The 57,525-nt window shown below is 48.7% G+C and carries 51 protein-coding genes and 1 pseudogene (1 of these 52 cut by a window edge); 22 read left to right on the forward strand and 30 right to left on the reverse strand.

Translation table 11 applies throughout. From position 1 onward, the window contains the following. The 4 genes from proW to H511_RS0113035 form a co-directional block, all read left to right on the forward strand. Positions 1-705: the 3' portion of a glycine betaine/L-proline ABC transporter permease ProW gene (proW, locus tag H511_RS0113020; RefSeq protein WP_027252688.1), read on the forward strand. The gene continues 435 nt to the left of window position 1, outside the view; the window shows 705 of its 1,140 coding nt (coding positions 436-1,140); its start codon lies beyond the left edge, outside the window; it ends in the stop codon at positions 703-705. Positions 706-715: 10 nt separating this feature from the next. Further along, on the forward strand, positions 716-1,732 hold the full coding sequence (proX, locus tag H511_RS0113025; RefSeq protein ID WP_027252689.1) for a glycine betaine/L-proline ABC transporter substrate-binding protein ProX: 1,017 nt from the start codon (positions 716-718) through the stop codon (positions 1,730-1,732). Positions 1,733-1,894: 162 nt separating this feature from the next. Further along, the gene (locus tag H511_RS0113030) at positions 1,895-2,275 is read left to right on the forward strand and encodes a DUF3302 domain-containing protein (RefSeq protein ID WP_027252690.1); all 381 of its coding nucleotides are present in this window, start codon (positions 1,895-1,897) and stop codon (positions 2,273-2,275) included. After that, positions 2,275-3,405: an HlyD family secretion protein gene (locus H511_RS0113035; protein WP_027252691.1), complete on the forward strand. Its 1,131-nt coding sequence runs from the start codon at positions 2,275-2,277 to the stop codon at positions 3,403-3,405. Before H511_RS0113030 ends, H511_RS0113035 begins: the two co-directional genes overlap by 1 nt. Before the next feature lie 36 nt (positions 3,406-3,441). Here the strand turns inward: H511_RS0113035 and rarD are convergent, their stop codons facing one another. The 4 genes from rarD to H511_RS0113055 form a co-directional block, all read right to left on the reverse strand. Next, positions 3,442-4,347 carry an EamA family transporter RarD gene (gene rarD / locus H511_RS0113040; RefSeq protein ID WP_027252692.1) on the reverse strand — a complete coding sequence of 302 codons (906 nt, stop codon included), beginning with the start codon at positions 4,345-4,347 and terminating at the stop codon, positions 3,442-3,444. Positions 4,348-4,475: 128 nt separating this feature from the next. Next, positions 4,476-5,597 (reverse strand): ABC transporter permease, encoded by a 1,122-nt coding sequence (locus H511_RS0113045; protein ID WP_036759514.1) that lies wholly within the window; start codon positions 5,595-5,597, stop codon positions 4,476-4,478. After that, positions 5,597-6,517 carry an ABC transporter ATP-binding protein gene (locus tag H511_RS0113050; RefSeq protein WP_027252694.1) on the reverse strand — a complete coding sequence of 307 codons (921 nt, stop codon included), beginning with the start codon at positions 6,515-6,517 and terminating at the stop codon, positions 5,597-5,599. Before H511_RS0113050 ends, H511_RS0113045 begins: the two co-directional genes overlap by 1 nt. Continuing rightward, a complete protein-coding gene (locus H511_RS0113055) occupies positions 6,510-7,466 on the reverse strand; it encodes an HlyD family secretion protein (RefSeq protein ID WP_027252695.1) in 957 nt (318 codons plus the stop codon). The genes H511_RS0113050 and H511_RS0113055 overlap by 8 nt, the downstream gene beginning before the upstream one ends. Positions 7,467-7,753: 287 nt before the next feature. Between H511_RS0113055 and H511_RS23380 the strand changes: the two genes are divergently transcribed. The 3 genes from H511_RS23380 (at position 7,754) to H511_RS0113075 (ending at position 12,597) form a co-directional block, all read left to right on the forward strand. Continuing rightward, a complete protein-coding gene (locus H511_RS23380; protein ID WP_237582960.1) occupies positions 7,754-8,719 on the forward strand; it encodes an ABC transporter substrate-binding protein in 966 nt (321 codons plus the stop codon). A 959-nt stretch (positions 8,720-9,678) separates the two neighbouring features. Then, the gene (locus H511_RS0113070; protein WP_027252697.1) at positions 9,679-10,545 is read left to right on the forward strand and encodes a hypothetical protein; all 867 of its coding nucleotides are present in this window, start codon (positions 9,679-9,681) and stop codon (positions 10,543-10,545) included. A 51-nt stretch (positions 10,546-10,596) separates the two neighbouring features. Then, positions 10,597-12,597, forward strand: a complete 2,001-nt coding sequence (locus H511_RS0113075; protein WP_155804867.1) for a HEAT repeat domain-containing protein — start codon at positions 10,597-10,599, stop codon at positions 12,595-12,597. Positions 12,598-12,708: 111 nt separating this feature from the next. On the opposite strand, the gene H511_RS0113080 is transcribed toward H511_RS0113075, so the two are convergent. Continuing rightward, complete coding sequence (locus H511_RS0113080) at positions 12,709-13,053, reverse strand: metalloregulator ArsR/SmtB family transcription factor (RefSeq protein WP_036759515.1); 345 nt, start codon at positions 13,051-13,053, stop codon at positions 12,709-12,711. Between the two features lie 100 nt (positions 13,054-13,153). Next, the gene (locus H511_RS0113085) at positions 13,154-13,525 is read right to left on the reverse strand and encodes a hypothetical protein (RefSeq protein ID WP_155804868.1); all 372 of its coding nucleotides are present in this window, start codon (positions 13,523-13,525) and stop codon (positions 13,154-13,156) included. A 196-nt stretch (positions 13,526-13,721) separates the two neighbouring features. Here H511_RS0113085 and H511_RS0113090 point away from each other — a divergent pair, with 196 nt between their 5' ends. From H511_RS0113090 to phoU, 5 genes are all read left to right on the forward strand, one after another. Next, positions 13,722-14,714: a PstS family phosphate ABC transporter substrate-binding protein gene (locus H511_RS0113090; RefSeq protein WP_027252701.1), complete on the forward strand. Its 993-nt coding sequence runs from the start codon at positions 13,722-13,724 to the stop codon at positions 14,712-14,714. A 62-nt stretch (positions 14,715-14,776) separates the two neighbouring features. Next, complete coding sequence (gene pstC / locus H511_RS0113095) at positions 14,777-15,703, forward strand: phosphate ABC transporter permease subunit PstC (protein ID WP_027252702.1); 927 nt, start codon at positions 14,777-14,779, stop codon at positions 15,701-15,703. After that, positions 15,703-16,620 (forward strand): phosphate ABC transporter permease PstA, encoded by a 918-nt coding sequence (pstA, locus tag H511_RS0113100; protein ID WP_027252703.1) that lies wholly within the window; start codon positions 15,703-15,705, stop codon positions 16,618-16,620. The genes pstC and pstA overlap by 1 nt, the downstream gene beginning before the upstream one ends. 13 nt (positions 16,621-16,633) lie before the next feature. Then, on the forward strand, positions 16,634-17,494 hold the full coding sequence (pstB, locus tag H511_RS23385) for a phosphate ABC transporter ATP-binding protein PstB (protein WP_081669271.1): 861 nt from the start codon (positions 16,634-16,636) through the stop codon (positions 17,492-17,494). A gap of 8 nt (positions 17,495-17,502) precedes the next feature. After that, a complete protein-coding gene (phoU, locus tag H511_RS0113110; protein ID WP_027252704.1) occupies positions 17,503-18,159 on the forward strand; it encodes a phosphate signaling complex protein PhoU in 657 nt (218 codons plus the stop codon). Between the two features lie 66 nt (positions 18,160-18,225). Here the strand turns inward: phoU and arsB are convergent, their stop codons facing one another. From arsB to H511_RS0113130, 4 genes are all read right to left on the reverse strand, one after another. Then, entirely contained in the window at positions 18,226-19,293 is a 1,068-nt protein-coding gene (gene arsB, locus H511_RS0113115) for an ACR3 family arsenite efflux transporter (RefSeq protein ID WP_027252705.1), read from the reverse strand. Between the two features lie 19 nt (positions 19,294-19,312). Further along, entirely contained in the window at positions 19,313-20,032 is a 720-nt protein-coding gene (gene arsH, locus H511_RS0113120) for an arsenical resistance protein ArsH (protein ID WP_027252706.1), read from the reverse strand. A gap of 9 nt (positions 20,033-20,041) precedes the next feature. Continuing rightward, positions 20,042-20,368 (reverse strand): metalloregulator ArsR/SmtB family transcription factor, encoded by a 327-nt coding sequence (locus H511_RS0113125; RefSeq protein WP_027252707.1) that lies wholly within the window; start codon positions 20,366-20,368, stop codon positions 20,042-20,044. Between the two features lie 63 nt (positions 20,369-20,431). Beyond that, positions 20,432-21,100 (reverse strand): glutathione S-transferase family protein, encoded by a 669-nt coding sequence (locus H511_RS0113130; protein WP_027252708.1) that lies wholly within the window; start codon positions 21,098-21,100, stop codon positions 20,432-20,434. Positions 21,101-21,221: 121 nt separating this feature from the next. Here H511_RS0113130 and H511_RS0113135 point away from each other — a divergent pair, with 121 nt between their 5' ends. After that, a complete protein-coding gene (locus tag H511_RS0113135; protein ID WP_027252709.1) occupies positions 21,222-22,196 on the forward strand; it encodes a helix-turn-helix transcriptional regulator in 975 nt (324 codons plus the stop codon). Positions 22,197-22,293: 97 nt separating this feature from the next. Here the strand turns inward: H511_RS0113135 and H511_RS0113140 are convergent, their stop codons facing one another. Further along, positions 22,294-23,067, reverse strand: a complete 774-nt coding sequence (locus H511_RS0113140; RefSeq protein ID WP_027252710.1) for an SDR family oxidoreductase — start codon at positions 23,065-23,067, stop codon at positions 22,294-22,296. A 140-nt stretch (positions 23,068-23,207) separates the two neighbouring features. Between H511_RS0113140 and H511_RS0113145 the strand changes: the two genes are divergently transcribed. Then, on the forward strand, positions 23,208-24,128 hold the full coding sequence (locus H511_RS0113145) for a LysR family transcriptional regulator (protein WP_211225206.1): 921 nt from the start codon (positions 23,208-23,210) through the stop codon (positions 24,126-24,128). On the opposite strand, the gene H511_RS0113150 is transcribed toward H511_RS0113145, so the two are convergent. Further along, positions 24,120-25,013 (reverse strand): LysR family transcriptional regulator, encoded by an 894-nt coding sequence (locus H511_RS0113150; protein ID WP_027252712.1) that lies wholly within the window; start codon positions 25,011-25,013, stop codon positions 24,120-24,122. The two genes, H511_RS0113145 and H511_RS0113150, sit on opposite strands and share 9 nt — an antisense overlap. 152 nt (positions 25,014-25,165) lie before the next feature. Between H511_RS0113150 and ampC the strand changes: the two genes are divergently transcribed. Continuing rightward, positions 25,166-26,338: a class C beta-lactamase gene (gene ampC, locus H511_RS0113155; RefSeq protein ID WP_027252713.1), complete on the forward strand. Its 1,173-nt coding sequence runs from the start codon at positions 25,166-25,168 to the stop codon at positions 26,336-26,338. A gap of 105 nt (positions 26,339-26,443) precedes the next feature. On the opposite strand, the gene H511_RS0113160 is transcribed toward ampC, so the two are convergent. The 14 genes from H511_RS0113160 to norV all read right to left on the reverse strand — a co-directional run bounded on the left by H511_RS0113160 (position 26,444) and on the right by norV (position 43,518). Continuing rightward, positions 26,444-26,863 carry a hypothetical protein gene (locus H511_RS0113160; RefSeq protein ID WP_027252714.1) on the reverse strand — a complete coding sequence of 140 codons (420 nt, stop codon included), beginning with the start codon at positions 26,861-26,863 and terminating at the stop codon, positions 26,444-26,446. A 114-nt stretch (positions 26,864-26,977) separates the two neighbouring features. Continuing rightward, positions 26,978-28,390, reverse strand: coding sequence for a TrkH family potassium uptake protein (locus tag H511_RS23390; RefSeq protein WP_051288155.1), 1,413 nt, complete (start codon positions 28,388-28,390; stop codon positions 26,978-26,980). Between the two features lies 1 nt (position 28,391). Further along, positions 28,392-29,045 carry a potassium channel family protein gene (locus H511_RS0113170; RefSeq protein ID WP_027252715.1) on the reverse strand — a complete coding sequence of 218 codons (654 nt, stop codon included), beginning with the start codon at positions 29,043-29,045 and terminating at the stop codon, positions 28,392-28,394. Positions 29,046-29,058: 13 nt separating this feature from the next. Then, a complete protein-coding gene (locus tag H511_RS0113175; RefSeq protein ID WP_027252716.1) occupies positions 29,059-30,519 on the reverse strand; it encodes a TrkH family potassium uptake protein in 1,461 nt (486 codons plus the stop codon). Then, positions 30,512-31,210 carry a response regulator transcription factor gene (locus H511_RS0113180; protein WP_027252717.1) on the reverse strand — a complete coding sequence of 233 codons (699 nt, stop codon included), beginning with the start codon at positions 31,208-31,210 and terminating at the stop codon, positions 30,512-30,514. Before H511_RS0113180 ends, H511_RS0113175 begins: the two co-directional genes overlap by 8 nt. Then, a complete protein-coding gene (locus H511_RS0113185) occupies positions 31,207-32,256 on the reverse strand; it encodes a sensor histidine kinase (RefSeq protein WP_027252718.1) in 1,050 nt (349 codons plus the stop codon). The genes H511_RS0113180 and H511_RS0113185 overlap by 4 nt, the downstream gene beginning before the upstream one ends. Positions 32,257-32,364: 108 nt before the next feature. Beyond that, on the reverse strand, positions 32,365-33,048 hold the full coding sequence (locus H511_RS0113190; RefSeq protein WP_027252719.1) for a response regulator: 684 nt from the start codon (positions 33,046-33,048) through the stop codon (positions 32,365-32,367). A 15-nt stretch (positions 33,049-33,063) separates the two neighbouring features. Continuing rightward, positions 33,064-35,727 (reverse strand): sensor histidine kinase, encoded by a 2,664-nt coding sequence (locus H511_RS0113195; RefSeq protein ID WP_027252720.1) that lies wholly within the window; start codon positions 35,725-35,727, stop codon positions 33,064-33,066. A gap of 136 nt (positions 35,728-35,863) precedes the next feature. Next, complete coding sequence (kdpC, locus tag H511_RS0113200; RefSeq protein WP_248616592.1) at positions 35,864-36,508, reverse strand: potassium-transporting ATPase subunit KdpC; 645 nt, start codon at positions 36,506-36,508, stop codon at positions 35,864-35,866. Between the two features lie 10 nt (positions 36,509-36,518). Beyond that, complete coding sequence (kdpB, locus tag H511_RS0113205) at positions 36,519-38,540, reverse strand: potassium-transporting ATPase subunit KdpB (RefSeq protein WP_036759517.1); 2,022 nt, start codon at positions 38,538-38,540, stop codon at positions 36,519-36,521. 3 nt (positions 38,541-38,543) lie between these two features. Next, entirely contained in the window at positions 38,544-40,268 is a 1,725-nt protein-coding gene (kdpA, locus tag H511_RS0113210) for a potassium-transporting ATPase subunit KdpA (RefSeq protein WP_027252723.1), read from the reverse strand. An 8-nt stretch (positions 40,269-40,276) separates the two neighbouring features. Then, positions 40,277-40,477 carry a potassium-transporting ATPase subunit F gene (locus H511_RS25225; protein ID WP_162144613.1) on the reverse strand — a complete coding sequence of 67 codons (201 nt, stop codon included), beginning with the start codon at positions 40,475-40,477 and terminating at the stop codon, positions 40,277-40,279. A 346-nt stretch (positions 40,478-40,823) separates the two neighbouring features. After that, on the reverse strand, positions 40,824-42,008 hold the full coding sequence (gene norW, locus H511_RS0113215; protein WP_027252724.1) for an NADH:flavorubredoxin reductase NorW: 1,185 nt from the start codon (positions 42,006-42,008) through the stop codon (positions 40,824-40,826). Between the two features lie 10 nt (positions 42,009-42,018). Further along, complete coding sequence (norV, locus tag H511_RS0113220; RefSeq protein ID WP_027252725.1) at positions 42,019-43,518, reverse strand: anaerobic nitric oxide reductase flavorubredoxin; 1,500 nt, start codon at positions 43,516-43,518, stop codon at positions 42,019-42,021. A gap of 186 nt (positions 43,519-43,704) precedes the next feature. Here norV and norR point away from each other — a divergent pair, with 186 nt between their 5' ends. After that, positions 43,705-45,237: a nitric oxide reductase transcriptional regulator NorR gene (norR, locus tag H511_RS0113225; protein WP_027252726.1), complete on the forward strand. Its 1,533-nt coding sequence runs from the start codon at positions 43,705-43,707 to the stop codon at positions 45,235-45,237. Between the two features lie 259 nt (positions 45,238-45,496). On the opposite strand, the gene H511_RS0113230 is transcribed toward norR, so the two are convergent. Next, entirely contained in the window at positions 45,497-47,605 is a 2,109-nt protein-coding gene (locus tag H511_RS0113230) for a phytase (RefSeq protein WP_027252727.1), read from the reverse strand. 276 nt (positions 47,606-47,881) lie between these two features. On the opposite strand from H511_RS0113230, the gene H511_RS0113235 reads away from it, so the two are divergent. Both H511_RS0113235 and H511_RS0113240 read left to right on the forward strand, forming a co-directional pair. Continuing rightward, complete coding sequence (locus H511_RS0113235) at positions 47,882-48,832, forward strand: hypothetical protein (protein WP_027252728.1); 951 nt, start codon at positions 47,882-47,884, stop codon at positions 48,830-48,832. A gap of 10 nt (positions 48,833-48,842) precedes the next feature. Next, on the forward strand, positions 48,843-49,862 hold the full coding sequence (locus H511_RS0113240) for an AraC family transcriptional regulator ligand-binding domain-containing protein (protein WP_027252729.1): 1,020 nt from the start codon (positions 48,843-48,845) through the stop codon (positions 49,860-49,862). A 201-nt stretch (positions 49,863-50,063) separates the two neighbouring features. On the opposite strand, the gene H511_RS0113245 is transcribed toward H511_RS0113240, so the two are convergent. Beyond that, positions 50,064-51,011: a LysR family transcriptional regulator gene (locus H511_RS0113245; RefSeq protein WP_027252730.1), complete on the reverse strand. Its 948-nt coding sequence runs from the start codon at positions 51,009-51,011 to the stop codon at positions 50,064-50,066. A 61-nt stretch (positions 51,012-51,072) separates the two neighbouring features. Here H511_RS0113245 and H511_RS0113250 point away from each other — a divergent pair, with 61 nt between their 5' ends. From H511_RS0113250 to H511_RS0113260, 3 genes are all read left to right on the forward strand, one after another. Then, the gene (locus H511_RS0113250) at positions 51,073-51,276 is read left to right on the forward strand and encodes a hypothetical protein (protein ID WP_027252731.1); all 204 of its coding nucleotides are present in this window, start codon (positions 51,073-51,075) and stop codon (positions 51,274-51,276) included. Beyond that, positions 51,273-52,460, forward strand: coding sequence for an MFS transporter (locus H511_RS0113255; protein WP_027252732.1), 1,188 nt, complete (start codon positions 51,273-51,275; stop codon positions 52,458-52,460). Before H511_RS0113250 ends, H511_RS0113255 begins: the two co-directional genes overlap by 4 nt. A gap of 759 nt (positions 52,461-53,219) precedes the next feature. Beyond that, positions 53,220-53,459 (forward strand): hypothetical protein, encoded by a 240-nt coding sequence (locus H511_RS0113260; protein ID WP_027252733.1) that lies wholly within the window; start codon positions 53,220-53,222, stop codon positions 53,457-53,459. Positions 53,460-53,970: 511 nt separating this feature from the next. Here the strand turns inward: H511_RS0113260 and H511_RS0113265 are convergent. Together H511_RS0113265 and H511_RS0113270 are read right to left on the reverse strand one after the other, a co-directional pair. Further along, positions 53,971-55,473, reverse strand: coding sequence for a DNA/RNA helicase domain-containing protein (locus tag H511_RS0113265; RefSeq protein WP_155804869.1), 1,503 nt, complete (start codon positions 55,471-55,473; stop codon positions 53,971-53,973). A 270-nt stretch (positions 55,474-55,743) separates the two neighbouring features. Then, positions 55,744-56,925, reverse strand: coding sequence for a YaaC family protein (locus H511_RS0113270; RefSeq protein WP_027252735.1), 1,182 nt, complete (start codon positions 56,923-56,925; stop codon positions 55,744-55,746). Between the two features lie 389 nt (positions 56,926-57,314). Between H511_RS0113270 and H511_RS24930 the strand changes: the two are divergent. After that, positions 57,315-57,525 (forward strand): annotated as a pseudogene (locus H511_RS24930) (hypothetical protein); the annotation flags it as partial.

Consider the following 57,525-nt stretch of genomic DNA (forward strand, 5'->3'; position numbering starts at 1 on the left):
CTGCTGCTGATAGGGGCGATAGGTGCCTGGGATCAGGCGATGGTCACGCTGGCGCTGGTTCTGACGTCCGTTTTCTTCTGTCTGCTGATCGGGCTACCAACCGGTATCTGGCTGGCCAGGAGTGAAAACGCGGCCAGAATTGTCAGGCCGATTCTTGATGCGATGCAAACAACGCCCGCTTTCGTCTATCTGGTACCCATAGTGATGCTATTTGGTATCGGGAATGTACCAGGCGTGGTCGTAACGATTATCTTTGCCCTGCCTCCGATTATCCGGCTGACTATTTTAGGTATTCGCCAGGTACCTGAGGAACTGATTGAAGCGGCCCACTCTTTCGGCGCGAACCCGAAACAAATGCTCTATAAGGTTCAGCTGCCGCTGGCGATGCCCACCATTATGGCCGGTGTTAACCAAACCCTGATGCTGGCGCTGTCCATGGTGGTGATTGCCTCCATGATAGCCGTTGGCGGGCTGGGCCAGATGGTACTGCGCGGTATCGGCCGTCTCGATATGGGGCTGGCGGCCATTGGCGGACTGGGTATCGTCATTCTGGCCATCCTGCTCGACAGGCTGACACAGGCAATGGGGGCATCCGAGCGCGGCCGATCTTACCGTCACTGGTATGAACACGGCCCTATCGGCTTCATTTATCGCCGGTTCAAAAAAGACAAGGCTCCGCACCTGACAACACATTCACAACCCTGAGGAGAAGACAATGACAAAGTCCTGGAAGTCACTCTCACTGAGCACGGCATTATTTGCCGGTGCCTTTTCTTTCCCTGCGTTGGCCGCAGATTTACCCGGTGAAGGCGTTACCGTACAGCCTGTACAAAGTACAGTGGCGGAAGAAACCTTCCAGACACTTATCGTTAATAAAGCACTGGAAGCACTGGGTTACGATGTCCAACCCACCAAAGAGGTGGACTATAACGTGGGCTACACTTCGATTGCCAATGGCGATGCCACTTTCCTGGCCGTCAACTGGGCGCCGCTGCACAAAGACAAGTTCATCAAATCAGGCGGGGACGATAAATTCTACCGCAAAGGCCATTACATTACCGGAGCCGCTCAGGGCTACCTGATTGATAAAAAAACCGCCGATCAATACGGCATCACCAATATCAGTCAGCTCAAAGATCCCAAGCTGGCCAAGCTGTTTGATGCCAACGGCGACGGCAAAGCGGACATGACAGGCTGTAACCCGGGCTGGGGCTGTGAAGGGGTGATCGAACACCAACTCGATGCGTTCGGCCTGCGCGACACAGTCACCCATAACCAGGGCAACTATGCCGCTATCATTGCCGACACCATCTCCCGCTACCGTAACGGCTCGCCCATTCTGTACTACACCTGGACCCCTTACTGGGTAAGCGGTGTGCTGGTGCCGGGTAAAGATGTGGTATGGCTGGAAGTGCCGTTCTCGTCATTACCGGGCGAGCGGGGTGAAGTCGATACCGCACTGCCTAACGGCAAAAACTACGGCTTTGAAATGAACAGCATGCGCATTGTTGCCAACAAACAGTTTGCTGAAGACAACCCGGCAGCGGCCAAACTGTTTGAAATCATGACACTGGATATCAATGACGTCAGCGCTCAGAATATGCGTATGAGTCAGGGACAAAATTCCCAGAAAGACATAGAAAACCATGTTAACGGCTGGATCCAGTCGCACCAGCAACAGTTTAACAGCTGGATTAGTCAGGCAAAAAAAGCCGCTGAAGATGCATCTTAACAGCTGATATCCACTACTACTCTCATAATATGTTTGCCAGGCCAGCCTGTTTGCTGGCCTGATGAAATCTGAATTAAACCTGAAAGATAAAAACCCTACAATTGCCAAGCTTATTTGTTAGCTATAATCTTGAGATCATGGTTAAAAATTGACGGTAAATATATGTTCTTGGATTATTTTGCATTGGGACTGCTTATTTTTGTAGCCCTTGTTATGTTTTACGGCATCATAGCGATTCACGATATTCCTTACGAGATTGCCAAAGAGCGAGAACATCCCCACCAGGATGCCATTCACTATGCGGGCTGGGTAAGTTTATTCACCTTGCATGCTCTGTGGCCATTTTTATGGATCTGGGCCACCCTGTGGCGTAAAGAAAGAGGCTGGGGGTTCAAACAGGTTCATGATGAACAAGTCTTACTGCAGGCCCAGTTAACCAAAATGGAAATGCAACTCCAGCTACTGCAATCTGAACTCTCCGCATTAAAACAACAACGCCAGCCTGTGAATAACAGCCATGATAACGATGAGGGTAATCAATAATGGAAACGTTACTGGTACTCTCCTACGCTGCCATCTGTATTTTTATCTTTAAAGTTTTCCGGATACCGTTAAATAAATGGACTGTGCCTACTGCCGTACTTGGCGGAATTGTTCTTGTCGGTGCTTTGGTCCTGTTCATGAACTACAACCACCCACACACCAGCCTGGGCGGTGAATATTTCATCTCCACCCCTATCATGCCGAATGTGCGCGGCAAGGTGATTGAAGTCCCTGTCACCCCGAACTCCCCGCTCAAGCAAGGTGATGTACTGTTCAAAATTGATCCCACGCCTTTCCAGGCGGAAGTTGACCGGCTGGAAGCCCAGCTGGCTGAAACCAGACAAAACGTACTCGGACAGGAAGCCAGCTACAAGGCCGCGATGGCAACCCGCATCAAAGCGCAGGCAGAACGCGATCGCACCTATCAGCAGTACCAGCGTTATGCCACAGGTTATAAACGCGGCGCCTTCACCAAAGCCGATGTTGATAACCGTGAGCAATTCTACCGCAGCGCCGAAGCCGCACTGGAAGCGGCGCAAGCTGATGAGCGCCGGGCAAAACTGGCTTATGAGTCTAATATCAATGGCGAGAACACGGCTGTGGCTCAAATCCAGGCGCAGTTGGTCAAAGCCCGATTTAATCTGGATTCAACTGTCGTCCGGGCGCCTACCGATGGCTTTGTCACTCAGGTGCTGCTGCGCCCTGGCATGATGGCGGTACCACTGCCGCTGCGTCCGGTGATGACCTTTATCAACACCAACGATGACTTCATCATAGGTGCGTTTCGTCAGAACTCGCTGCTGCGCCTAAAGCCCGGCTATGAAGCCGATATCATTTTCCGTGCCATACCGGGGAAAACCTTCAAAGCCGAAATTATCGACGTCTTACCCGCGATTGGTGAAGGCCAGGCGCAGGCACAAGGCACGCTGATTGGCACCGATATGTTAATGCGCCAGGGCCGGCCGCTGGTCAGGTTCAGGATGCTTGACGATCTCAGTGAGTACCAGTTGCCTTTAGGGGCCAATATGGAAATTGCCGTGTATTCAGATCACGCGCACCATCTGGCGGTGATGCGTAAAATATTGATCCGCATGAAGAGCTGGCAGAACTTCCTGTATCTGGATCATTAATCCCTTCCCGGCATGCCTGCCATGCGCAGGCATGCTTCACTCTTGCGCCTTGACTGCCGTCTGAATCTGGGGCTGGGTCACTATCTGCCGCACGCAATCCAGGATCAGAAAGAAAACTGCAATCCAGATGAAGATATAGGTCGGCCACTCTCCTTCGGCAATGCTTTCCCCCAGCAGCAAAGACACCACCACCAGCAATACAGGCTCCACGTAGCTCAATAATCCGAACAGGCTGAAACTCAGCAGTCTGCTCGCCACAATGTAGCTGCCGACCGCAAAAGCACTGATAATGCCCAGCCCCGTAATGAGCCAGCTGAGGTGAGGATGCAAAGCAAAAACGCTCAGGCTTTCATGCTCGACAAATAACCACCAGATGGCCGGCGGGATCATGATAGCCATATCAAACCACAGGCCGCCCAGACTGTCTGTGCCGAGTTTACGCCGCAGCATAAAATAGCCGGGGTATCCTATCGCCACCACCAGTGTTTCCCAGTACAGACCTCCCGAAAGCCAAAGCTTGTGGGCAACGCCGACCGCCGCAAAGGCCACCGCGATTTTTTGCAGCCCGCTCAGTCTGTCCTGATAAACCAAACGGCCCAGCACTACCATCACCAGCGGCATCATGAAATAGCCCAGAGAAACCGGCAGCGCACGGCCGTTGATCGGCGCCCACATGAACAGCCAGAACTGGACGCCCAGTAACAATGCCGACAAAGGCAACCCCAGCCATAGCAGGGGACGCTGACGGACTGCAGACACAATGGCCATCACTTGCGGCCATGCTTTACTGAGCAGCAGAAAAGCAGTGAGAAACGGTAAGGTCATTAACAGCCGCCAGCTAAAGATGGCTTCGCCATTGAGCGGTGCCAGCAGGGTCGAGTAGTAATACAGCGCCCCGAACAGACACGACGACATCACTGACAGAAAAACGCCTTTACCCACATTACACCCCTGACATCCGATCCATTTGGCGACAAGCTTAAACGCACAGGATGATATCAGCCCGCTGTCGCCAATGGCGATGTAAATTTCCGTCAGGGATGCAGGACGTTATGAAGATGGGATCCGGGTCAGTCCAGCGTTTTCTTAAATCGCCAGGAAGCTAACAGCAACCCGAGCACAGTAAAACCCAGCAGCCAGAGTGCATCTTTCCACAGCACTGCCACATCGGCGCCGCGCAGCACTATGCCCCGTATCATGCGCATAAAATGGGTCGCAGGCAGGACTTCTGCAATCCATTGGGCCACCACAGGCATACCTTCATACGGGAACATAAAACCGGACAGCAAGATGGAAGGTAACAGAATAAACACCGTCATCTGCATGGCTTGCAGCTGAGTCTGTGCAATTGTCGAGATCACCAGCCCCAGGGTCAGGCTGGCAGCAATAAACAGCAGAGTGCCGAACAGAATCTGGCTGATCGGGCCATTAATGGGCACCGCAAAAATGTAATGGCCCAACCCCAGAATAATCACCACCTGAATCAGACCAATGGCGATATAAGGCGCGATCTTTGCCAGCATCAGTTCAAGGGAATGCACCGGGGTGGTGATCAACAACTCCAGATTGCCCCTTTCCCGCTCGCGGACTATCGCCGCAGAGGTGAACAGTATCATGGTCATGGTGAGTATGACGCCGAGCAAACCCGGCACAATATTGACCGCCGTTCGCCGCTCCGGGTTAAAGTACAGCGCAACTTCAAAGGTCGGCGTCATCACACTCGACTGCTGCGCTTTGTAATCCGAGACCAGATTATCAACCGGCATATTCTGTAATTGCAGCAAGGCGGAGCTGACCATAGTATCAGAGCCGTCCACCAGCCATTGCCCGGCTTTTCTGTGCTGTGCCAGCCGCTGGTCCAGATCCCTTGGCAGAACCAGCACACCCCGTACGGTCCCGGCAGTAATGGCTTGCTCGCCTTCCCTGGGGGTGGCGTAGGTAGCCACCACGGTGACCACCTGAGTGGCTTTCACCGCTTCGGTAATGATCCGGCCATACTGAGACTGGCTCTGATCCACAATCGCCACGGGAATATTGCGTACATCCGTATTGATGGCAAAGCCAAACAACAATAGCTGTATCAGCGGGATCATCACTACCATGCCGAAGGTAATTCTGTCGCGGGACAGCTGGCGAAACTCTTTCATCAGAATCGCTTTCATTCTGATCAGGCTGGACGATACGGCATTCATCATTTGCTCCCTGTGCTGGTGACAAAAACGTCTTCCAGACTGGGACGAACCACATCCAGCTCGGCCTGAGCCAGTGCCGGTAGCTGACGTTTCAGCCAGGCCACTGGGTCAGATTCTTCGGCACGCACCAAAACACGCAGACGAATACCTAACTGCGCGGCAGACACCACGGCCGGTATAACCAGCAACCTCTCTTTGATCTGCCTGAGTCCCGGCGCTTTGATTTCAACCACACTGACCCCCATCTGCTTCATCAGGGTATCAGGCGGGCCGTCGGCTTTGATTTCACCGGCTTCCATAATCGCCAGCCCATGGCAGCGCTCGGCTTCATCCATGTAATGGGTGGTCACCAGAATGGTGGTGCCTGAGTCAGACAAATCAAAAAGCTGCTCCCAGAAATCACGCCGCGACTGGGGATCCACCGCCGAGGTCGGTTCGTCCAGAAACAGTAAATCGGGTTTGTGCATCACAGCCGCCGCCAGGGCGAGCCGCTGTTTCTGCCCGCCGCTCATGCTGCCAACCCGTTGTTTCATCAGTTCATTAAGGTTATAAATGCTGCCGAGCTCTGCCACCCTGGGTTTCAGCTCCCGGCCTGGCAAACCATAAATCTGGCCGATAAAGTGCAGGTTTTCTCTGACTGATAAATCTTCATACAAGGAAAACTTCTGCGTCATGTAGCCAATTTTCATCCGCAGTGCTTCCGCCTGTTCGGGAATGCGCAGGCCAAGCACTTCAATCTCTCCCTCACTGGGGCTCAGCAATCCGGTTAACATACGCAGCGTGGTGGATTTACCGCAGCCATTCGGCCCCAGAAAGCCGTAGATGTGGCCCCTGGGGACTTGCAGGTTCAGCTTGTTCACTGCGGTGAAATCGCCGAACCGCCGCGTCAGGCCAGTGGCCTTGATTGCCAGCTCACTCAAGGGGCATCTCCACCTGAACCGGTACGCCGGAAGGCAAAGACCCGGCATCCGACAAATCGAACTCGGCCAGGTAAACCAGCCGCGCCCTGTCATCTTCATTCAGTGCGTAATAAGGGGTAAAGGCCGGCTCAGTCGCTATCCAGCGCAAAGTGCCTTCAAATGGTTCTGAAACGCCATCGACATACACCTTTGCCACACTGCCCGGCTGCAAGGCAACCCGGTAAGGCTCAGGGACATACACTCTGGCGTAAGGCTGGCTGCTGGCCTGAATGACAGCGACAACGGCGCTCATGGGCACTCGCTCGCCCAGGTTATACGGCAGGCTGTCCAAAATGCCGTCGCGGGTCGCCACCACAGTCAAATCATTAAAAATCTGCTGCTGCAGAGCCACATTGGCTGTTGCCGCTTCCAGCGCCGCCTGCGCCTGCTGAATATCTTCAATTCTTTCGCCCCGGGTCAGCTTGGTGAAATTCTCCCGCGCCTCGGCCACCTGAGCCCTGGCACTGTCACGCTCGGCTTTTGCGGTATCCCGCTCGGCCACGCTGATCAGTTTCTGCCGCACCAGGCTCTCTCGGCGCAGATAGGTTTTTTCCGCATCGGTCAAACGGGCATTCGCCTGTTCAAGCTGCGCCTTAGCCGCGGCAATATCTTCCACCCGCTCGCCGTTAGTGAGCCGGAGCAGATACGCCGCCGCTCTGGCCTGCTCGGCTTTCACCTGCGCCAGGGTAGCGCCTTGCCGTGTAGTATCCAGCCGGACCAGCACTTCTCCGGCTTGCACTGGCTGACCTTCGGCTACCGGCATATCGCGGATAATTTCATTCGCCGTCGCCGTCAACGTAATGCGATCGCGCTCCAGAGTGCCCAGTGCCAGTGAAGACGGACGGTTGTCGCACCCGACCAGTAACAAGAGAGTCAGCACCATAAATTGCAATGACCCGGCAGATTTCATTTAACGCCACTCCAAAACTGACTGTAAGCTAAACCTAGCTAAGATGAGGTAAAATTCAATGCGTTAGCGCAAGCATGCCGTAATTTATTGCTCATTACTGCTGCGTGTTTCTCACTTCACAACAGATGTGGAATATGCGCAAAAGGCATTGATCACGATCCAATACTGACAGCCAGCTCATCACTCCCCCTTGTACTGCCAACAAAAGCCATTAGAATGACGCGCAATGAAAAGCACTTCATTATCAAGTAAAAGCAAAATTTTTCTCTGACTTTTAAGGGAGTACCATGTCACTGTTGGGATATTTGCGCTGGATGACCTTTTCTCTTTTCCTTTTCACCAGCCCCACAGCTTTTTCCACTACCATCACCGACAGTCTTGGGAACCCGTTTACCCTGGACACTCCACCTCAACGCATTGTCACGCTGGAATACGCCTTCGCTGATGCCCTGGCCGCCATTGATATCAGCCCTGTGGGTATTGCCGATGATAATGATCCGCTCAATCTGCACCCTGCGGTATTGGCGAAACTGGAGGGATGGGTATCGGTTGGTGACAGAGCGACCCCCGATCTTGAACAGATCGCGGCGCTGAAACCGGATTTGATTATCGCCGATGTGAACCGGCATCAGGCGATGTATGCCGCACTCAGCCAGATAGCCCCGACCGTACTGCTGGCATCCCGCGGTGAAACCTATCAGGAGAACCTTGACGTTACCCTGAAGATTGGCGATATCGCAGGCCATCCGGAGCTCATGCAGGCACGGCTCCTGCAACACAAAAACATTATGCAGGGCGCGGCGGACGCGCTCAGCCGCTTTCACGGCCACAGCGTGCTTTTCGCTGTGGCATCCGAAAATGGCTTATATGCTTATTCCGGGGCCGCCTACCCTGGCGGCGTATTGAAAGCCCTCAAACTGACGGTGCCCGAGAAAGTCGGCGAAGAAGACAGAGCGCTGAGACAGCTGACTTTTGACGATATCGCCAGCATGGATCCCGATATTCTGCTTTCCGGCAACATGGCGCCTGACAGTATTCTTGCTCAGTGGCAGCAGCAGCCAGCCTGGCAAACGCTGAAGGCCGTGTCCAGCGGGCAGCTCATTGGTGTCGACGGCAATCACTGGGCCAACTGCCGCGGCATGCTGGCTTCTGAAGCCATGGCAGACACTCTGCAGCACGCCTTGGCGGTGACGCCAGCGCCGCCATCCGAAGTCTTACCAAGTGAGCGGGATCTCGGCATAGAGCCGGAATAAGACATTCTCGTCCCAGGGCAGGATCGGCGCTTTACCCTGGACACGGTAAGGCGCCAGATTATAGCGGGTGTATGACACCGACACATTCAGGCTGTTCATAACGGGATGAACAACCGGATAGTGGATCGCCAGAAAGAGTTGATTTTCCAGCCAGTTATCCTGATCACATCACTGCTGCCAGTCCCCGCCCAGCTGAGTGCCGTCTTATGCCCGATACCTGTCATTAGCCTGCATACCAGCGACACAATATTGACAGTGCAGAGGCTTACTGGCGATTCGGTCGTTGCAATAGTTAGCCATAGGGGAAATACCCGTTATCAGGGAAAATACCAGGCATCAGATAAATAGCGGCAGAAGAAAACAGCCATTAGCACGTAGCACGACGTTAATTTCTGGTAATTTTTGCCTCCGCCTCATGACACACAGATTTAAATCACTATTTTCATTTCCCAGCAATATATTAGTTTCCGCTAAAACAGAATCAATAAAACCATTCAGCCATTGTTAATGGCAGCGTATCTTAAACCAATACCTTAAACCAATACCAAACACCTTTCGTTAGCATTCATACAAGATATCAACTGACGTTTCATTTGACTCATTTTCTTCATATTAACGGCATTCAGATAAAAATTATGCGCGAACGAAAATTAGATAGACTTTATTTTTTCATTTTGATAATTTCAATGACAGAATAAAAAACAGCGCTCAATACGCTGCAGCATCAACAAAGTAAAATAGAAACTCCTTTATTAGAGCAGGCAAATATACAGTTCCGGCGAATGGTTTCTTTATTTGTCGAAAATAATTTTAATCAGATAGTTACAGTATTAGATAATAATAAATTAGCGGAAAGCTACTTTTTCACTTTCTTTACTTTTTAAAGGTATCCACCACGTTCGTGTATTTCAGCAAAACCTCAAGATGCGTTAACACTCCTCTTTTATAAGGAAACCTTTATGGCCAAATTTAAGCAATTAGCGCTCATCGCTTTACCCTTATTCAGCCTGACTCCGGTTGCTCACGCCTCATTGTATGGCGACTGTATTGACTCTGGTGAGGCGCTTGTCGATGCCCGGTTCGGAGGCTCCTACACCAAAGATGTGGATGATTCTTCCCAGGATCTGGCCTCTTCCACCATCAAAGGCTATCTGAACGTACAAGGCCGCAGCAGTTGCCTGCGTCTTGAAGGGGTGGCCGGTATTGATGGCAAGTTACTGAATAATGATATTCAGGTGGCCTCTGTTACTGCGGGGGCCACAGCAACCAATACCGCGCAATTCGCCGTTGACGGGCGCGTCAATGTCATGGGGACCGATATCCTTTCTCAGGAATACACTATGTCCGCTGAAGAAGGGCCATCACTGAAGAAAGACCTGCCGATCCTGCCGATTCCGGATCTGGGCCTGTATGCGGGTATCCCGCTGGGACCTGTCATTCTGGATGTCGGTGTCGGTGTAAGAACCAAGCTCAACGTGGCACTGGAAGCGGGTTATGACAACCTGGCACTGACTGCCAAAGCCGTGCCCAGCGCCGATGTGACAGGATTCACTGAAGCCTCCGCCCGCATTTTGCTCAATAAAATCTCTCTCGGCGGTGAAGTGTCCATTATCTCGGATGATCTGGCCTTTGAAACCTATGGTCGCTGGGATGCGCCGCAAAACGGCTTTGCGTTTGGCTACGGCATTACCAACACCGCCAACCTGGCCGGTGGCAATATCTACGGCTCAGTGAACGATAAGTACAAACTGACCATCTATGAATGGCCTGGCTACACCTTTGAGAAAACGTTAGCGCAAGGAAACACTTTCCTGCCCGTTCAGTAATCTCAGCGCCCTTCCTCCCCGCATCCAAAGTGCGGGGAGCATCTCTGTGTCATGAGTCAATATTCTATGAAGAACAAATTACTTTTTATTCTGCTGCTGGTCAGCTGCGTAGCCGCAGGCGCCGCGCTGTTTCGTCTTTCGGGATCGCCCGCTTCCGCCGTACCTGACCATGAATCCGCTTCTGCCTCAGCCCTGCCATCTGCCACGCAAACAAACCCGAACAGCAATACGCCGGCTTTTCAGGACACCGGCACGCCGTCTCCACACACTGACAACACCGCCTCCGAGACATTTGCCAAACACGTCTTTGCGCTGCAATACAGTGCCGATATCGCTTTTTCAGCCCCTGGCACTACCGTCGAGCAAACGATCCGTTTTGATATCAGCGGCGACATGATCCAGTACCGGCAAATCCGCGATGATCACATCTATAAGCTGATCAGAATACCGTCACCGGACATTACAGCCGTGGTCAATCAGCAGGCCAATCCCGAGATTGTGGCGGCAATTCGTCAGCAGGTACAGGAAGGCGTAGAGTTCATCAGCTCCCCGGAAGGAGAGATCCTGGAAGTCTACCTGTCGCAGCCTCATCCGTCGCTGAAGTCCATGGAAACGATCGCCTTCATGATGCAGCACATTATTCCGGAAACGGTCAGCGGCAAGGCGCAATGGCAACGCTCCGAACAGGATTACAACGGCGAGTTCACCGCTTTCTACAGCCTGCAGCCGGACACAGCGCCGACGCCGGCAATCGACAGTTACGCCTTATTCAAGCGTCGTGAACTGGAAAAATCCGTCTATGATCAGGCGAGTGGAGATCAGGCCCGCGGACTGGCAAACCAGCTCAAGCCTGTCTACTCCTTCAGTCATCAGGCCCGCTGGGATCAACACAACCGAATGCTGCAATCGCTGTCTGTCGATGAAAGCGTCGAGCATCTGCTCAACGGCCAGCCGCTGGCAAGCAGTAACAACCGCTTGGTTCTGAACCTGACGTCATGGTCTGAGCACATCAGCCAGAGCGACCTCGCCCTGATCCAGGATGTCCAGTCACAGCGTCAGATTGAGTTAACCGCCGCTGAGGTGTTTCTCTCCACCGGGGGCAAAGCCAGACAAGGTGCCGGGGCGCAAGGAGAAGAGACTGCCGAACAGCAAAAGTCAGATCAGAACGCTCAGGGTATCAACACTTCTGCGGAAGCCGCTTATCAGGAAATCAAAGATCTTTATGATGCCATGCTGTCTCTGGATGGTCTCGAGAGAGTCAAAGCAGAAAGTCAGCTGAGCGCCCTGCTGCAAAACTTTGCCCGCACCTATCCCGGCGATCTGGATCTGCTGACCGATGATCTGGCCAAATTTGGCACTCATGAGCCGGGATTCAGCCTGTATCTGAGTGCATTGAGTACGGTGGCCAGCCGCGCTTCACAGGACGCTATGCTGACCACGCTGAATGCCAGGATGCACGAGAATCAGGCAGCAGCCTCAATCATGGCGTCGCTGGCGCTGTCGCCGCAGGGCAATACGCAAACCTTTGAACGCTTCTCCAATATGGTCGGCAACAGCCCGCTGGCGGCGTCGATGCCAGCCAATGTCGATCTGGCCAAAAGTGCCATGGTTCAGCGCATGGGCGTGGAAGACAGCGCCACGGCCAGCGCTTATGTCTCTGATCAATTACAGAATCTCAAGTCTGCAGCCGATACCTCGGCGACCCTTCATCACCTGACGGTGCTGGGCAATATGGGGCAATACCTGAGCTACGAGGATTTGCAAACCTATACCGAACAATCCAATACCGACGTTCGTCAGCGGGCCACCCATGCCCTGCGCTTTGTTCCCGGCCCGGATGCCACCGATTATTTATTACAGACGCTCAAAGAGGACGCCAATACCGCCACCCGCGAAGTGGCCGCCAATTCTCTCAGTTACCGCGCGCTGGACAACAGGACGCTGGATCAGCTCCGACAACAGATTGCGACTGAATCCAGCCAGCAGATAAAAGACAGATTGCAGGACATAGTCGATAAGTACGCGCACAATCAGACCGAAACAGCCCAGTAGATCACAATATCAGTCACTCCTGATATCAATCGCTCTCGGTATCAATCAGAGAGTGACGGCCCCCACAGCCTGTTGCCTGTAGCAGCAAAGCAACAGGCTTTTCTTTTGCCACTACACGCAGCAGGCAGGACGGGACGCCATAGCCCGTAACCGCTCAATATCCTGATGGTATTGACTCTTGAGGCAGTTAGAGTCAACCAGCCCCTGTATTTGCTTTTTCATCCAGCCCGGAAGATTGTCAGAAAGCCGGTAAAATACCCATTGTCCCTGTCGGGTATCAGTGACCACACCGCTGGAACGCAGCATCGCAAGATGGCGTGAGATTTTAGGCTGGCTTTGCTGCAAAGATTCTGTCAGCTCTGCCACACACACCTGTTCCTCACGCGAAATAATCAGCAGACAGCGAACCCTGGTTTCATCTGACAATAATTTAAAAAACTGATGGGGCAATAGCATGGGGTACCTCATAGTCGGGGAGGCGGATATATTACGTTCAACATCACCAAGGTCAATGCTGAATGCGCCGCTTCATCAAACATTCACAAAAAAGATCAGGTTAACAACCATACAGAAAACGGCTGATGAAGAAGTCGGCCTGCTGCTTTAAATGCACAGCCGTATCTGAACTGGTTTCGACTTCCCAGTACACATGCCGGCACCCGGCAGCCACAGACAACTGATACCGGTACGAGGCGTAATTGATATCAATGACATAATCAAACGATTTAGCCAGGTTATGGGTGGGCTCTATCGCGATACAATCGTAGTAGCCCAGCTCTTCCAGGCTGTCATCACTGACCGATGCGTCCTCCGTTGCATAGTAACAGACCTGATAGTAACCACCGGCGAGCCGGTGCAGCAGCTCTCCGGCAATCTTTGCCATAGCCACACTGGGGTATCCCAGAATAATCACTGTTTTCTTGTTCATAACCACAATAAAAGATTGATCAGGGTGCCAGAAAAATGACGCAATACCAGTGAAGCCGCAAGCGATGAAATCGAAAACACAGAAGCACATCCACATAACCATATATGCAAATAAATCTTCATTTGTCTGTCACAAACAGCTTGTAGCTTTTATTGGGTGAACCAAACCAATGACAAATCAAACGGAGCGAAATGTCATGAACAACACCCTTCCTACTGTACTGCTAGGCGCTTGCATTGCCACTCTCGCTACCAGTGCCCACGCACGTGAACTGGTTAAAATCGATGGTTCGAGCACGGTTTTCCCTATCGCCGAAGCCATGGCAGAAGAATTCCAGATCGAGGAAAAAGGAAAAACCATGGTGACTGTGGGTATCTCTGGTACCGGCGGTGGCTTTAAAAAATTCTGCCGCGGAGAAACAGACATCTCAAATGCGTCTCGCCCGATCAAAGACTCAGAACGTAAGATTTGTGCCGAGAACGGCATCGAATTTATCGAGCTGCCTGCCGCATTGGATGCACTCACCATTGTGATCAACCCTGAGAATAACTGGGTGACACACCTCAACATTGAAGATCTGAAAAAGGCCTGGGAGCCGGCGGCTCAGGGAAAAATTACCAGCTGGAAGCAAGTCAACGCTTCTTTCCCGGATCGCCCGTTAAAACTCTTCGGTCCGGGTACCGATTCCGGCACCTATGACTATTTTGTCGAGGCAGTTGTTGAAGGTAAATCCAGCCGCGGCGACTACACCGCCAGTGAAGATGACAATGTCATCGTTCAGGGGGTCGCCAGTGACGTCAATGCGCTGGGTTTCTTTGGTCTGGCCTACTATGAAGAAAACAAAAACAAACTCAAAGCAGCGCCCATCTCCTGGAATGGCAGCAAAGCTGTTTCACCCAGCGTAGAAACGGCTAAAAACGGGACTTATCAGCCGCTTTCCCGCCCTATTTTCATCTACGTCAACAAGCAGTCTGCTGACAATAAACCGCATGTAGAGCGTTTCGTTAACTTCTTCATGAGTGAAGATCATGCGCCGCAGCTGGTGAAAGAAGTGGGCTATGTGCCACTGCCGGAAAAGGCGTATAAGCTGGCTCAGGACAACTTCAAAGCCCGCCGCACCGGCAGCGTATTCCATGGCGCTGAAGTCGGTATTGGGATTGAAGAGCTGCTTGCCCGTACCCCAAAATAATTCACATCAATTCACTGGAGTGGACCTGACAGGTCCGCTCCTTTGTGTTTAAAGGTTGTCGAATGAACCCATTAACTTCCTCTGCGGCTCCCGTTTCACAGGCCTTTTTAAGACGAAGGGCGTTGTGGAATAACATCAGTCGGTATGTGCTAATGCTGGCAGCGTTAACCTCTGTGCTGGTAACAGTCGGAATTGTTTATGTACTGATTTCAGAGTCCCTGCCCTTCTTCCAGCATGTCGCAATCACCGACTTTTTAACCGATACCCAGTGGACACCCATGTTTGAAAACGCCCACTTTGGTGTCATGACGCTGGTCTCCGCCACATTGACAGTGGCCGGTATTGCGCTGGCGGTTGCTATTCCGGCGGGTCTGGGACTGGCCATTTACCTCAGTGAATACGCAAATGACAAAGTGCGTGAAACGGTTAAACCCTTTCTGGAACTGCTAGAAGGTGTTCCGACGGTTGTTTACGGTTTCTTTGCCCTGCTGTTCGTGACCCCTTTACTGCAAACCTTCCTGCCCGGATTATCCGGTTTCAACCTGCTTGCACCCGGTATTGTCATGGGCATCATGATTTTGCCCTATACCGCGTCAGTCAGTGAAGATGCCATGCGTTCAGTTCCCATGCAGTTAAGAGAGGCGGGCTATGCGCTGGGTTATTCACGTTTTCGGGTTGCCACCCATGTTGTGATCCCCGCGGCCTTGTCCGGGATTACCGCCGCCTGCATTCTCGGCATGTCCAGAGCAGTAGGCGAAACCATGGTAGTCGCCATTGCGGCCGGACAAAATCCGCGCTTCGGGTTTGACCCGACAGAAGGCGCGGCCACCATCACTTCATTTATCGTACAGATGGCAATGGGGGATTTGCCACACGGCACTATCGCCTATCAATCGGTGTTTGCGGCAGGTCTGGTGCTTTTCCTGATCACGCTGCTGTTCAACATTATAGGCTTCTACCTTCGCCGCCGCTTCAGGGAGGCATACTGATGAACCAGGTTTTAACACTCAATGACATAGTCGGACGAAATAAACGCACCGACTTCATCATTGCCGGTATTGGCATTGCTATTTTACTGATAGCAATGTCGCTTCTGGTCAGCGTTTTTATTGATTTGCTGTATTCAGGCTGGCCACGCCTCTTTGACGCCTCTTTTTACACCAACTTTCCTTCGCGCCACCCTGAACGGGCGGGCATCTTATCGGCCTGGGTCGGTACCAGTCTGGTGATGCTTGTCACTGCCGCGATCGCCATTCCGTTTGGGGTTGCCGCAGGCCTCTATCTGGAGGAGTATGCACCGAAAAACTGGCTGACGAACATTATCGAAATCAACGTGAGCAACCTGGCCGGTGTTCCTTCCATCATCTACGGTTTGCTGGCTTTAGGGCTTTTTATTTACGGCTTTGGTCTGGGCGAAAGCATTCTGACTGCCGGACTGGTGCTGGCGCTGCTCATTCTTCCCGTCATCATAGTGGCAACGCGTGAATCTATCCGCAGTATCCCGCAGGAACTGCGTGAAGCCGCTTACGGACTGGGCGCCGATCAATGGCAAACGGTCCGGCTGTATGTACTGCCTGCCGCCAGACCCGGCATTCTCACCGGCACCATTGTCGGCCTGGCCCGGGCGATTGGTGAAGCCGCACCTGTTATCACTATAGGCGCACTGACCTTTATCGCCTTTCTGCCTGAGTCCCCCTTCCAGGCAGAGCCGCCATTCATTAATTTTGACTGGCTTTCCAGTCCTTTCACATTAATGCCCATTCAGCTATTTAACTGGGTATCTCGTCCTCAGGCGGATTTTCACATCAACGCCGCAGCGACCGGTGTGGTGCTCATGGCAATGACCATACTGATGAACGGCATCGCCATTTATATCCGTTACCGACTGCGTCGTAACATGAAGTGACAGAGAGGTTTTTATGTTTAAACAAGTGATTACGTCAGTGACCCCTAAGTCAGAATCTCACCCGACCGCTAACCGCCAGCAGCCTGGATCTTCCGCGCAATCGACACACACCTCGGATCCATTACGGGCCGAAGTCAGGAATCTGCAATTTTGGTACGGCGGTAAAGTCCAGGCCCTGAAAGGGGTCAGCCTGCCCATTGCAGATAAAAAGATTACCGCCCTTATCGGTCCCTCCGGTTGCGGTAAGAGCACGCTGCTCAGAAGTATTAACCGGATGCACGATCTCTATCCGGGCAATCGTTACGACGGGGAGATTATTCTCCATCCGGACGGTCACAACCTGATCACCATGGCTCCCGAGCTGGTGCGACTGACTGTCGGTATGGTGTTCCAGAAACCGAATCCGTTTCCCAAATCCATTTATGAAAATGTCGTGGCGGGTCTGCGCATCCGCGGTATACGCAATAAAGCGGAATTAGAAGAAAGAGCCGAATACTCTCTGCGCAGCGCCGCATTGTGGGATGAAGTCAAAGACAGATTGCACACTTCTGCCTACGGTCTTTCCGGGGGGCAGCAACAACGGCTGTGTATCGCCAGGGCGCTGGCCCCCAAACCGGACTTACTGCTGCTTGACGAACCCACCTCAGCGCTTGATCCCATCGCTACCGCCAAAATCGAAGACTTGCTCAGTGATTTGCACAAAGAGATCACTGTCGTGATAGTTACCCATAACATGCAGCAAGCCGCCCGGATATCCCATTATACGGCTTACATGCACATGGGTGAGATGGTGGAATTCTCTGAAACCAGCAAGCTGTTCAGTGCACCGGAGAATGAAAAAACCCGAGACTATATCACCGGCCGGTTTGGTTAAGGAAAATGATGACAGCACATACGTTAAAAGCCTTTGACAGGGACTTGGCACAGATTCAGCGCCAGATAAACGAGCTGGGCAACATTGTCCTGCATGAGCTGGAGCAGGCGCTGGTGATCTTTGATGCGCCAGACCCTCAACTAGCCCAAAATGTTATTGAAAACGATCGTCTGGCCAATGAATACATGGCAAATATTGAGTTTCACGGTGCGCAAGTGCTGGCCAGACAGCATGCAGTTGCCGACGATCTGCGCTTTATTCTGTGTTCAATGCGGATGGCGTCCCATCTTGAGCGAGTGGGTGATTACGCTAAATCCATGGCAGTCAAATCCGGCCACTTCAAGCGTCGGCTTGATCATGATCTGAACCATCAGTTTCATGCGATGCACACCCAGATCGTTGCCATGCTGAAAAATGTGTTGGAAGCCTACAATAACCGCAATGTTATCCAGGCCGATGTGGTCTGGGAGGGTGATGAAACCTTAGACGCCACGTATAAAAGCCTTTATACCGCTTTAATTGATGGCTTCAGTGATATCAACAGCAATACACAGGAGCAGGTCGATTTGTTATTCATTGCCAAAGGGCTGGAGAGAGCCGGGGATCACATCAGTGATATCGCCAAGGATGTTCACTTCATGGTCAAAGGTGCCATTCACCGGTAAATTCCACCATTAAATATCAGACTCACGCTGAGAAGCTAAGCGTGAGTCTGATGTGATAAGCACCGACTAGGCAGGATAATACTTACGTTTCATTTTCAGTGCGACATTCACCAGGGCAATCAGAACCGGCACTTCCACCAGTGGGCCAATCACACCGACAAAAGCCTGATCGGAATTCAGACCAAAAACCGCAATCGACACCGCAATGGCCAGCTCAAAGTTATTGCCTGATGAGGTAAAAGCAATAGAGGTGTTCTGATCGTAAGGTAAGCCCATTTTCTTGCCGATAAAGAAACTGGCAAAAAACATGATCAGGAAATAAATCACCAGCGGTATCGCTACCCGTACCACATCCATTGGCAGCTCGATGAGCATTTCACCTTTCAGGCTGAACATCAGCACTATGGTCGCCAGCAGAGCAATTAGGGTGATCGGTGAAATGCGCGGAATAAAGACCTGGTTGTACCAATCCTCGCCCTTGGCGGCGACCAGCCATTTGCGGCTCAGAAAGCCCGCAAGAAAAGGGATGCCAAGATAAATCAAGACACTCTCAGCGATGTCGATGATTGTAATATCAACCGCAAACCCCTGCAGCCCGAACAGTGGCGGCAGTACCGTAATAAACAGCCAGGCCATTAAGCTGTAGGTCAAAATCTGAAAAGCACTGTTCAGGGCAACCAGGGTGGCCCCGTACTCTTTGTTACCACCACTGATATCATTCCACACCAGCACCATGGCAATGCAACGTGCCAGACCAATCAAAATCAGCCCGACCATGTATCCCGGCTGATCACGCAGGAAAATCACCGCGAGTGAAAACATCAGAACCGGACCGACAATCCAGTTCATGATCAGTGACAGGGTGATGGCGCGCTTATCCCGGGTCACCTCCCCCAGCAGGCTGTAGTTCACCTTCGCCAGCGGCGGGTACATCATCAGAATCAAGCCAATCGCCAGCGGAATATTGGTGCTTCCCACTGACATCGATTCATTCCATTGTGCCACCCCGGGAAAGGCCACTCCCAGACCGACACCGGCCGCCATGGCTAAGAAAATCCAGACGGTTAAATACCTGTCCAGAAAACGCATTTTATCGGATACAGACACATCCACGCGGGCTTGTGTATTTGTCATGTCAGATTCTCTATCTCAATCAGATGCTTCGCTGGTTAACACGTGCAGATAACTTTTCAGCACTTTCTACACGCTCGGAATAGCGGTCAACAAGCCAATCCTTGTTGTCACGGAGCAATAAGGTAAATTTAAATAATTCCTCGACAACATCGACTATGCGCCGATAATAGGCTGACGGCTTCATTCTGCCATCCTCTTCAAACTCCATGTATGCCTTAGCCACCGAAGACTGGTTGGGAATCGTAAACATCCGCATCCACCGGCCCAGAATACGCATCTGGTTTACCGCGTTAAACGATTGGGAGCCTCCTGATACCTGCATCACCGCGAGCGTTTTACCTTGTGTTGGCCTGACGGCTCCAATACTCAGTGGTATCCAATCGATCTGGCTTTTCATAATGCTTGTCATCGCACCGTGCCGCTCCGGTGAGCACCACACCTGGCCTTCTGACCACATCATTAACTCCCGCAATTCTGCCACCTTAGGGTGAGAAGCCTCACAGGTATCAGGCTGAGGCAGGCCCGCGGGATTAAAAATACGCACTTCCGCGCCCATTGCGGTTAGCAACCGGGCTGATTCCTCTATCACTAAACGGCTGTACGATCGCTCGCGAAGTGAGCCATACAACAACAGGATGCGCGGCGGATGCGTGGCATACTGACGGCATAGCATATCTGTCTCTGGAATGTGGAATTCATCCGTTTCTATATTTGGCAACAGTTCTGGCAGCTCAGGCATGACAGCCTCCTAAAAATCACACAGGTTTGCAGAAACCGAATGCAATTCTGCCGCAATCAGTTCTTCATTGTTTTTCAGTGTGTGAGTCAAAACCTCCTGCATCCATACAGGAAGCTGATCATTTAGCCGGTAGTAGACCCACTTACCACGACGTTGATCGCTGACCAGGCCGTTTTTCCTGAGCTCCGCCAGATGGCGCGACACTTTAGGCTGACTCAGATCCAGCGATGACATCAGATCGCACACGCATAACTCACCCTTAGACGCCAGCAATAACAATGATTTAAGCCGAGTTTCCTCGGCCAGTGATTTGTAAAACGTCAATGCATCACACATGGCTTTTCATATATGAAATTTCGAATATGAAAAAGTCTATTGGCTTGCACACCGTAAGTCAATTCAGTTTGAAGCCTTCTGAGCCAATCGTTCGGTTTCATGATCAGTCGCCAGCTGGGTATCCAGATCGTTTGCATACCTAAAACAAGGCCGCGTGGTGACCCGCGCCAGATATTGCATAATCACAGGATCTGGCTCAACCGAACCCAATGCGGTGCAATATTTCAGTGCTGTTGCCCATAACAGATCAGCCGCTGTAAAACGCTCTCCCAGCAAATAAGGGCCAGCTCTGAGTTGCTCAATGAGTACCCGGATCACTGTGTCATAGTCTCCGTAAGGGCTGACCTTTTGCGCATTGGGCACCCACCCCATGGCTTTGTCGCAAACAGCAGGTTCAAAGCAGGCGGAGTAAAAAAGCATCCAGCGCAAATAGGGACCACGCAGCGGCTCACTCAGGCCGGGAGCCAGACTGCCGGAGGAAAATAAGTCAGCCAGATACAAATAGATTGCCACCTGATCAGTAATCAAGGCACCGTCATCAAGTAAAGCCGGCACCTTACCCAGCGGATTAATCGCTAGATAATCTGGTTGCCTGTTTTCCTCCATCAGCATATTCAACACTTTCAGCTCAAAAGGCGTATCCAGCTCGTTGAGCAGGATCAGCACGCTGGACGAACGCGTATGCGGAGAATGGAAAAATACCAGTTCGTTACCCATTGCTTTATCAGACATAGTCGTTTCCTGTTGTTGTTATCAGTCTGGGTCACTATATTGGCAATACCTGTCAGTTTTTGTCAGGTTTGAACACTATCCTGACTCTTTGTGATTTCTTTCTTTAACGGTGGAAAAGCTGATGCGCGCCAGTCGACTCCTGACCATTCTGATGATCCTGCAATCCCGCGATCTGGTCAGCGCGGCAGAGCTCGCCCGCGACTGTCAGGTTTCTGTCCGCAGTATCTACCGCGACATCGACAGCCTGAGCGCACTGGGCATCCCGGTGTACAGCGAACAGGGCGTCAATGGGGGTTACCGGTTGCTGGAAGGCTACCGGACACAGCTCAATGGTTTCTCGAAACAGGAAATCGAAACACTGTTCATGCTCGGTTTGTCCGGCCCGATGCAGGAACTGGGACTCGCGCCCGCCATGTCGGAAGCCAGACTGAAGCTACTGGCTGCGATTCCGGTCAGTCTGCGCACTCACGCCGAACGATTTCAGTCCAGTTTTCTACTGGATACCCCAGGCTGGTTTACAGAAAAGGAAACCGTTGGCGACCTGCCGCAGCTGTTCAACGCAATCTGGCAGAAAAACCAGATCAAGTTTGATTATCAAAGCTGGCATGGCAGCAGCCAGCGGGTCGTCAATCCGCTGGGTATGGTGTTAAAGGCTGGCACCTGGTATTTGGTGGCTCAGTCTGAGGGCCAGTTCAAAACGTACCGGGTCGCCCGCATCCAGGATCTGAAAATCCTTAATCACTCTTTTGAATCACCGATGCCCTTTGACTTATCCGCCTACTGGCAGCAAAGCAATCGCCAGATGGAAGCTGAACTCTACCCAAATACCGCCGAGATCAAACTCACCGCCAAAGGGCTGAAAATGCTAAGCAGCCTGAGTCCGCCTTATGTCCGGCAACACACGCAGATTGGGCAAACCAATGAAACGGGCTGGACCAGCGTCACCTTACCCTCAGGCAAAACCGAACAGGCGATGGTAGAAATGCTGAGATTCGGACCGGAAGTTCAGGTTGTCAGGCCGGAGGCATTACGTCAGGCAATGAAAGACGTCATAGAAGAGATGGTACGGTATTATAGTCAACCGCGAACTGATTGATTGGAATAACATGCCGGGTTGTTCTGCCCCTGCTCTGTTGCCAGGCCAGATAAACAGCGGGCTTGATTCTCCGGGGTTGCCCGCTGCCGGTCATGGTTTATTTCGTGGTATAGCCGCCATTGACCAAAATCGTCTGACCTGTCATCCACCAGCCGTCCGAGACCATGAATACGATCCAGGGAGCGATATCTTCGATATCAGTCAGACCGGTTTTTGAGAACGGGGAAAGTGCCGCAGCCGTTTTATGGTATTCAACCGCTTCTTTCTCTTCAGCCGGATAAAAGAAAGGCGTATCCATCGGGCCAGGGCCGATCGCCGTCACTGAAATCCCCCTCGCACCAAACTCTTTTGACGCCGATCGGGTGAAGTGTTCAACAGGGGCTTTCAGGCCTTCATAAGCCGCATAGAAAGGCGTGTACGCGCCAAGCAGTGACGTCACAATGGTGCAGATTTTGCCATTATCATTCACATGTTTTCCTGCTTCTTTAAGGAAGAAAAAGGCCGTTTTCACATTGACTGCGCAAGATTGGTCAAACACAGCCTCTGTCACCTCCATGATCGGCTGTTTTACCACCATACCCACGGTATTGATCGCAATATCAGGCCGCCCCACGGATGCAACAACATCGTTGAACAGTTTCTCCATTGCCGCCGCTTTGGTTAAATCGGCCTGAAACGCGACGGCCTCTGCGCCGGTAGCCCGGACTGCCGCAATGGTTTCCTCTGCGGCAGCTTGGGTCTCATCACTGTTATAGTGAATCGCCACAGCTTTTGCGCCTTGCCGCGCGAATTCACGTGCCAGTAACCCCCCCAGGTTTTTCGCCCCACCCGTAATCAGCACAACTTTACCTTCAATACCATTTCTAGACATGATCTCTCTCCCTATATCCATTTTCATCACAGCACTGGATGACTATAGTGAGTGATCTACACTAGATAAATCCGATTTCCTGACAGAACCTGTCGGCGTATACGAACAATGTCAGAGGCAAGATGGACAGAATCCAGCAAATGGAAGTTTTTATTCAGGTCCTGGAAAGTGGCAGCTTCACCAAAGCCGCGGAAGCGTTAAATATGCCAAGATCGACAGTTTCGACTGTGATACAGACGCTAGAAAACCGGCTGGGTGTTCAGTTATTACACCGCACTACCCGCAAACTGACGCCAACTCAGGACGGGCTTCGCTATCTGGACACAGCCAGCCAGGTCGTGCAGAAATTTAACGCTTCAGAGCGAATGTTTCATACTGCTCCTCATCAGGTACAGGGACGACTGCGTATCGACATGCCCAGCCGGATCGCGCGCCGTATCGTCATACCGGCTCTCCCTGATTTTTTATCCCGGTATCCCAAAATCAATATCGAACTCAGTATGAAAGACCGGCTGGTCGATCTGGTGGCGGAAGGGGTTGATTGCGTGATCCGGGTCGGTGAATTATCAGACTCAGAGCTGATCTGCAAAAAGCTCGGCGATCTGGCCATCATTTACTGTGCCAGTCCGGCGTATTTAGCTGAGTTTGGCATGCCGGCAAACATTGAAGCCTTAAGTCAGCACCATCTCATTCATTACGCCATCCAGATGCCAGCCCAGCAGGCAAGTCTGGCATACCATTCAGATGGGGAAACTGTCTCGGTGCCCATGCAAAGCCGGGTCACGGTCGACAATGCAGAAGCCTATATTGCCAGCGCCATAGCGGGTATAGGCATTATTGAAATCCCGAAATATGATGTCCAGCACTTGTTGGAAAACAATACCTTGCAGGAAGTCTTGCCCGACTACCAACCCAACCCCATCCCGCTTTCGTTCCTGTATCCGAGCCGGAAAAACCTCTCTTTACGGGTTAACGTGTTTCAGGAATGGATCAGCCAGTTGCTGGCGGAAGCCTGCCTGATCAGCGAAAAAACCCAAGTCCGGCATCGCCGCTCACACTGAGGTGCTGCGCGCTTCATTGGCGCAGGCGAGCAACCACTGTTTAAAGAGAATCTGCGCCTGACTCTCTTTCTGCGCATGCAGCCTGGTGAGCCAGTAAGACCCCTTATGCAGATAAATATCAAACGGCTGCACCAGCTTTTCTTCCATCAGCAGCCTTTCAAACATAACAGGTGGTGCCAGTGCCACACCATAGCCCTGAATAGCCGTTTCGATCATAGCGATTGAAGAATCAAACACTATGGCACTCAGTATTGCTTTCGGCACTGCCACTTTGGCTTCGTTCAGCCACAGTTGCCATTCATCGGGTTGATAGGATCGCAACAAGGTGTGGTTCAACACATCTCTCGGTGAGGACAATGCCTGGCCGATTCCCGGCGGACACAGGACAGTAAACGGCGCGGGAAAAAGCTCAGTCGCCTCCGTGGCATGCCATCTGCCTTTCCCGAACCGGATCAGATAATCCAGCCCTTCCGCCACCGGATCGGCCCTGTTGTTATTGGTCGAGATCCGCAGGTCAATCAGGGGATACCGCGCCTGAAAATCAGCAATTCGGGGAAGCAGCCAGTTCACTGCGAACGTACCGACCACACCCACAGTGACCACTTCCCGGTGAATGCCCTGCGCCAGCATCTCCAGCACATCAGACAGATTATCGAACGCCCCTTGCACCACAGGCAGCAGCATCATGCCCTCTTCGGTTAAATTTAACCCCCGTGACTGACGAATAAATAAAGAGACATTCAGCTGTGCTTCCAGCATCTTCACCTGCTGACTGACAGCAGCCTGAGTCACGCACAATTCAACCGCGGCCTTGGTAAAGTTCAGATGTTTCGCCGACACAAGAAACGCACGAATAGCATTCAGCGGCAGATGGGTAATATTCATTCCTGTGACCTCAGGCTCTCTGACCCTAGATTTTCTTAATGCTCATATTAGATTTCGCACATTGTGCATCGAAAAGACACACTTTAACATCCGCTCCGTGTCCATGGTTTTTCGATGGTTAACATTCACCTTATATTGATGAAGAAGTCACAATGAAAAACACCGTCTGCAATGCAAGATCACTGATTTTCTCTGCTGTAATCCTGGCATCAGCTGCCGCCCCCGTTCACAGCCAAACGGCAGAAAATAAAGCCCCCCTCAAACAAGTCGTGGATGAACAAGCAGAGCGGTTAATGGCTGCTTACCAGATTCCGGGCATGGCGTTTGGCATCACCATCAATGGCAAAGCATATTACTACAGCTATGGGCTGGCAGATGTTCAGCGACAGCAGCCTGTGTCGGAGAACACTATTTTTGAACTGGGTTCGGTCAGTAAAACCTTTGCCGCAACACTGGCCAGCTATGCCCGGCAGCAAGGAAAACTATCGTTTGACGATCAGGTGTCGAAGTATCTACCAGCGCTAAAAGGCAGTGCGGTTGGAAGCACGCCGTTAATTCAGTTAGCCACTTATTCCGCAGGAGGATTGCCGCTTCAGTTTCCTGACAGCGTCACGAACCACGCGAGCATGCTGAACTATTACCGCGATTGGCAACCTGCCTTTCCGGCGGGCACCCACAGGCTTTACTCCAATCCGAGCATTGGCCTGTTCGGTTATATCGCCGCTCAGAGCCTGGGAGATGCCTACCCGGCGCTGATAGAAAACCTCATCCTGCCGGAACTGGGGATGTCCAGCACCTTTGTCAATGTGCCGGCAACCAAGATGCAGGCATACGCCTTTGGCTACAACGCCGCTGGCGAGGCTGTCAGAGTCAGCCCCGGCGCTCTGGATGCCGAAGCCTACGGTGTTAAATCGACCAGTGCAGATATGGTGCGCTATATCGAAGCCAATATCGGGACAGTTTCTGTCCAGCCTCTGATGAAGCAAGCGCTGGCGAATACCAAGACAGGTTACTATCGATCCAGTACCCTGACGCAAGGTCTGGCCTGGGAGATGTATGCGTATCCGGTGACCCTGGACACCTTGCTTGCGGGTAATTCCACCGAGACCATTGTCAACCCGATGCCCATTGATGCAATCGCATCACCCAAGCCTCTGTCAGAGCACATTTGGGTCAACAAAACGGGCTCAACCGGCGGATTCGGCGCTTACGTGGCGTATGTCCCTGCCGAGCAAACCGGCATAGTAATTCTGGCCAACAAAAATTACCCCAACGCCGAACGTATCAAAGCGGCCTATGCGATTTTGAATGCTGCCCTGAAATAGTTCGTCCGCGCTTCAAAATCAGTTGCCCTGTGCCCCGCAGCCGGTCAAACCGAAGGGTGCACAGGGTTCTCTTTTTTACTGCTGACCACAACCACAGCTATCAGTCTAGGAAGAGGTCTTCTTTTGTACCTCAGCGAGCATAAAGGTTAACTCGTCCACTGAGCCGACCGGATAGGACACCATCTCTTCAGCATGGACAGTCTGACCCGTTTGCTCTGAAACAAACCTGGCGAGCTGTTCAGGCTGGAGCTGCCCATCGACTGTCCTGAGCCTGTTCAGTTCTTCTTCACTTAAGGTTTTGGCTGTTCCCGGTAAGTAAATCGTGCCGTAATACAAATCCACCCCGAAAGCGATCAGCCCGGGCACGACAAACAGGAGCAAGCCCGCCGCATTCAAAACGGCAATAGCCGGATCCACCTGACCGCCCCGCTGGCCTTTTCGTTCCGGGTGTAGCAACACACCGCACCCCGACAGCTGAATGGTTAATATCGCCGTCAAACACATCCCCAATGCCTGCTGCTTCATTTGGCCTCCCTACCCCAGTTAGCCTGAAAAATTTGTTGTCTTTTTTTATGACTGCCAAATTTAATTATGGCGATAAATAAGCAAGTTGCAGAAAATGTTGGGAATATTCGTCCGTCAGCGTCTGACCGATGTGCTGTCCGGAACCCGGCCAGCACAGGTCACGCTAGCCATAGCCAGTTTGGTTTCTGCGTAGCGAATTTTTTTCTTTCTGGGACTGGCTAAAAAGTACGCCAGAGTCAGCGGGCCTAACCGGCCCATGAACATCATAAAGATAATGATAAATTCACCAGCAGCGGAAAGATTGCCGGTTAACCCTCTGGACAGGCCCACCGTTCCCAGCGCAGACACGGCTTCGAAGACAATATCCAGCATGGGCGCATTTTCACTGAGCAACAATGCAAAAATAGCCAGCCAGGTCACACCGGCAGAGATTAACGTCAGCGCCAGCGCCTTGCTGACGGTTTCTTTGGTGATTTCGCGTTTAAACACATCCACCGCTTCATCGCGCCGTAAATAGGCGTAAGTCGCTAGAATGAGCACGATAAAGGTCACCACTTTAATCCCGCTTGCGGTACTCAGCGAGCCGCCACCAATGAACATCAGCACGAGCAGAATCGAGGTGGTCGCATCCTCTAACTGGTCAATGGCCAGGGTATTGAAACCTGCCGTACGCGGCGTCACCGCCTGAAACCAGGATGCCAGCCACTTGCCGGACTCACTCAAAGGGGCCAGCGTATTCGGGTTATCGTACTCAATCAGATAAATGGCGATTAATGCCACCAGATTAATGATGACTGTGCCTGATATCATCATCCGGCTGTATACCGTCAGGCGCGACCAGCAGCGATGGCGCTTGAGATCCATCCAGACCGAAAAGCCCAGGCCGCCAATAATGAACAAGCCGGTAATCGTGATATTCACAACAGGATCATCCACATAGGGCATTAAACTGTCTGCACTTAACGCAAAACCGGCATTATTGAAAGCGCTGATGGTATAGAAAAACCCGTGAAACAAGCTCGTCTGCCAGCCCAGCTCCTCCCGCCAGTACAGGGTTAACACTGTGATACCTATCAGTTCGACGACCAAAGCAAACCCCAGTACGGATTTGGCGGTGGCGGCCAGCGTCGATGAGTCGGTCTGGTTAAAGGCTTCCCGGGCGACCGTGCGTTCTAAAAAGCCGATTTTCCCCCCCAGCGCAATTAAGGTCACTATCGCAAAGGTCATTAAACCAAGCCCTCCGCACTGGATAAGCAAGGCAATCACGGTTTGGCCAAACAGCGTAAACACTGTGCCCGTATCGACCACCACCAGCCCGGTGACCGTCACCGCTGATGTTGCAGTGAACAGGCTTTGCACCCAGCTGATAGGCTCGTGAGTGGCAATGGGCAGTTTCAGCAGCCCGGCACCAATAAGAATTAACAATAAAAAGCTGCCACTGAGTATGAAGGGCGGTGCGCCCAGCAGCTTTTTCCCCGCCTTGGGTTTTCGCTCTATGGGAGAGACGGACGGATGCCACAACACCATGTTACACCAGCCTTGGCGCGATATACTTCAGCTCCGCCCGGGTGCCACAGAGCAGGAGTATATCGTTTTCTTTAAGTAAGAAGTTCGCGTTAATGTCGGTGAACACATCCTGTTCCCGCTTAATCAGAACAGCCTGCACACTGCCTCTGGCATCACCTAACACCCGGGAAACCGGTGCATCATGCAGCGCTGGCTTGACATGAATTTCCACCACGTATAAGCCATGCCCGATCGCCAGATAGTTATTGACCATAGGATAATTGAGCGACTGTGCAACGCGGATCCCCATTTCTTCTTCCGGATGAATAATGCGCTGCACGCCCAGCTTCGACACTATGGTGTGGTGGGCTTTGGTACTCGCTTTGACCCAGATTTCCTTCACCCCGAGGTTCTTCAGCGCCAGCGTGCACAGCAGGCTCGATTGCATATCTTCGCCGATCGCCACCAGCACAGCTTCACTGTTGGCCAGGTCCAGTTCCCTTAACGCACTTTCATCGGAGGAGTCGCAGATCACGGCTTGCGTGAGCTCTTCGACATACTTCTCGACAATCTTCGGGTCTCTGTCTACCCCTGTCACCGTATGCCCTAGGTGGATCAATTCCAGGCTGGCAGCCACACCAAAGCGCCCTAAGCCAATGACTGTAAAATGTGCCATTACAATACCTTAATTATTTTTTCCAAAAATGAGGGAGTAGCATTGCCAGAACGGTAAAGTACTCTAATCGACCTAAAATCATGGCGAGATTCAAAAACCAGATCCCGGTATCACTGACAGGCTGAAAGTTACTTCCTACCTGACCAAAACCTGGTCCAAGTACATTAATACACGCCACCACGGCAGTAAAAGATGACCAGAAATCCAAACCTGTGGCCATTAACAACAAGGTGAAAACCAAAGTGGTAAGCGCGGCTATGGACATAAAAGCCATTACCGCATTCGTGATATCTGAAGTGACTACCCGCCCTTGATAACGAATAGGCAAAATCGCCTTGGGATGAAGAAGCTGACGGATTTCGCGTCTGATCACCTTAAAGGTCAGAATGTCTCTGACTATTTTATTACCGCCCGCGGTTGAGCCTGAACAACCGCCCAAGTAAGCGCAAAAAACGAGAAACAGCGCTGTTGCAGCCGGCCAGGCACTCAGATCAGCCGCGCCAAACCCTGTGCTGGTGATAAAAGAGATAACGTGAAACATTGCAAAACTGAATGATATCAGTATGTGCTCATAAGCAGACTGCCGATACAAATACCAACCCAGGATAAAAGAGAGCGCCAGCACAATCAAAACAAAGACTCGCACTTCTTCATCTCTCAGATAAAGCTTAATTCCTGCCAAACCAGCCCGGAATACGCGAAAATGCAGCCCGAAATTTATTGCCCCAAGCAACATGAAAACGTTAGAGATCATCAGTATTAAATGACTTTCAAAATGCCACATACTGGCGTCATGGGTGGAAAATCCCCCTGTCGAAACCGTGGTAAAACTATGCGCAACAGCATCGTAAGCGGACATTCCCGCCAAATAATATGCAAGGGCACAAGCGGCAGTAATCGCCAGATACACGCCCCACAAATAGTGGGCTGTTTTAGAAATTCTTGGCGACAGTTTATCGTCTTTTATCGGCCCTGGCGTTTCGGCTTTGAGTAAACGCATTCCCCCTACGTTGAGCATCGGCAAGACGGCCACAACAAAAATAACAACACCTAATCCGCCCATCCATTGCAAAAACTGACGGTACAGAAGAAATGATTTAGGCATATTATCCAGCCCGGATAATATTGTCGCGCCTGTGGTTGTTAACGCACTAATCGATTCAAAGACAGCATCGCTGTAATTGACATCCGTCACCAAGTGAATAGGAATGGCACCAAGTATTCCTGTCAGTACCCAAGTTAAACTGGCAAAAATAAGTGCATCGCGAAAGGTAACTTTATCCAGTTTGCTTTGACGAAGAATGACAGAAACGATGGCAGAACCTAACACCATAAAGAGCCCTGGCGCTAGGAATAGCCTCGAAATATGATCATTAAAGATAAACAGCGAAAGCAGACCAAAACTCAGTTGCACAATACCCATCCAGAGCATAGGCATTGCCAATAAGCGAAAAGTATTTCTGGGGTTAACCACAATTCGATTCCTCTAGAACCAAACGATAACCCAGCCCGGATTCCGTTTTAATCAATTGTTGCTCGTCTGCACTGTCATTAAGTTTCTTGCGCAGCTGGCTGACCAAAATACGCAAATAATGTGTATCATCGCGATGGCTTTTTCCCCAGATCACATCGAGCAGATACGATTGTTTCACCAGTTTGCCCGGATGCAGAATAAGCTGTTCAACAAAAGCAAATTCCTTCTTTGTTAGCGGTATTTCATGACTGTCCAGCCAGAATTGATGGGTACTTTTTACTATTTTCAGCCTGCCGCAGAGAATTTCATCATTGGTCACCTGGTCATCAACCAAATCTCTGACCAGCACTTTGATACGCGCGATCAGCTCCTTGATGCCAAAGGGTTTACTCAGATAATCGTTCGCACCGGCTTCGAGTAAACGGATCTTTTCTTCTTCCTGATCGCGGGCGGTCAGAATCAGTACCGGGGTTTTATGTGTTTGACGAAGGCTGGCCAAAAAAGCTGCACCATCGCCATCAGGCAGACCGAGATCCAGAACGACCACATGGGGAGAATACGCCTGAAAGCACGCTGTGGCGGACTGAATACTATCAGCCCCCAGGTAATCAAATCCCTCAGCGGCAAGCGAAATTCGAATAAAGGTGTGGATCTGAGGCTCATCATCCACCACTAAAATTTTATAGCTCATGATTTTTCACCTTGAGGGCTGCTTGAGGGCTGATCGATCGGTAAGCGGATTCGGATCAGGCAGCCTTCCGACACAGGTACAGACTCAATGAGCCCCTGGTGGGCGGTGATAATACCTTTCGCGACAGCCAGACCTAAGCCAGATCCTGAATCTGCCGTTTTCTTGGCAGCGCTTGAATAAAAGAGATCGAAGATCCGCGCCGCTTCATCACTCTTGATACCGACGCCTTTGTCCTGAATATCAACCACAATAAAAGCCGATTCCTGAAACAGCGTGACCACCACGGATTGATGTTTTGGTGAAAAGCGTAATGCGTTATCCAATACATTAAACAGGGCTTGTTCAATTAATATCGCGCTCACTAAAATGCGAGATAGCTGGCCTTGTACCTGCACCACTACCCTTTCCTTAGAATAAGGTAAACGCAAAACAGCATTGTTAATAATGTGAATAATTGACTCATCATTTCGGGTGATTTTTAACGCGCCATGTTGCAACTTGGTCGCTTGCAAAAGGTTCTCAATATACTGATGCAATCGATGACTTTCTGCTGTGGCGCTGTTAAGTAATTCACTTTTCTCACCCTCACTGAGTTTTGGCATATATTCATTGAGAGTTGTGAGCGTACCGATAATAGTCGCTAAAGGCGTTCGAAGATCATGGGAAACCGAGAGCAAAATACTGTTGCGCAGTTTGGCTTTTTTCAATTCATCCTGCTGACGGCGGTAGTGTTCTGCAAGCTGGCTGGTTGTCAGTGCCACGAGAACAAAAACAACCAGATTAATAATATCTTCCGCATGAAACATCTGAAGTGAATAACGGGGTGTGGTAAACAAGAAATTGAAGCTCAAGGCTTCTATCACCGCAAAACCATAGGCAAAACGCGAGGTGCATTGCAATGCCACCACTACAACGGCAAGTTGTAGAATCAGCAGAACGGCTATCGTAGAGCCAAGCGCCAGATCAATCAGCCACGAGGCCGACAGCGCACTGGCCAACACCATGAAAGAAAAAAGAAAATGGCTGTTTCGCCAGTAAGTAAGCATAAAGCGGGATCAGCTAACAATGAGTGCGGCACACTCTAGCAAATGGCCCCTGAGAGTTCGCGTAAAAAAAGCGTAAAATTGTCCGAATAGAGGCTTAATATAGCCGTACTAACATGTAACACTGAGTCGATAACCTACCCCAGATTCAGTACGCACATAAGTAGGCTCGGTTGGGTCATCGCCCAGCTTTTGACGAAGATGACTGATCACGATACGTAGATAGTGAGTATCCGTGGTATGACTCGGTCCCCAGATTTGTTTGAGGAGCTGCGTTTGCGTAATCACACAATTTGGTGATGCTGCCAGCATAGAGAGAACCGCATACTCCTTTGGCGTCAGCACTACTTCGCATTGATTAACGGTGACCTGCCTTTTCATCAGATCGATGCACAGCTTGCCATCATCAATGACAGGTAGTTGTTCAGGTTTGATGTGATCACGCAAGCAGACACGCACACGAGCCAGAAGCTCAACAACACTAAACGGTTTGGTGACATAATCCTGCGCGCCAGCATCCAGGGCCCGCACTTTTTCTCTGTCCTGATTTCGAACAGAAAGCACAACAACAGGAACTGTGCTCCAGCTTCTTAATTCTTGCAAGACCTGATGGCCTTCCATATCGGGCAGTCCCAGATCCAGTACCACCAAATCAGGTTGTTGACGCACTATGGCAGCTAAGCCCTGAGTACCATTTTCTGCTTCTGTGACATCATACCCTTCACTGGCAAGGGCAATACGTAACATACGACGAATCTGGTTTTCGTCATCGATCACAACAATTTTGATACTCACGGATAAGACTTACTCTTATTTCATATTCGGATAGTCTAAAGGCAGTTCCACTTCAATTCTAGTGCCTCTGCCTCCGGCGCCGTCAACAGCTCTCACTTTACCACCATGTGCACTGATCATACCTTTGCATATAGCTAATCCCATTCCCGTATTTTGCTTTTTCTGATCGCCATCAGAGACAACGTAAAACATATTAAATATTTCTTTCTGAGCTGCTTTCGGTATTCCTGGCCCTTGATCTTCAATGGAAACCCGACATTGATTCTGAGTCGTGTCCATCACTATCGTAATGGGTTCTTCTTCCGGTGAGTACCGAACAGCATTTTCTAAAATGTTAAACAAAGCCTGTTCTATCAGCGCAGCATGAACATACAACAATGGTGGTTCATTATGGCGAATGTAATCGACTTTCACCGACGGGAAATAACGTTTTAAGCGACTTAATGCACTCCCTATGATGTCATCAACGGATACCCAATCCCGTTCAATTTTTAAAGTGCCGTGCCCAAGTTTGGTCATATCCAGTAAGTTTTGAATATAGCTATCCAGCCGGCGACTTTCCTGCAAAATAGTATCGAGCAGGTCAAACCTGTCTTGTTCATTCAACTGTTTATCAAATATTCGCAGACTTTCCGCAGCTCCCATCATTGCTGAAAGAGGTGACTTCAGATCATGAGATACTGACGACAACAGCGCAGATCGTATTTGCTCCACTTCTGTTTTCACCCTGGCACTCTCTAAATCAGACACTAAATGAATTCGTTGCCAGGTACTGGACGCCTGCTGGAGCATTGCATGAATCAGCTCTTGTTCAAAAGGGTTAAACTGTGTTTGAGATTTATCCCAACAAAGCGTGACCACTGCAATCACCTTCTTTTCTTGCAAAACGGGGATGACGGTCATTTGCGACGCACTCAGCGTGTCGGTAAACCGCCCAGCGATACTACCGTGCTGAAAGACCCAATCAATCGCAGAATGGTCAATTTGTTTGAGAGGTGTCAGTAAGAGCGGAACGAACTGTTTATGGTCATCTTTTCCGGCCATGACACTATAACATTTCACATGAACAGTGCGTTCGATATGGCGATTAACCGATTTCCAAAGTGCATTTTCATCGTCCGCAACAGAAAGCTCCTGAGCCAATTCCCTCAAGTTTTCTGCATACTGGTTGGATTCTTTCAGTAAAATAAACTGATGCCGAATTCGTGACGCTGCTGGTCCGCTGATCAAACCAATACAAACCAAAAATATCAAGGTTGCCACATCATCCTGACTGTGCACCTTGAATGTAAAAGTAGGTGCCGTTAAAAAGAAATTAAAGCTCAGGAATGACCAGATTGCTGTGGCAAGAGCAGGACGTGCACCAAACTTCAGACCAACAGCAAGAATGGCTATGACATAAAACAGCACTAAGTTTCCGCTACTCAATACTTGCTGCAGTAATAAAGCAAATACCGTTGCCACAGCTGTAGAAACAATACCAAAAATGTGCCCTTTCTTGTCACCCAATGGAGATACCCGTAATTCTGGTTCCTTTGGTACCTTCAGTTGCTCTGGGGCGCGATAGACTGAAACTTCAACCGGCAGTCCGGATTCTATTAACTGTTGATAAAGCCGTTTTCTTTGCCATAAAAACTGGCGCCGTGTTCCGGCACCTACAAGTACAGTGTTAATTCTGTGCTCATTCAAGAAAGGCAAAATGCTTCTGTAGGTACTCGAGCCCCGTAATACTTCGGCACTGGCACCAAGTTCTTTTGCCATTACCATGGCATCATTCAGACGCTTACGCCTTTGCAGATCCTGAGTTTTCCCCGTATCCACCCAAACCACTGTCCAGGGTATTTGGCGCCGATCGGCGATTTGTCGACCAATGCGTATCAAATAACGGTGGTCACTGTTTGTACTGATCAATACCAGCAGCTTATCTTTAAGAATAAAATCTGCTTTTTCTGATTTCGCCTCCAGTTCACTGATAAGGTGCGCATCCACTTGTTCGATGACCCGTTTCATCGCCAGTTCACGCAATGCAGTCAGATTTGAGATGGAAAAAAATGTATCCATTGCCAGCCTGGCATACTCAGGTAAATACACTTTTCCTTGTTGCAGACGCTCAATTAAATTGACCGGTGGTAAATCGATAAAACGAATATCATACGCATCATCAATGAAACTATCCGGGACGGTTTCTCTGACCCGAACCCCGGTAATTTGCATTACTAAGTCATTCAAGCTTACAAGATGCTGAATATTGACCGTCGTGTACACATCAATACCGGCAGACAGTAATTCATCAACATCCTGATATCTTCGCTTATGACGGCTACCGGGTACATTTGTATGTGCAAGTTCATCCACCAGAATCAGTTCAGGTCTTCTTTCAAGTGCACTATCAAGATCAAACTCGGTCAGATAAGTATTGTGATACCCGATTTCCTTGCGGGGTATTACCTCTAATTCCACCAGCATGGCTTCAGTTTCTTCCCGGCCATGCGTTTCAACCAGCCCGACAACAACATCAGCCCCTTGCTGTAACCTTTCTTTGGCTGCACTGAGCATTGCATAGGTCTTGCCGACACCGGGAGCCGCACCAAGAAAAACAGTGAGCTTTCCTTTTTCTTCTTTTTTTAACTTACTGAGTAAGACATCAGCCTGTTGAGAACGGGCAGTGTTATCCGTCATTCAACGCTCCTATCGAAATCCCCTGGCGGAATAAGTAAATAATGCTAGTCGTAATGTGATTTCATATTAAACACAACACATTAACTAAAGGTGTGAAGTAAAGCAGACCCGCTATGATAGCCGGTCTGCTTTCAGTCTACTCGGGCTGGGCTGCATCCAAAGCCAGATTCAGCATCAGTACATTTACCCTTGGCTGCCCCAACATTCCCCATTGCGGCATGTCGGTATGCTCAGTGATTAATGCGTTGACCTGAGCCTCGTCCAGATTACGAACACGCGCAATACGCGGGGATTGCAGGTAAGCTGACGCGGGTGATATATGCGGGTCCAGCCCGGCACCAGAAGCTGCCAGCATATCAACAGGAATTTGTTCAGCTTTCACACCTTCCAGAGTTTGAATCGCTGCGCTATCAGTCGCGACTCGTTCTCGTAATTCTGGATTGGATGGCGCTAAATTGCTGCCGCCGGTTGCTGTAGGATCATATCCTGCAGCACTGGGGCGACCATGAAAATATCGATCGCTGACAAATTCCTGCCCAATATGTATCGATCCAATGTTCTGACCATTCTGCTGAATCATACTGCCCGCAGCCTGGAAAGGAAAAAGTAACTGGCCTAAACCGGTCACCACTCCAGTATATAATACGCCACAGAGAATCAGCATCATGATACTCGCTCTGATTGCAATGAATACCTGATGCAGGAATGCACCGCTCTCTAAGCTGACATTTATATTTTGAGCCTGCAGCCCATTCAATGAGTGGGAAGAATTCATGTTCATCATCATACTCCTATACCAAAGACCCAATCATGACATCAAACAATTTGATCACAGCAAAGGGAAGCAACACCCCACCCAGGCCATAAACGAGCATATTGTTCCGTAATAGTTTTTCCGGACTGATTGATTTCACTTTGACACCTTTCAATGCCAATGGAATCAGGATAGGAATAATCACGGCGTTAAATATTAACGCAGAAATAACAGCAGTCGCCGGGCTGTTCAAATGCATGAAGTCAAGCGCTGCCATCGCGGGAATGGTAGCAACAAAAACAGCCGGAAGAATCGCGAAATACTTAGCAACATCGTTTGCCAATGAAAATGTCGTCAAAGCACCGCGTGTGATCAGTAACTGTTTGCCGACTTCAACAACGGCCAGTAATTTAGCAGGATCTGAGTCCAGATCCACCATATTGCCCGCTTCTTTCGCAGCCTGAGTGCCAGAATTCATTGCCAGACCGATATCTGCCTGTGCCAATGCCGGTGCATCGTTGGTTCCGTCCCCAACCATCGCCACTAATCGTCCTTTTGCCTGCTCAGCACGGATCAATTCCAATTTGTCTTCCGGTTTAGCTTCTGCAATAAAATCATCAACGCCCGCCTCAGCGGCAATCACGCCTGCCGTGATTGGGTTATCCCCTGTCACCATCACAGTACGCACACCTAATGATCGTAAGCGTGCAAATCGTTCAGCTACCCCGGGCTTAATCACATCTGTTAACGCAATCACGCCGAGTACTTGTCGTTCAGTTGCAACCACTAATGGCGTTCCGCCTTTCTGGGCCACGGACATCACCAAATGATCAATATCATCAGGCCAGCGCACACCCAGTTCAATGGCCCACTTTTTCATTGCATCACTGGCACCTTTCATCCTTAAGCCACCATTTGCCAGTTGCAAACCTGAAACGCGTGTCTTGGGTGAAAAAGGTAAGAACTCAGCACCGTTGATGGGCTGTTCAGCGGCAACATTCATTGATTCCGCTAACAGCAGAACCGATTTACCTTCCGGGGTTGGATCTTCAATAGAAGCATGAACGGTTGCAGCAACCAACGCCGAGTCTTCAACACCCTGAACGGGCAAAAATGCGGTCGCCTGACGATCACCAAAAGTGATTGTCCCGGTTTTATCAAGCAGCAATGTGTCAATATCACCGGCAACTTCTACCGCTTTACCTGATTTGGCCACCACATTCGCACTCAAGGCCCGATTCATACCCGCGATGCCGATAGCAGGCAGTAGTCCGCCAATTGTCGTTGGAATCAAGCAAACCAGCAAAGCTATCAGCATAGTGTAATCAAGCTGACCGCCAACAAAATTCGCCATTGGAGGTAAGGTGACCACAATAAGGAGAAAGACGGCTGTCAACGCAGACAACAACACAGTCAGCGCTAACTCATTCGGTGTTTTTTGTCGTTTTGCCCCTTCGACCAGCCCGATCATCCGATCGAGAAAGCTATTCCCGGGATCATTGGCAACGCGCAGGACTATCTTCCCGGTTAATAACTTGGTTCCCCCAATCACGCTGGAATGATCTGTTCCTGCCTCCCGTAATACAGCTGCCGACTCGCCTGTCACAGCGGATTCATTCACTGTTGCCACACCCTGGATTATGTCACCATCGGCAGGGATGTATTCGCCTTCCCGGACACAAACGGTATCGCCTTTCCCCAGTGACGAGGCATCAACCCATTCTTCCTGGTTGTCACGGATTCGGCACGCACGCAGCGATCTTTTCGCAGCTCTAAGACTGGCGGCTTGCCCGCGGCTTTTCGCTTCAGCAACAGACTCTGCGAAATTCGCAAACCAAACAGTAAAAAACAGTATCAAGGTCACCGTGAGTTCAGTCCCGAAACTGTGACTCGTGACGATTCTCTGTACGGTTATCAAAGCACTCAATAACGTGCCAATCCATACCACGAACATCACCGGATTGGCAGCCATTGCACTCAGTGACAATTTTTTCAGCGCGTTGAGGCTTGCCTGCTGCACATCAGCCATCGCCATAGCCTGTGTATTTTTAGACTTCATGAATCAGTACCCCATACCCGTTTCTGCAAGTTGCAGTGCCTCTCCAATAGGCCCCATTACTGCTGCTGGTAGAAATGACAAGAAATTAATAATCAGAATGACCGCGATTAAAGTGACGCAAAAGGTCGGACTGGCCAGTTTCAGGCTGCCGGCACTATCCGGGCTCACCCGTTTGCGGGCCATTGACCCTGCAACGGCTAAAGGTAAAACGAGTGGTAGATAACGACCGGCAAGCAACGCCAGCACACAAGAAATGTTCCACCACGGGGTGTCGTCTCCTAATCCCTCAAAGCCTGAGCCATTGTTAGCAAATGCAGAAGTATATTCATAAAACACTTGGGATATGCCGTGGAACCCGGGATTGCTATTACCCGTTAAGGCAGGAAACGCGACAGTCACGGCTGTCAGTACAAGTATGCAAAACGTCGGTAAGACAATCAGGCTTGCCAGTAACGTAATTTCCTTGGTTTCAATCTTGCGTCCAAAGATCTCCGGAGTCCGCCCAATCATCAGCCCTGAAAGGAAAACAGCCAGCCATACGTACACAATGAAGTTAACAAAGCCACATCCTATACCTCCCCAGATCGCACTGATCAGCATGCCTGACCGCGTCATCAGTCCGCCAACAGGATTAAAAGAGTCGTGCATGGCATTCACTGAGCCGTTGGAGGTTTGTGTGGTCAGAGTCCCCCACAGAGCAGAGAGTTCAGGACCAAAACGCACCTCTTTCCCCTCCATGTTTGGCCCAGCAGCACTCAATTGAGCGAAAGCAGCGTTTGGCTGAAGTTCACTGTAAACCGTTGCCGCGATGAAACCGACGCTCATCACTCCCATAGCCACCAACGACATCGTTGAAAAACGTTTGTACCGTAATAATCCACCAGCCATGAAAACCACAGCCATAGGTATCAATACCAAAGCGATCGTTTCAATGGCGTTACTCACCGGTGTTGGATTCTCAAGTGGATGACTACTGTTAGGGCCATACCACCCACCCCCATTGGTTCCAAGCTGTTTAATCGCAACCATTGGAGCAACCGGCCCAATCGGCACCTCCTGGGTTGCAACCTGAGATGCGCTATCAACCGTATTGACATGCTGAGCACCATTGAAGCTGCTGGGCACACCCTGCCAGGTCAAAAGTAGTGCAACAACTGCTGCCACCGGTAACAAAACACGAACGACGCCTCGCACCAGATCAACGTAATAGTTACCCAGATCTCGGGTTTCACCTTCTTTCGCCGACTCATGATTTCGACCACCGCGCATCCCACGTAAAATGGCAACACATACGGCCAGCGCCATTGCTGGGGTCACAAATTGCAGAGTCACAATCAAAAAACCTTGTGACAGATAAGAGAGCTGAGCTTGCCCTGAATAATGCTGCTGATTGGTGTTTGTTAAGAACGACACTGCCGTGTGCAGAGCGAGATCCCACGACAAAGGACCAATCTGATCCGGATTGAACGGTAACAGATGCTGAAATTTTAAAATCAGAAAGGCCAAGATCCCCAGTATCAGATTGCTCAGCAAAAAGGCTGACCCGTACACTTTCCAGCTCATACCTTGCTGTTGATTGACCCCCATAAGACGATAAAGACCATTTTCGATTGGCCCGAATATCTTATCGCTTAAATGTGGTTTTCCTGAGAAAACCCCTGTCATATACATCCCGAGCGGCATGGCCAGTATCAATGCCAGTGAGCAAATAATAAAAATATCCAGCATAACCACCCCTAGAATTTCTCAGGCGCAAAAACGGCCCACATTAAGTAAATGAAAAGCGCGCCAGATAGCACTAACAATAACCAGTCCACTGTGACTCTCCTTGATTGATCACCAGTGAAAGGTATGAAAAGCAGGCGTAAAGTCTCTAGGTGCTCGAAGTAAAAAGGCGTAAAGATTTCGTAAAAAGACAAGATACTCTTTGCTGGCACAAAGATTATCCGTTTTTAGCAGTTGTCCAGGCCGGTTGCAGGCGCTCCCGGCGCCGACAACCTGACAATTGTTCCTGAATTATCCCCTAAGTTTGTGAAGTCTGGATTCAAGTGTGCTGAGTAAAGCGATTAGATCCAATTAGCGAATAGCATTCTGATAAGTAAAAGTATTTTGAAGTTTGCAGCGCTTCTATCGCGCTGTCTTCAAACTAGTGACAATGCACTGTGCCGGTACGACTATCCTTATGGCAGCACTGACCGGGTGGTGAGCTCTTTCGACAACCGCCACCATGAGCCATTACCGTATTACTCACGAACAGGGTAACCAACAACAAAATTAGCACTCTCATTGTATTATCCTTGTTATTCCAGTTGAATTTCGCAAACTCATTACTGAAGTGGTCAACTCACGAAGCAGCGGAAAAGCCTGATCCACTTGCTTACCAGCCACAACAAAACCCACAAACTGATGATCTTCATCGGTCGCTTTCGCAATGATACCTGTCGGCGAGATCTGTGCATCCCAATGAACCGCGGTATCAAAGCAGCCCGCTAACTGAATCGGATAACTGGGTGTTTTTACTTTTACCATCATAGGCGGTAACACCAGTTGCGCCTCCTGCCCCAATAGCTGTTTGCCCAGAACATTGGCACCTAAAACTATCGGTTGAAGGTAAGGCCTCATTCTGCCTTGAATCTCCGCGCAATCGCCCAGAGCGTACACATTGGCAACTGAGGTCTGTAAACGGGCATCGACCATGATACCTTTATCTACCTTTATTCCCGATTTCATTGCCAACTTGGTATTGGCTCGTAATCCAGCAGCAGAAATCACCACATCCGTTTCAACGACTTGATCACGACTTAACGTGATAGCAAAAGCGTTACCCGAATGATTCACCTCGGCCACGTCGTTACCAAGCGCGAGTTGAACGCCTTGCTGTTCAAGTTGCTTTTCTAGCGGCAATACGACAAATTCCGGAATCAAGTTCGCCAGTAAGCGGTGGTTCGGCTCTACCACAGTGACAACTTTACCGCTGCTGGCAAGATCCATGGCAATCTCAACACCGATCAAGCCGCCGCCAATCACTGACACGCGTTTCGCACGGCTGATTTTTGCTTCCGCAACTTGATACTCTTGCAATGAGTTCAGCGTAATCACTTGCTCTACAGCATTCCCCAACATGGGCGGTACAAAGGCTTTTGCCCCTGTCGCGAACACCAATTTTGAGTACGCGTGAGGACGACCATTCGCCATCACTTGCTGCGCTTGGGTATCCACACTGTCAATCAAGGTGTTCGCAAACAGCTCAATGTTGTGTTCTTTGGCGAAGTCTTCACCGGTTTTCACGACCAGATCCTGCGCCGTTTGTTTTTTACTAAACACATGACTCAAGTCTGGTTTGTTGTACTCAGCACCCTCATCGGCGGTGAAAACTTGAATCGGGATCAGTGCGTCCATTCGACGCACTGTTCTCACTAATTGGTTGGCAGCAAAGCCGCTGCCAATTATTACAATTGGTGCAGTCACCTTGCTCTCCTTATCCCTTCAACTCTACAAACACATCTTTGCCTAAATTGCACTCAGGGCATAAGAAATAGTCAGGAACATCACTCCAGACCGTACCAGGTTCAATACCTTGGTTCGTCTCACCTCTGGCAGGGTCATAAACCCAGTTACACACGGTGCACACCATACACTGACAATTATTTGGATGCGCTTCAGCACCTGGGTTACTGGCTTGTTCTTCAACGACCGTTTGAAGTGCGGCTTGATCAACAGGCTGCACAGTTTGACGTTGTTCTGTGAGAGATGCAGGTGTACCAACAGCACCTGGCAATGGTTTCTTAGCCCAAAGTTTGGCGATGCTCTGACCATGTTCACGACACTCGCGTATCGCTTTACCATCTGGTCGCCATTTGGTTTTCAGGCTTATAGCCGTTTCAAAACCAGCATCCGTCAAGCGGGCATGAATACGGTCTACTGCACCGCCATTCCAACCGTAACTACCAAACGCGGCGGCTTTCTTCGCTTTAAAACGAAGGCCTGTGATTTCTTCAAGCATGCCTGCGATTTTTGGCATCATGACATTGTTCATGGTTGACGAACCGACCAAGATGCCTTTTGAACGGAACACGTTCGCTAGGATTTCATTCTTATCGTGTTTAGAAACGTTAAACACTTTTACAGCTACACCTGGGTCCACATCATGAATGCCTTGTGCAATGGCATCCGCCATCATGCGAGTGTTGTTCGACATAGAATCGTAGAAAATGGTGATACGATCTTCTTGATAGTTATCTGCCCACTCCAGATATTGTTCAATGATTTGCACCGGGTTATCACGCCACACAATACCGTGAGAGGTGGCAACCATATCGACAGGAAGATTGAAGCTTAAAACTTCCTTGATTTTCGCTGTTACCAGGCTGCTAAATGGCGTCAGGATGTTTGAGTAGTAACGCAAGCACTGCTCCATCAACTCATTCTGGTCAACTTCATCGTTAAATAGACGCTCATCGCAGTAATGCTGACCAAATGCATCGTTACTAAATAGCACCGCATCGCCAGTCAGGTAAGTCATCATGCTGTCGGGCCAATGTAGCATCGGTGCTTCAACAAAAACCAGCTGCTTACCATTACCAATATCAATGCTATCGCCCGTTTTTACTGTCTTGAAATTCCACTCAGGGTGATGATGATGACCGACAATCGAATCAATCGCAGCTTCCGTACAATAGATTGGCGTATGTGGAATTTTTTCCATCAGTGCCGACAGCGCACCAGAGTGATCTTCTTCTGCGTGGTTAACCACAATAAAATCGATGGCCTGCAGGTCGATTTCCATTTCTAGGTTTTGAATAAATTGCTGGCTGAATCGATGATCCACAGTATCAATCAGTACGGTTTTTTCTTCACGGATCAGGTAGCTGTTGTAGCTTGTCCCTTTTGTCATTTTGTATTCTGTACCATGGAAGTCTTGCACTTCCCAATCGCGTTGGCCGACCCAATGAATATTATTTTTTACATGAATTGTCATGATTACTACCTTAGATGACTAAATATGAAAACCTAGCTCTCTGTAGCATCATGCATGCCAGTTTTATTTATTGTTACTTTTCAAATCCTTATAAAACAACCCTCAGATAAATCTGTCAATTAGACACAATTGACATGTGTCGAATTGACAAATAGCATTGTCACATTGACAATTTGAGCCTGAATTATGATTTCACTTATCGCCCAATGGCTTCACATTACTCAAGACCTGAATTCGGCACTTACTCGACAAGCCCGTTTTGATAGCTTGCTAACCACGATCCGAGATGTTTTAAATTGCGATGCTTCTGCATTGCTTTTGTATGAAGATCAGCACTTTAAACCTCTTGCTATTAATGGCTTGGCACAAGAGGTTTTAGGTCGCCGCTTTTCCATCGCACAACACCCTCGATTAGAAGCAATAGCCCGGGCAGGAGATATTGTAAGATTTCCATCAGACAGCGGCTTACCGGATCCTTATGATGGTTTGATCCCCAATCACGATGACAAACTGCAGGTTCATTCTTGTATTGGCCTGCCGCTGCTGATTGATGACCAATTAATAGGAGCTATCACCATTGATGCATTCGATGCAAACCAGTTCGATAGTCTTCTGAATCATGAGTTACGCTTTATCAGTGCGTTAGCAGCAGGTGGTCTACACACAGCCTTGTTACTGGACCAACTGGAAACACAGGCAGATTTTCAGCGCGAGTCAGTCGCGGAAAAGCGCACTTTAAGCAATGAGATCATTGGGCAGTCCACAGCCATAGAGGCACTTCAAGAACAAATCGATGCGGTGGCAGACACAGAATTGTCAGTATTGATATTGGGGGAAACCGGTGTCGGTAAGGAGTTGGTTGCCAATGCTATACATCACCGCTCTGACCGTGCCTCGAAACCTTTGGTTTACCTTAACTGTGCAGCCCTGCCTGAATCAGTAGCCGAAAGTGAACTATTTGGCCATATCAAAGGGGCATTTACTGGTGCAATCAGTCATCGAAAAGGCAAGTTTGAGCAGGCAGATGGCGGAACCCTATTCTTGGATGAAGTCGGTGAACTTTCATTGGAGCTTCAGGCAAAGTTACTGCGTGCGCTGCAATATGGTGACATCCAGCGTGTGGGTGATGATCGGCATATTCGTGTCAACACACGCATTGTTGCAGCAACCAATCGGATTCTGCACGATGAAATAACCGCAGGACGCTTTCGTCCTGACTTATATCATCGACTGAGCGTATTTCCGCTCCACGTCCCGCCACTTCGCGAGCGTGGTGATGATGTCGTCTTGTTAGCTGGTTTTTTCACGGAGCAAATGAGAGGAAAACTCAAATTAAATAGCATTCGACTTTCTCCTCTGCTCATACAAGCGCTCAAAGATTATTCCTGGCCTGGCAACGTCCGTGAATTGGAGCATGCGATAAAGCGGGCAAGTGTTTTGGCAAAAGCGAGAACTCAATCTTTAGATATTGAACTCACCACTCAAGACTTCGATCTTCTATCATCGGTTCAGACGCTGCCCGAGCAACCCCATCACACAGAGCCAAAACTAACCTTAGCCCCAGATTCAGGACTTAAACTTGCAACGGAAACATTCCAAAAGTCGATGATTCTTGAGGCGTTGTCGCAGAACCAAAATAACTGGTCTGCAACAGCTCGTCAGCTAGAATTGGATTGCGGCAATTTACATCGTTTAGCTAAGCGTTTAGGTATTAAGTAAAAAAGATGGCATGTACTGATTCAAATCTGATCTGACAGGTACAGACAAAAGTGGGTAACTGTCAGATCGAGTCTGAACTAATTTACACATTTCTCACTTTTTATTCAGCTCATCAACAATCGTCATTTACCCACTTGCATCTTTTCTAACGCACGAATTAACTTTTGCCTTGCTACTCATTACGGCTTAGCCAACCTCAAAAAGTGCTAGCCATCAAATATGGCTAGCACAAACGCTCCAATCCGTTTTTTATTAAACATTACTTTTCAAGAGCCAACTGAATATCATTCCAATCGCCGATCTTGAAGTTCTGGTTTTCATACTCATAACCAGCATCTACGTTGAAGCCATCCTGAGCAATAAAGAAACCGTTAGGGAAGACATCGCCTGTCGAAGCTGATACCGCGTGAATCCCGTCAGTTTCACTTGCACCATCAAGACCATTCACGTCATCAGTTACCAATGCGAAACTTCCAACATACTGATAAGACTCATCAATGTTGTATACCGCGTAAGTATGATTGCCCTGGCTTGAAACAATCAGGTAGTTAACCGTGCCGTTGTTGTAAATGGTGATGCCTTCCGCGTCAGCAACAAGTTGTTCTCCATCCACTTCAATGATCATTTCACCATCGGTTGCGGCTGATTCATCCGCCGAGAACTTCCAGACGCCGACGTCTTCTTCTCCGACATACAAGGTTGCTGTAGAGTCATCAACGACACACCCTTCTGGCTGGCTATCCACTTTAAGTCTACGAACAATATTGCCTGCGATACCTGATTCCTGAACCGTTAAGCGCCACTGTTCAATATCCCCGCTCTTGCCGTTGATAAAGACATATGGCGTACCGTCAGAAGATTGATAAGTACACAAGCCATACACCTCGTTGAGTTCCGATGCAAGCTGAGCAACCTCTTCATGCGCGTTCTCGCCAACCGCATCCAGCTTCACAATTGGATTCTGGCTCTCCGTCGCTTCCTGGATTTTATAGAGAGCGATGGTGTTAAATTCGCGATTACTCGCCGCCGCCAGAGCAAAGCTGTCACCGTCTGTATCGCTTACTGACTGGATAATATCCACATTATTTGGCTCGCCTTCATTCAGGTATTGCAGCTCTGTACCATTCAGATCGTAAGCCATCAATCCACCCTGCTTATTCGTCGCAATAATCAGGCTATTTTCCGGTGAACTTTCATTAAGCCAAAACGCAGGATCATCAGCCGCATCGCCATCATCATCCACAGGAGCGGTTTCACCAACCACTTTCACAAGTGCAACACCGGTAGAACTCAGATTGGCAGGGCTTAGAACCTGAGAAATTGGGGTGTCGCGTATTGAGTTTGCTTCATTTAGAGTTTGATAACTCAGCTTCCCATAAACAGGTTCATCAGCTTCCGAATTCGCTACCCAAATGCCATCATCCGCTACAGCCAGAGACTTAATCTCATCAACGCCATCCAGATATATATTTGCTCTAAGTTGCCAGTCATCGCGGCTATACAGCATCATTCCTTTGCCTTCATCACCGACAACGAGATAACCATTACCGTCTGACATATACAAAAGGTCTAACGCCTCGATTTCCTGTAGATTACCCAGAGGCTCAATACTATCTACCATGCGGCGAGAGTTAATATCTTCCGGATTGACACCATAAGCCCAGATACCGACATCTTGTTCTGCAATGTATAAAGTAGTAGTTTCATCATCGACAATACAAGCACTTAGCTCACCGCCCACTTCAAGCTCACGCACTGCTATTGGCGCGCCACTATTATCGGTCAAAACACTTTTGATCTCGCCAGCGTCGTATTTCAGTTTGTATTGTACTGCAACCCCATCTTCAGTGACGCCCGTTAGCAACAACTCACCATTCGTTGTATTTTTATGCAGACAAACTCCCTCCATAGAATATTCGGTATTGAGAGTGCCGATCTCTTCCAGTACGGCGCCATCATAGTAACCAATCGAATAGAAGCCGATGCTGTTATCATCCGGCAGCGCCAGAGCAAGTAAATCAACCGCTTCCCCGTTATCAGCGTTGATACCGTATCGGACATCAGCGCCAGTCACTTCTAGCCCTTCTAAACGATCTAACTGCTTACCTAACGGGTTATAAACCGCAAGTCCTTCCGCTTCCAGCGTCACAAACAGCAAACTGTTTTCTCTGCTTGCGCTGTTAATCCAGTAAGCCGCATCGCCAATATCTTCGTAGCTTGTGTCTGTAGTCGCTGACGTCGTTAACTGCTCTGCTTCAACTTCGCTGGTGGCACTTTGAACTTCAACATAAACCGTTTTGGTATCGTCCGAATCACAGCCACTCAATAGTGAAGCAATAATGATTGAACTTAGTAATGAATGACGCATCTTCCTCTCCATGTGTATAAATCAGGGAGCAATCTAGGAAGGCTTAGTGAAGAAATTATGACAACAGAATGTATTACAAATAAAAATCAATGACTTAAAACACAAATAGCCACTTTGTGAGCTTTTCGGACTAAGAGTGAAACTAAGTGACATCTAGACACCTCTATCAATAGATTGTCACATTGATATGGGAAGATAAGCCACTTGAGCTTTTTGGACTTTTATCCAGTTATTCGTATTAAGCGAAAAATTTCTTCAATGGTAAGCACTCCCTTAATGAAAATCAGAAACCTTATTACACAATTCAATTATCGGCTCTTCGATATCTTTTACGGACTTCGCTGTCACCACCTCTGGTTAGTAACACTGGCACTCACACTTGCTGTTTTAATTGTTTTTAACTACTTAAATGGCGAAATAAAACCAAGTAATCAGCTAGATTGGCTCGATATTTTTGGTGAAGGTACTTCGGCAATAATGGTACTGATGTGGCTGCTCGTCATCCTATCAACCCGAACTCCCGGTAAGATTACGAATTACTTTGCATTCGGCTTTATATGCATTGTTCTATCTTTGGTTCAGGACGTCATCGACGAATTTATCAAGCTTAAATCTTACACCATCGTCGGCAACATTATGGAGTGCATGCTTGTCGGGTTAGGAATGGTAACGTATGCATTCTGGCTATGGCGCAAAGAACTGTCGGTCATCAACAATTTCATTACCCAACGCCAAAAGCTCAATCCCAGAACGCCGATTCATGCAGAGAACTATCGTCTCCCCGATGTTCGCTATCTTCATCGGGCTCTATCAGAAAGAGCTTTAGCCCCGCAGCAGAAAGAACAAGCTTTTCTATTAGCTATCGACGTAAAAAATGAGCACCACCTGATTCATACGTTGTCTCCAAATGAGTTAAGCAGACTGAGTGTGTCGATTTCAGAACTTTTGTTTATCGCAGCACGGAGTAATGATCTCGTTTGCCATTTCGCCGCTCATCGCTATCTCATTCTTATGGAAAACTGCAGTGAGCTGGAGGCATCACAATACGCTAACCACTTAGAGGGAATGCTCAATGCCTTTGTTTTTTATTTAGATTCAGGCAGCTTCATTCACATTGAGTGGCAACTGAATCTGACGCAAAGTGACGAGTACTCTCATACACCAGAGTCGGCTCAGCAACTTATTGATAACGCGATGAAATCATTTAATCAAATGCAAAGTATCTAAAGGTATTCGTGTGAAAGGGAATCATGCTCTTATACCACAATGGACTGAGCGTAATGATAAAATTGTGCCCGCCCGACACCATATTGCTTTGTTGCTTGATTTACTGAGTAACAGAGGCATTAACATGCACTATATGCTGCGACATACTGGCATCTTTTACGACGATCTTATTGCCCATGATTTGAAGGTGGGCCCAGCACAGTTTGCACGCCTTATAAGCAATATTGCTAAGCTGGAGCAGTTTCCTGAGCTCAGTTTTCTGTTTGGACAGCAGCTTATTCCCAGTGCATTTTCGGCTTCTAGTCACCTTATCGTTCATGCATCAACGATCAGAGAATTGCTCGAGAACCTCACAACCTATTCTGAAGTTTACTTTCCCTTAGTAAAACTTCGAACGCAGTTTGAGAACAGCGGAGTATATCTGTTTGAAGAAGATCCCTATGGCGAATCATCTTCATTAAGCCTTAGCTCCCGTACCATCTATCGAAGGTGGTTGATTGAGTATGTTTTTACATCGATCATCACTGCCACTAACTGGCGAGTGGATAAAAAGCTGCCCTGGTCTGTCAAGGTAGACTGGAAAACCCCTTGCTGGCAAGAGCAGTACGATGTGTACTGGGGAAAAGTGGATTTCAGGCAACCTATGGTCTTACTCCACCTTCCTGAAGAGTATCTCGAACTGACTATTGAGGCTCGGTCTGAGACGCTCTACAAAGTAGCCCAAAAAAACACGCTCATTCCCCCCTGCGGCTTACTGAGTTTTATCCGAGAGCAGTTTCGTGTAAACGAGGAGAATACGCCTTCACTCAATGATCTTTCTGCTGCGATGAACATGAGTCCTGCGACGCTGAAAAGGCGCCTGAAAAATCACAGCAGTACCTATCGCTCGCTTTTGGGAGAGGTTAATCGCCAACACGCCATTTATCTGCAAGAAGTTAAGCAAATGGATGATGTTCAGATTGCACAGAAGATGCAGTTTTTTGATGTCAGTAATTACCGGCGGGCAGTGAAACGTTGGAAAATAGCTTAACTTGATAGGCTGAAATGAAATCACCCATAGCGTGAAATACTTCCGCAGGGTTCTTTCCGTCAGGATTGTTACTCTAACTAAAACTTTTGGGGCAATTATGAGTTTGAGCATGATGCGCAAAATAGGGTAAAAATTCAGGACGAATTTTTAGTTTGTCGGCGCAGGGAAAAATCCAACTCCCATATAAATAATCAGAACTCATCATGCGTGCCCGCTCACCAGCTGCTCGTTATTCTGAAGAACAAGTTCACTCAGAAAATCGGCAACAAGCCGTACTCTTCTGGAGTGTGCCAGATCTGAATGAATCGCCAGCCAAATCGGCTGACTACACCCTATATCGCTCTGGACACAAGCCAGCCCCTGCTTTTGAGCAATAAAATGAGGGAGAACGGCTATCCCCGCTCCAGCTTGAGCCGCTGTTACCTGAGATGACATGCTGGTGGTGGTCAGGCGACAAGGCTTCCCACGCAACCTTTTTTCTAACCACTGTGCCGCCGGAAGGTGCTGCTGGCTCTCAGACCAGCCAATAAAATCATCATCTTCGAACAACCCGCCATTTTCTGGTGCGGCTCTCTGCTGCAAATACTCTTGTGATGCGTACAGGCCAAAACCGAGCTCACCTAACCGCCGGATACTCACATTGCCGCGTTCCGGCCTGACCATACGTATTGCCATGTCAGCATCATATCGATGCAAGTTGACCGTAGAGACACCGGTAACAACCTCGATGGTCAGATTTGTGTGTGATGACATTAACCGGGGAAGTGCAGGAATAATAAGGTGATCAGCCAGGCCTTGCGCTGTTGCCAGGCGTACATGCCCCGCCACGTCATCATTGCTCCCCTGAGCAGCCGCACCAAACGCATGGCCAGCTTGCTCAAGTGCTTCAGCCTGAGCAATCAGCATCACTCCTTCATCTGTCAGCCTGTAGCCGATTTGATCACGAATGAACAGGCTCAGCCCCAGCGCTGCCTCCAGCCGTTCTATACGACGGGATGTTGTTGCTAACCCAATTCCCAGCGCTTTTGAGGCGCCACTTAAGGTGCCTGACCGGGCAATAGCCAGAAATATCCTGGCATCATCCCAGTTCAACGTGTTGTGCCCTCTCTCCTTTCCTATATCGGAAATCGGATTGCCATATTTCGCCATACAAACCTCCAGTTTCGGAAAGTATATTGAGAATCATAAAACGAACCAAGGAGAAATAACCATGCAAAAGCGTTTTCTGAGCCAAGGGCTTGAAGTGTCTGCGATAGGACTGAGCTGTATGGCCATGAGCGAATTCTATGGGCCTCAAAGAGCCAGTATCACTCTGACCTCTGATGATCTGAATCCGCGACAACAAGCCACAGGGGATTTTCAGCCGACAGGTGACCGTTATAGCTTCGAGGGACTAAAAGGAGTTAACTCATGAATACATCCAACACTACGGGTTGGCGCAACTGGGCAGCCGTTTCCATGCTCGGGGTCGCTGCATTTACTGTGGTCACCACTGAATTAGCCCCCATTGGTATGCTGTCAGCCATTGCTGCCGATCTGGATCAGAATACCAGTGTGACTGGATTAGTTGTCACCCTGTATGCGTGGCTGGGCGCTGCAGCCGCATTATTGTCAGTGATGACTATCAGCCATTTGCCCCGCCGGCCACTGTTAGTCGGACTGATGCTCTTACTGGGAGTCTCTAACGCCGTGTCGGCAGCGAGTCATAACTTCACTGTACTTCTCATCGCCCGATTAGCGGGCGCACTCTCGCATGGTGCCTTCTGGGCGATGATTGGCACCATGGGAGCACAACTGGTCGCTTCGAACCGCGTTGGCCGGGCAACCGCAATTATCTTTGGCGGCGTCTCAACCGCCAGTGTTCTCGGGGTTCCGCTCATCAACTGGATAAGTCATGACGCTGGCTGGCGGCTGTCTTTTGGTTTACTGGGGTTACTCTCTGTCGCCACCGCGCTTACCCTGGCATTCAGTCTTCCCCGTGTAGCCGGTACTGCTTCTCTGAGCCGAAACCAGTTTGTTTCGGTGCTGCGCAATACAGATTTAAGACAGGTATATCTGATTGCGGCGTGCGGTATCGTTGCACACTTTGCAGCCTTTACCTTCATCGAAGTCCTGCTTTCCTCAGAACTGGCCATTCCTCAAAGCTGGATCGTCATCTGCCTGCTTGCCTTCGGTATTGCGGGAATATTCGGTAATTTACTGTGCGGAGTCTTCATTGATAATCACCTGAAAGCTGTGCTTAGCACCGGCCTGCTATTGGTATCACTCTGCCTGCTGTTGATCAGCACAGTCACAGTGAAAGATGGGATTATCGCACTCTTGCTGCTCTCCGGCTGGGGCCTTGGCATCGCTATACTCTTTGTCGGAATTCAGGCATGGATCATACGATTAGCAGGGGCTGATGCATTACCAGCTTCCGCGATTTATGCTGCTATCTTCAACGAAGCCATCGGAGCAGGCGCCATGGCTGGGGCCGGGCTATTAGATCATTGGGGGATCAGGCCACTTTATTTGACCGCTGCCATTATCACGCTGCTCAGCTTCATTATGGTTATCATGATTCGGACCAAACCTGTGAGGCATGCAGTCACGGAGTAATCGGGGCACTTGGCAGAATTGATGGAGCCGAGGGTTTCTACAAATATATGGATGAGTGACCAGTTCAACGAGGAGTGGGCGCTCTGACTCCCCTGTTTCGGTGGCAGTTACAGCGTTATTGGCAGAGTCTGATTGTGTAGCGATTTAAATTCAGCCCCTTCCTCAGCATTGTCATCAGCGTGCCAGAGACGCTTTTCGTCTTCTATACCGACGTTATTCACTGGGTAAATGGAGCGAACAATCTGTCTGGGTCTGAGAGTATGTCGCGCTGAATCCGGTGTTTCTCTCAGCATAGTTTGATGCGCGCCAGGTACTCTTTGCTGGCACAAACAGTAACCAGAAATGCCTTAAATTTCGCTGGTGTTGTCCGGGCCGGTTGCAGGCGCTCCCGGCGCCAACAACCTGAAAATGCGTCCTGAATTTTCCCTGGGGGGGAGTGGGTGACTTTGGTTTCGAAACTCATTTTGGAGAGAAATGTGCCAGTGTTTTTGCTGATTTAGCAAACAACCAATAACTAAACCATCAGTAGAAGTTGAGCTGGAAGGAGATACCTTACCTTCAGGTACATATTTGACTGCGCTTTTCTCCCTATGGACGATGCCGAGCTGGATTTACGCATTTTTGTATGTCAACCGGAAAGCCCTTCAGGCGGTCTACACAAACAATGAAAATGTCCATGTTTAACAATAAAAAAAGAATAAACATGAACCTTTGTCTATGCTACCGTAAATTCGATATTTAATTTGACGGAGATAGATAATGAGCGGCAGTTGGGGTAACTTCTTTCCATACTTTGCTGGAGCTTTTAAGCTTATTGTATTAGGTATTGGAGGCTACTTAGCTATTAAGTGGCATTTTGATGAAGAGGCAAGGGTAAGGGAAGAAAAAGGCGTTGTATTTGATAGGTCAAGCTACATGAAAAAGATGGCAATGATACTAGTCTTTCTAGTCACCCTGGTGATTCTAGTGATTTATGCCACTAACTGGTTGCTCTACTGACGGGCTTTGCTGTTACGATCGATGTTTGGCGATTTCCAATTGAATAGCCACTTCGTATCCTTACTAAAATTTGAGTACGTCGGACTCTTATATATACATTGCACCTGTTCGAAATACATAATGGGACATAAACGTGCTAGCGATGATTCGGCTGGCACGTCTCTGGACAAAAGTGTGTTAGCGAACGTGTCAAGAAGCGAGCACTTCGGATTAGATGTATTTAGGCAAAGCGAAGTAGACGGCTTTTTTGTTCGAGAAAATTGGCTGCTGAGACAACCAAAGGAATGCTATTGCCTATTGACCGAAGAAGGGCTCATATATATTAGTAGCCTCTTTAAGAATTCAGATACAAGTAACCATAGATGAAACAAGAGCCCTTATCTTCTTCGGGCTCTGTACTTTTATAGCTTCTTAGATGATCCGTTCATAAACATAAAGTTAGTTCAAAAAATCCCTAAGTAGTGACTTAGGGATTTGTGTATAAGAGACAGACAGCCTCCTTAATATCAAGTTAACCCAAGATTTTCATGCATCTACCTAAAATCTCTTCATTATCAATAATAATTAACTTTAACTTTTTCCGAGTTCTGGTGATGTTCTGGAAGAGCATTTTAACTGGGTTGTAATAAGCATACGCTTTGTAATCTAGGCTATCACTGTCGTTGTAATAAAAGAACTTATCCAATACGATAACTACATTATCAAACTCCTGACCTATAATTTCATGAGATGTTTGACAATTACAATCTGAATATTTCTTGTGATGCTCCGTATTATATTGAGACGGTGTAAATCTAACAACCTCCCAATCTCCACGCCTTAAAGATGAAGTATATTCTCTAGCATCATCCATTTTATTGAAGTATTCAAAGTCAATATCACCAGAATATGTGAACTCTATATGCCTATTCTTATCAAAGAGACACTTTATGAAGTTAGAAATTTCTTTATTTGTTCTAATCTTTTCAGATAACTTGTGACTAATTAGCCCTTTAAGATTACTGATTTCTCCATGTATATTTGCTTTTGATTCAGCATTAGACAAGGTTTGCAACTGATCGTAAGAGAAAACACAGTTCATGTTCGCTGCTTTAACATCATCAATTATTTCATCATATTGTCTCTTGTAAATTCGTTGAGCCTCATCTATAAATACCGCATCGTAATCTACGATATTTCTGGATTTGATATTTTTAATAGGTATTATATCCCACCCTTCTTTAATGAGAGCCGCATGCCCTGCATTTAGCTGCCCACAATGAATAATAAGAGCAGAGTTAGCATCCATATACTCTTTAACAATATCGTATGCTAATAATGTCTTACCTGTGCCAGCACTCCCAACTAATGAAATAAAGCTGGTTTTATTTTTACCAAGCTCTTTCAATATCTGACTTTTAATGTTCTCTTGTTGATTCGTCAAGAAGTAGCTTTCATTTATGAACTTATCGGTAGAGTTAAATGGTGAGACTAAATAATCAGAAGGATCGAATTCTTGATCTAAGTCTCTTATTTCTAGAGACTTCTGAGCATGTAGAACTGCAATCAGTTCTTCTACCGAACTCTCTTTTAACTCATCATCTTCATTTAAAATGAAGAAATCTCCGGTAGTAGAGACAAAAGTAACACTATATATATTACGCTCTAGGTAGCTCAGGTAATACTTATTTCTTAGCAGCTGCTTTTTGATTTTTTCTTCTGTACTTTCTCGTTTGAGCTCTATATTAACTACAAGGTTATCACTGAATCTGAGTAAATCAAACTCCTTACCGATTTGTGGAATGGTGTAGCCAACAAAGAAATTGTTTAGATGAATTGGGTTTTCTAGCATACCCCAAACAGTTTCAACTAACTGCTTGAGGTCCTCCATTTCGCCATCGTTGATACCGATCTTATGGAAAGACACTAAATCATCAAAAAGCTTATCATCCATAGATGCTTTAGCTTGAACCAGAGATAAGATATTTATACTTTTCACTAAATGCCTGCCAATCAATTGTAAACGCTTAGACACATAATTTTCATGAAACAAGTGCCTTATGGCAAGCCAACAACCTACAATCTGAGATATAAGCGGTACTACGATGAGAAGAAAGATACGCTAAAGCCATTGAAGCACAACCTAACCGTATTTCAGACTGTGATTGAGTAAAAGCGCTAAGTAACAATGGGGCATTTTCGTGTTAAACACCACGTCAGCACACCTTTGGGCAGCAACGTTTTAAAGGTATCGCACTAAAACGCTTTTATCTGATTAGAGAATCATATATTGAAACCTTAAGGCTTATGATCGGAACCCTGTAATTCTAAATTGATTACCAGTAATTTCGGATGATACTTGATCCAAAAACTGCACTATAGATTTATCAATAAACTCATTTAGCAACCATGACGCATCTTTCTCTAAATGAGATTGAAGTATATTCGGTTGATAACGAGCTAACTCACTTAATCTATGCATTGCTGCATAAGTCAGAACTAATGGATTTCGGTCAATGACAGAAGAAGACTGGAGATCATTACGTTTAATATACCAAAGCTCATTGGCACTATATATGTATTGAAGCTCTTTTCTTCTCGCTTTAAGGTAGTTATTGAGTCTGTTAATATTTCCTAAATCTGGATTGTTACGCTTTACATTCCACTTAAAGCGGCGTTTATGACGAATTGTATAGCTAGTACTGTTATCAGAAATAACTTCTAACTCATATTTCAGCGACCGAAGTTTCGTTAAACTAGCTTGTGTTGAGTGCTCTGGTTCCAGTTCAAATTGCGCCCATGCCTTATTCTTGATTTTATCCTTCACAATCATTGGATTCAGTATTGGGATAAATAGTTCTGTCTGGTTTTTGTATGTAACATTGTAAGAACGATGAATATAAGCAAGATTATAAAATACATCTTTACGTGAGTATTCCTCATGAGGCTCATCTTCAGATATAGGCTGTACTGCTTCCTCTAAATAGGTACATAAACCAGCCAGAACGCCTTTGGTTTTTAGCCTAACATATTCGTTTTTTATGTTGTTGTGACCATTTTCACTTCTCCCAGAGACACCGTGAGAAAAGTCATAGGCAATATTTTTTATTTCTAAAAGAGCTTTTGTAGCATTAAGGAAACAGTAGTATGTCGTCAGAGGTTTTGAATTGTTATCCAGAGACTTGGTTGCTTTGTGAAAATTTCTTGCTTGCTGCCAGTAAAAAATAGCATTTTTATGCCTGGCTGAACCATTCGAGTTTTGTTTAAGGAATATCTCTACAAACTCCCAAGTCGAGTCAGTAAGAATGGTTTTTGACTTAATAATTGGCTCTATCAAAGCATGATAGGCACTAACTGGCCAGATTCCAACTTTAAGCGGCTCCCTGCTTTTGGCTGGTTTCAATCTACATTTTATCTCACGAATCTCTTGAGCGTTATCTGTCACACGGTCAGAGACTCTTTGAATTCTTCCTACTATATCAGCCATTCTTCACCATATGCCACATAACGCTATTCAAAAAGAAGTATAATAGACTCTGAGGTTTTAGAAATTCAACACAGTATTCGCATTAGTTTGAAGTCAAGCATTAGGTAAAGTAGGTCAATTAATGACAAGAGAAGTGTGTATTAAGTCTTAGGCTAGCAAGCTTCGGGGCAATAACGAGTTTCAAACCCAAACATTGCCCTACTCCCAGGGAAAAATTCAGGACGAATTTTTAGGTTGTCGGCGCCGGGAGCGCCTACAACCGGCCCGGACCGCACCAAAGAAACAAAAGGCATTTCTGGGTACTCTAATGATATGGTCCGCCCCAACCTCACCCCTAGCGACGTCAGTGGCTAAGCTTGAGGAAACCGAAACCACTGAGGTGTTCCATCATGGACAATTTACATATTCTTGGCATCGATCTAGGTAGACGTACATTTCACTGTATCGGACATGACCAGCATGGGCATGAGGTGTTTCGTAAGAAATTCAATCGGGCTCAACTGCTTTTATGGCTCTCTAATTTACCCCATACAACGGTGGCATTTGAGTCTTGCGGCGGCGCGCATTGGTTAGCCCGAAAATGTGAAAGTTACGGGCACG

The organism is Photobacterium halotolerans DSM 18316, assembly GCF_000425165.1.
In the GTDB taxonomy this organism is placed as follows: domain Bacteria; phylum Pseudomonadota; class Gammaproteobacteria; order Enterobacterales; family Vibrionaceae; genus Photobacterium; species Photobacterium halotolerans.

Bases quoted from the DNA above. Each gene is read 5' to 3' on its own strand.
- H511_RS0113170 (WP_027252715.1), bottom strand. From the start codon at position 29,045: ATGGCACATTTTACAGTCATTGGCTTAGGGCGCTTTGGTGTGGCTGCC.
- H511_RS0113270 (WP_027252735.1), bottom strand. From the start codon at position 56,925: ATGGCTGATATAGTAGGAAGAATTCAAAGAGTCTCTGACCGTGTGACA.
- H511_RS0113260 (WP_027252733.1), top strand. From the start codon at position 53,220: ATGAGCGGCAGTTGGGGTAACTTCTTTCCATACTTTGCTGGAGCTTTT.
- norR (WP_027252726.1), top strand. From the start codon at position 43,705: ATGATTTCACTTATCGCCCAATGGCTTCACATTACTCAAGACCTGAAT.
- H511_RS23380 (WP_237582960.1), top strand. From the start codon at position 7,754: ATGTCACTGTTGGGATATTTGCGCTGGATGACCTTTTCTCTTTTCCTT.
- ampC (WP_027252713.1), top strand. From the start codon at position 25,166: ATGAAAAACACCGTCTGCAATGCAAGATCACTGATTTTCTCTGCTGTA.
- norV (WP_027252725.1), bottom strand. From the start codon at position 43,518: ATGACAATTCATGTAAAAAATAATATTCATTGGGTCGGCCAACGCGAT.
- kdpA (WP_027252723.1), bottom strand. From the start codon at position 40,268: ATGCTGGATATTTTTATTATTTGCTCACTGGCATTGATACTGGCCATG.
- H511_RS0113035 (WP_027252691.1), top strand. From the start codon at position 2,275: ATGGAAACGTTACTGGTACTCTCCTACGCTGCCATCTGTATTTTTATC.
- H511_RS0113150 (WP_027252712.1), bottom strand. From the start codon at position 25,013: ATGAATATTACCCATCTGCCGCTGAATGCTATTCGTGCGTTTCTTGTG.
- H511_RS0113245 (WP_027252730.1), bottom strand. From the start codon at position 51,011: ATGGCGAAATATGGCAATCCGATTTCCGATATAGGAAAGGAGAGAGGG.
- H511_RS0113195 (WP_027252720.1), bottom strand. From the start codon at position 35,727: ATGACGGATAACACTGCCCGTTCTCAACAGGCTGATGTCTTACTCAGT.
- H511_RS0113055 (WP_027252695.1), bottom strand. From the start codon at position 7,466: ATGAAATCTGCCGGGTCATTGCAATTTATGGTGCTGACTCTCTTGTTA.
- phoU (WP_027252704.1), top strand. From the start codon at position 17,503: ATGACAGCACATACGTTAAAAGCCTTTGACAGGGACTTGGCACAGATT.
- H511_RS0113235 (WP_027252728.1), top strand. From the start codon at position 47,882: ATGAAAATCAGAAACCTTATTACACAATTCAATTATCGGCTCTTCGAT.
- H511_RS0113140 (WP_027252710.1), bottom strand. From the start codon at position 23,067: ATGTCTAGAAATGGTATTGAAGGTAAAGTTGTGCTGATTACGGGTGGG.
- H511_RS0113085 (WP_155804868.1), bottom strand. From the start codon at position 13,525: ATGAACAAGAAAACAGTGATTATTCTGGGATACCCCAGTGTGGCTATG.
- H511_RS0113255 (WP_027252732.1), top strand. From the start codon at position 51,273: ATGAATACATCCAACACTACGGGTTGGCGCAACTGGGCAGCCGTTTCC.
- H511_RS0113030 (WP_027252690.1), top strand. From the start codon at position 1,895: ATGTTCTTGGATTATTTTGCATTGGGACTGCTTATTTTTGTAGCCCTT.
- H511_RS0113070 (WP_027252697.1), top strand. From the start codon at position 9,679: ATGGCCAAATTTAAGCAATTAGCGCTCATCGCTTTACCCTTATTCAGC.
- H511_RS0113080 (WP_036759515.1), bottom strand. From the start codon at position 13,053: ATGCTATTGCCCCATCAGTTTTTTAAATTATTGTCAGATGAAACCAGG.
- H511_RS0113145 (WP_211225206.1), top strand. From the start codon at position 23,208: ATGGAAGTTTTTATTCAGGTCCTGGAAAGTGGCAGCTTCACCAAAGCC.
- H511_RS0113130 (WP_027252708.1), bottom strand. From the start codon at position 21,100: ATGTCTGATAAAGCAATGGGTAACGAACTGGTATTTTTCCATTCTCCG.
- arsH (WP_027252706.1), bottom strand. From the start codon at position 20,032: ATGCCTGAGCTGCCAGAACTGTTGCCAAATATAGAAACGGATGAATTC.
- pstB (WP_081669271.1), top strand. From the start codon at position 16,634: ATGTTTAAACAAGTGATTACGTCAGTGACCCCTAAGTCAGAATCTCAC.
- kdpC (WP_248616592.1), bottom strand. From the start codon at position 36,508: ATGAACATGAATTCTTCCCACTCATTGAATGGGCTGCAGGCTCAAAAT.
- H511_RS0113045 (WP_036759514.1), bottom strand. From the start codon at position 5,597: ATGAATGCCGTATCGTCCAGCCTGATCAGAATGAAAGCGATTCTGATG.
- proX (WP_027252689.1), top strand. From the start codon at position 716: ATGACAAAGTCCTGGAAGTCACTCTCACTGAGCACGGCATTATTTGCC.
- pstC (WP_027252702.1), top strand. From the start codon at position 14,777: ATGAACCCATTAACTTCCTCTGCGGCTCCCGTTTCACAGGCCTTTTTA.
- H511_RS0113135 (WP_027252709.1), top strand. From the start codon at position 21,222: ATGCGCGCCAGTCGACTCCTGACCATTCTGATGATCCTGCAATCCCGC.
- kdpB (WP_036759517.1), bottom strand. From the start codon at position 38,540: ATGAAGTCTAAAAATACACAGGCTATGGCGATGGCTGATGTGCAGCAG.
- H511_RS23390 (WP_051288155.1), bottom strand. From the start codon at position 28,390: ATGGTGTTGTGGCATCCGTCCGTCTCTCCCATAGAGCGAAAACCCAAG.
- H511_RS0113250 (WP_027252731.1), top strand. From the start codon at position 51,073: ATGCAAAAGCGTTTTCTGAGCCAAGGGCTTGAAGTGTCTGCGATAGGA.
- H511_RS0113185 (WP_027252718.1), bottom strand. From the start codon at position 32,256: ATGCTTACTTACTGGCGAAACAGCCATTTTCTTTTTTCTTTCATGGTG.
- pstA (WP_027252703.1), top strand. From the start codon at position 15,703: ATGAACCAGGTTTTAACACTCAATGACATAGTCGGACGAAATAAACGC.
- H511_RS0113075 (WP_155804867.1), top strand. From the start codon at position 10,597: ATGAGTCAATATTCTATGAAGAACAAATTACTTTTTATTCTGCTGCTG.
- H511_RS0113160 (WP_027252714.1), bottom strand. From the start codon at position 26,863: ATGAAGCAGCAGGCATTGGGGATGTGTTTGACGGCGATATTAACCATT.
- arsB (WP_027252705.1), bottom strand. From the start codon at position 19,293: ATGACAAATACACAAGCCCGCGTGGATGTGTCTGTATCCGATAAAATG.
- H511_RS0113125 (WP_027252707.1), bottom strand. From the start codon at position 20,368: ATGTGTGATGCATTGACGTTTTACAAATCACTGGCCGAGGAAACTCGG.
- H511_RS0113090 (WP_027252701.1), top strand. From the start codon at position 13,722: ATGAACAACACCCTTCCTACTGTACTGCTAGGCGCTTGCATTGCCACT.
- H511_RS0113180 (WP_027252717.1), bottom strand. From the start codon at position 31,210: ATGAGCTATAAAATTTTAGTGGTGGATGATGAGCCTCAGATCCACACC.
- H511_RS0113230 (WP_027252727.1), bottom strand. From the start codon at position 47,605: ATGCGTCATTCATTACTAAGTTCAATCATTATTGCTTCACTATTGAGT.